We start from the raw sequence: 57671 nt of genomic DNA on the forward strand, positions 1-57671 counted from the left end.
TGTTGAGCGTTGGTCAAAATGGTTGTTTTTACAGTAGCGCTAACAGCTCCGCCCGTGCCAGGCGGGCCCGGCGACGTACTCGCGCCCGTCGGCCTCGACGTAGCCGCGCCTGTCGGCGCGGGCGGTGACCCACCTCACCGCGTCGAACTCCACGCCGGGAAGGGCGCGCATGGCGGCGAGGTCCTCCCGGTAGGCCTCCCCGTGCGGCCTGCCGTCGCGGCAGCGCGCCGCCGCGTTGACCCTCGCGCACCCCTCGGCGAGGAACGCGTTGAGCTCGGGGAGCGTGCCGAACGCCGGCACGGGGACGAGGAGGTTGCGCCGGAGGAACCCCACGGCGTTCTCGACGGAGCCCTTCTCGTTTCCCGAATAGGGGTTGCAGTACCGGCTCTCGAAGCGGTAGTGGGCCCTGAACTGCGAGAACAGCCTCGATTCCGTGACCTCGCCGCGCACCATCCTGCCCGCCTCGGTGGCGTTGTCGAGCACCATCGCCGCCGGGGCGCGGCCCCAGCGGCGGAAGATCTCGAGCAGCCCGGCGCACAGGCACTCCGACCTCTGCGACATGAGGGCGACGCACTGCCGGTCGTTCGAGTGCGGAAGCGTCGCGACCAGCAGCTTGAGGTCGAGGGCCCTCCCGCCGACCGCGGCGCGGAAGTTCCCGAAATCGACCTGGCAGGTGCCGGGCGCCCACTCGAGCTCGAGGTACCCCTCTCCGCCCGCCGCCGCCCGGGCAAGCCTGAGCTCGCGGACGAACCTCTGCACGGTGGAGTACGAGCCGCCGTAGCCGCGCTCGGCGACGAGCCTGTCGTAGATCCGCCTGGCGGTGTGGCGCTGCTTCCTCGGGGCCCCGAGGTCGGCCTCGAGAACGCCGATGACCCATTCCTCGTTGCCCTCGAGCGCGGGCCTGCCCCTCCTCTGGGGCATCGGCGCGGCGGGCGACATGTCCTCCATGTCGGCGTATTTCGCCACGGTGTTCCGGCTCACGTGGAGCATTCGGGCGATCTCGGACCTCGAGTGCCCGGCGGCATCCATCGACCGTATATCATTCACTGTGTCCAGGGGCACGGTCATCTCCTCCATCCTTCCCGGGCGGGCTCGCCAAAGTAACCGCCCGGGGAAACCATACGGCGAGGGCCGCGCCCCCGGTCCCCGGGGCGCGGCCCTCTTGCTTAAACTGCTCAATTTTGCGTGCTCACGGTGCTCATTTCCCAGTGATCACTCGGACCACTTCTTAGTGAACATCAACACTGTGGGTTGGACGGTCATGGACGGGGAGGGTGATTGCCGGCGGGATGTAGCGTGTCTGCTTCTGACGCGAGGTCCGGTTGCGGCCCTTACTATGGTCTCATGGAGTGTGCCCAGGCTGCTTTTGGCTAGAACGCCTTGGGCACTAGCGTTTTGGTGGGATACGGCTTTTGTTTAATTGACCACTGATGAATATTGGGAAGCGGCTCCGCGGCATTAGCCTAGGCACCGGGGCCGACATGGGCCCCGGCCCTTTTTGCTAACGTCCGGCTCTGCGGTGCTGCCGCATGTTGGCTGCGCTCATGTCGACCTTGACCACGTTGCGCACTATCATAGGAGAGGCCGTTGACAAGTTGTCGGTGGTCTAAATCAACCTATGTATACCGGGGCATTGTTCTGCTAATCTTCGTAGATCCGCTCACTTTAGAGGTGCATCGGTACATATTTCAGCGATAGACTTTAATAGTCAGCATTTGGCTGTTTCTTAGATGCTTTGGAGGTTGCTTATGGATCTGTCGTCCATGTTTGATGGCCTGGGCTCATCAGTTGTAGCGGCTATTGCCGGCGCTCTCGTGACTGCTCTAGTTAGTGTTCCCGTCAGCTACAAGGCTGGGCAGAGGTCCGTCAAGCAGTCTCAGAAAGCCGGTAAAGGCTCAAAGCAAATTCAGGTTGGTGTCGTAAATGAACGCAACGACAACTAAGCAAATCCAAAAGGCTGGCGATAATGCAAACCAGATTCAAACGCAGACGCTTGTGCAGAACATCGGGATGTCTGAAGAGCGGGTTTATGACATCGTAAGCGCTGCATGCGATAAGGCTATTGAGTCTTGCCTTATGGAGTCAAGGCTTGCCGTCGAACAGAGGTTGAATAGTTTTAAAGATGAGCTATATGTCATTGTCGGGAATCAGCTGCAGCTTTTCGAATCGCTCCGCGAGCCATCGTGTGCGGCGACGTTGGGCGCAGCCGCAAATGCTGCTGCAAGGACTAACTCTGCTGCTGATCATCAGATGCTGGCTGAGCTATTAGTCAAACGTTTTGAGTCGCCATCGGATCGCCATGTTGCCACTGGGGTAAGTAAGGCAATCGAGATTGTCGAGTTTCTTACTGATGAGGAGCTTGCGGGGTTAACTGTGTTCTTTGCCGTAAATGGTTACACCACATCTTCTGGCGTCGTGGGCGAGGGTATCAAGGCTTTGGCTGGGATTTATGAGAAGCTTCCTTTGGATCTCTTGCCAACTGGTACAGAATGGATTGGCGATTTAGATATACTTGATGCGATTAGATGCTCACCCATTACATCGCTTACGTCGTTTCTTGATCTACAGTTTGACATGTTGAATGGGTATACCGTTTGCGGAGTTGAGACGGGTTCTGCTAAAGAGGCTAAGGTACTGGAAAAGCTCGAAGAAGTGGAATTGCCAACGGATTTGCTTGTCGTTCACGAGTTGAATCCTGGGTATAAGCGATTGCCCCTAAGGTATATTGATCGCTTCGACAATCTGTCGTATAGGTGTGATTCTGATGCCTCCAAACCGGTCATCCCTCTAAACAATGTGCAGATTGAAGCAGTGCGATCCATTTGCCAATTGAGTCAAGATGACTCCTGTGTTGATATCATTAGAGATAACCTCAAGACGGTATTTTTTAAGTATCCAACCTTCATTAAAGTGCATGACTGGTGGAATTCTATTCCTTGGGTTCCAAGGCTCACGCCCGCGGGTGAATGTCTCGCCATTGCCAACGCCAGAAGGCTGAACTCCGACTTGCCCGAATAGTAGGGTGGGGCGCGGGCTTTTTCATGTCGTTGGTTTAATGATTCGGCAATCTTTAGGGAGCAAGCGATGGGTGATTTCGTAAGCAACGAAGTTAAGGCAAATGCTCAAGCTGGAGCGGTTAACTTTGCCGCAAATGATATGAGTCTTCAGCCGACGCTAAACCTCAATCTCCAGGGGAACGGAAGTCGGTCAGCATTTCCTCTAAACTTTATTCAGGGCGTTCGCAGTGCCGTTCATCCGATTAAGGCGGCAAAAGATGAAGCCGAAGCTGCTTGCGTTAGGGCAAAGTCAATATCCGACATTGTTGACATTTATAAGAAAGCATTTCCGACCTTTAGCGACGCCCAGATCTTTCTTTTAGCATATGGATATCCTACGAGCACGATGCAGGCGGAAAATGTGCTGGACGTTTTGGGTCGTGCGGGCGAATTGGTTGATGTGCCTGTCACGAACCGTTTGGATTCATCCTGTATCGATATGGATATTCGCGGCGCTCAAACTGCCTACGATGATGAGCTGAGGGAAATCTGGGCTAAGTTAATCTCTCAAGAAGCGTCAACGGGGCATGCACGTTCAAAGAGAACCAAGGCGTTGCTTGAACAGATGGATGTTGAGGATGCGAATCAGTTACTCTCAGTTTTAAGTTGTTGCCTTTGGACTTCTGTTGGTCCAAGTTCGCGTCCTGAGCCCGTGCCCTTGCTTTTCAGAACATCCGTTGACGATTCTTGGACGTATAACGGCGGCATGGTTTTAAGGGAAGCGATTAATACATTGGACTCTTTGGGCGTGCTGACGTCTGGCGAATGGATTTCTTTCACTGTCGACCCCGGTGACGAATTGAAGCTGTACTCTTTGCAGCGCCTCGTTTGTATCAGGAACAATGGTAAGGAGAAGTTGCAGCTCGATCTCGGGCGTGCAAAATTTCTAAAACTTGGAATTGAGCTTGCTGAGGTCGTTGGAGCTTCGGTTGATGAGAGGGTTTTGGAAATCATGAAAGAAAGCATTTCCGCCGATGTGATTTGGTAAGCAGTTGACTAAGCTCAAGCGCTTGCAAGGTGATGTGACTGGCAGCGCGTTGTTCATATATGAAATGAAGACTGTCCATTGGCGCATTTATCTGTAACTGGTTGCAATCTGATTTGAATTTGGGCTACGCAAAATTTCTCTCGCTTATCGCTTGCCGCATGACGGAACACGGCCCGTGACCCGTCATATGATTTCTAGCGACTAAACAGCAAATCATTGACGAGGGGCACGGGTCGTCTCTGTGAACATCGTGACAGTCGGCGAGGAGTCGCTGCGCAAGGACACGGGGATTCTGGTGAGTGCGTTAGCCAGAGATGGCTTTACCGGGTTGCCGATGGCGGAGTCAGGCGTTGGAATAGCTCTTTGCCGCGTGGCGATATATTAAGATCGATGCTGTTTAGTTCCCGGATACGTAGATCGGCGTAGCTAGCGGCGTAGATTGTCGCGCACACGTCTTCAACAAAGCGGCTTCGCCTGTTTTCGTTTTCTTGATGGTATGGAAGCTCATCTTTTCTTGTTCTCTAGGTCTCTTCAATTGTCTCGTCGAGAAGTTCTATAAAGAGCCTGCCGTGACTTGCCAACTCATACATTGCGGAATAGCTTGCGCCCGCTTTCGCCTCGTGCCAGGCAAACGGATCGTGGTAGGTGAGAACATTCAATGCTGGAAGAAGGTATTGATGAGCTTGGCCCATATACGTCCTGGCAGATGAGGGTGATCCAAATGACTCTCTGGTTGTCGAAACGAACTTTAGCGACCTCGAGAAACTTCCAGAGGGACAGCATCTTGTGCTGGGTATTGGTATTGCAAATGCATCTTTGGGGCATGGGCAAATAATAGCTGCCATCTTTCGGGTTGATTTATGGATCGATAATCAGTAAAATATCCAAACAGCGGTATTGACGCGGATAACCTACGGGTCCCGCGTTCTGCAGAAAGGCGGCTGTCCTTCTTGGGATGGTCGCCTTTCTTCATTTAAGAAGCCCCAATGACAGCAAAGCCTTTCTTGCCTATTTACGATCAGGTCAGATTACTCAGGCAAAGGGGCTTGGCTGTTGACGCCAACACGACACGCATTCTGATGTGCGAGGGCTATTACTCAATTGTCAATGGCTATAAAGATCCGTTCATTGATAAGAGCCTAAGTTCGGAGTTCAATGAGGACCGGTATCGCAGCGGTGCATCATTTTTGGACCTTTATTCATTGTTTACGTTCGATAGGGAACTGAGATCTCTTACTTTTAAGTTTCTCATATTGGCCGAGGCAAAAATAAAAACCGCGATCGCTTACACATTCTCGAATGTTCACCGTGATCCCAATGACTATTACTTGCAGTCTTCATTTTGTACTCAAGATGAATATGCTGCGACAGGAAAAGATAAGGCAAGGTATGCTCACGAGATATCTAATCTTACGAGCATACTTAGCCGCAGGTCATTAAAAAGTAAATCTGAATTTGTTGTCCACTATCGCAATGAATATGGTTCAGTGCCGCTTTGGGTTCTGGTCAATGATTTGACGTTTGGAAACATGGAGCATTTCTATAATCTGATGAAGCCTCGTGAGCGGCGTGATTTTTGCAAAATGATTGTAGATGCAACCGGGAAAACCGGATCGAAGAAAAGCGGTTTCTTCAGCGAAAAGGCCGCTCAACCTTCAATTGAGGCTCTCGTTAAGTTCCGAAACGTTTGCGCCCACGATGAGCGTCTTTATTGCGCTAGAGTCGGAGGACGTAAGAACATTAGCTACATCCAGATGGTGTGGATGCTCAAACGTTATCTGACCGAGATTGAATTCAGAACGTTTGTCGAAGAGTTGACGGCTCTGCTGAGTAGGTATTTGAAAACCTACGCGATAAAGCACATACTCGACCAAATTGGATTTGTTGAGCTGCTTCAAAAGTCACAAGATGGCACCCTGTTCGATTGAGGCTGAGGGCGTCGATACGGTTGAGTTGTCCTGCAATTGATATCCAAATGATTGCACGACAATCTCTATCGAGTATCCAACTTTGCAGAATTATGAGCTGTGGTCAATGAGATGGTCGATGAGTTCGACGGTGGAGTGGTCACTATCTTTTACATTGAAGCCTAAGGCGATGGACATGCTTTAGATGGGACCGTTCTCACGTGCTGCTGGTTCATGAAGAGTTTTAGACAATTAGAATTAGTTTGGACATGGCTTATTTATCAAGGGGGGCTGGCAAGAATGCGTCGCAATATCTTTCTGGGTTTTGGTTGTAGCGGCTATCGCTCCTTTTTCGGAAGTGAAGACTCGCGCTTCGGTCCATTTGATAAAGTCCAAGTCCTAGCGGGACAGAATAACTGCGGAAAATCGTCTCTTGTTGATTTTGTTATTAAGGCAATGACATCCATTGACCAAAGAGGGGAAATCGCCCGCAATCGCTATCCCTTCACTAGGGAAGATGCGCCCTTGCTGCTGAAATCAGCGGGGGCAAATGACCCGTTGACTATTTCCCTGTGTATAGATCGATCTGTTTTATTGGAGTCCTCCAGTTTAAAGCGACCTTCTGGAGATAAGCGGATGGCAGAGCTTTCTGAGTTATTTTCCCGTCCGCCGTATATATCAAACGATGGAGATGGCGTTTGGCTTGACTTTCTAACGGCGTCGCCGGCTGCTGGGTCGTCTTTAGTAAATGATCTGATTGCGTCTTTCTCGCAGTATAAAAGTGCAGGCTTGTCTATGGACCTGAATCGCTGCTCCCTTGATCCTCTCCAACACGGCGGTGATGACGAATCGTGCTATGCCGACATAATCCGCAGTATTGTTCCGTGGGGGAATATCCCTCGCTTTGTTAAGGTCGATGCAATTAGGTCGGTTGAAGACGATGATTTTCCAGATCGCGATGTCGATCTTTGCAGCGGACGCGGTCTTCCAACAGCTTTGCTTCGCTTGTTTAATCCGGAGCGTTCAAATCATGCTCGGGCAGAAGCGCGGCTGAATAAGCTGCAAGGATTCGTGCGCGATGTCATGAACGACCCCCGTGCCTCTCTGCTTGTTTCGCATGAAAGCCATGAGATATCTCTTAAGACTTCCGATGCCGATTACCTGCCGCTTGAATCTTTGGGTACGGGAGTTACGGAGCTCGTAATTCTCGCTTCGATTATTGCTTGCAACGACAACAGCATTATCTGTATTGAAGAACCCGAAATTCATCTGCACCCGGCTCTGCAGGCGAGGTTTATGAAATACCTTCTCGAGGACGATTCAAACCGATTTATCATCACTACGCATTCTCCAACTGTTATTAACTATCCTGGCGTTCAGGTTGCCCATGTGTCTAAGACAAATGGAGTTTCTGGATGCAGACAGCTTGACGGTCTGGGTTGTGCTCGCGATTTGCTTGATGATTTGGGGGTCAAGGCCTCCGATCTGTTGCAAGCAAACTTTGTAGTGTGGGTTGAGGGGCCCTCGGACCGCGTGTACCTGAATTATTGGATTAAGAGATGGTCTGATGAGCATAACATTTCGCTCGAAGAAGGTATTCATTACAGTGCAATGATTTACGGTGGCAAGTTGCTGAATGCACTAGATGCAAGTGCTGGCGAAGATATCCCCGCGGAGCTGATATCCCTCTTTAGAATCAATACTCATTTCTGCGTGCTGATGGATTCTGATAAGAAATCCTCTCATTCGAGACTTAATTCAACCAAGCGACGCATTATTGACGAGTGCACACAGAACGGCGCAATGTCGTGGGTTACCTGGGGCGCAACAATTGAGAACTATGTTCCAGAAGATGTGCTTGCAGCTTCGATTGAGAAATGTTATTCGGGTAAAAAATGGGAGCATCCCCTTGGTGACAGATTTATTTGCCCGCTGAGCTTTACGTTTAAGGGCGGGAAAACGCATCCAGATAAAATTAGGATTGCAAGGACTGCCTGTGGGGCCGGTTTTTCTCCGTTGGGTGATGCAATGAAACGCGTGGCAGAGTTGTGCGATCTGATATGTGCGGCCAATGACGTTGAAACGCAGTAGGTGAATTATCGACCTGTCAATCATGATTGAGGGGTGCGGCAGCTTTGGACAATAGCGTTGCGTATGAGTTGTATCTATACACGATTGATACTTACAAGAGACTTGCCAGCACGCTTCCACTTGATGAGAGGCTTGCCCGTTTCGATCCTAATTGCTTTTCGAAATTAGGTGAACTTGAGCTTGGGGATGAAGCGTTTGCTGCGGTCTCGGTGCGTCTTATGCTGCAGCGCAAGTATTTTGTGCGCGGAAAGGACTTGTTTCTCAGGAGGCTGCTCAAGTCTGCTGAACGGGACTTCGCTTCTAGTAAGGATGTGATTGAATCCTTGCTGGATAGTCTTGATGCCCTTAATAGCCAATCAATTGAGTTTGCCTTTGGGGACGGCAAGGTTGTCGAGGGTGCCTTTGCAAACGTCGAAGATGTAATGTACGGAGTGCTGATGCACGCGGATATAACGCGGGCAGAGAACCTCGTCTCTGTTCCCGAACACATGAGACTGGTCGCCCTGGCACCGTATATCGCGGGGAGAGAACAGATTTTGCTGCAGTTCTCTGAGTTCCTTCTTAATGCTGGAATCAAGCCGCTATCGAGGAAAGAGGAAGCATCGGCAACTGTTTCGTTTGAATCAAAAGACGCTTGTCGCCAGATTGAGAATTCGCCATTTTGGCGAAATCTTCGCGGTAGAGATCTTGGGGATGAGGACATTGAGAAAAAGGTTCAGCAAGGTTCGCGCGATGATTTAGAGATAATCACCGCTGTTCTACTATTCAAAGAGGCGCTTGGCAGAAGGCCCCTGGACCCCAGCGAACTCAATTCCCTTGTCGCACGGGAGACCATTTTCAGATGGGGTGATTATTTGCAAGCCGCCGAGCTTTTGGAAGGGGATTATGGAATGAGCACTCTTGTTCGGTATCAAGAGGACGGCTCGGCCCTCGTAAAGCTTCTCCCAAACGTTCGAGAACCGTTTCTGATTGAGGGACCGCAGCTCATCGAGGGCGGGCATGAAATAGTTCTGGTGAAGCGGAACGGCATTTGGAAGATATGGGCTATGAGGTGACTCTTTTCATCTAGTTTGGACGGCCTTTTATCCATTGGCGGGCGACGTATCACTTCTTTTGCAATTTAACAGCCACATAGCGAGTACGGCCACGCCCAGTCATATGATTCCCGGCGCTAAATAGCAAATCACTGACGTGGGCGCATGGACCGCGTCTTCGAGAGTCGCAACAGTTGACGAGGAATCGTCGCGTAGGGATATAAAGAATCTGGTGAGTGCGTTAGCCAGAGATGGCTTTACCGGGTTGCCGATGGTGGAGCCGGGCGCTGGAAAAGTTCTTTGTCTTGTGACGATATGTTAAGATCGATACCGTTCAGTTCCCGGATCCGCGGGTCGGTGTAGTTGGCGTTGTAGATTGTCGTGTGCACGTCTTCAACAAAGCGGCTTCGCCTGTTTTCGGTTTCTTGATGGCATGGAAGCTCATCTTTTCTTGTTCCCCCAGGTCTCTTAAATTGCCTCGTCGAGAAGTTCTACAAAGAGCCTACTGTGACTTGCCAACTCATACACTGCAGTATAGCTTGCGCCCGCTTTCGCCTCGTGCCAGGCAAGCGGATCGTAGTAGGCGAGAACATTCAATACTGGAAGAAGGCATTGATATGGGAAGTGCCGTGCCTTTTTGCCACCAAAATGCCCACCGTGCTTAATGGCGTAATTCATAAGATTTGTTATGGTCTCGGCCGGCTAGTTACGGGCTGATTTCCTCAATCAAGGGGAGATGGTGTAGAGTATTTTCCTACAATACAAAAGCTCTTCGGGAGCTTTAAGGGCGACGCTTTCTGTTAGAGAGTGTTGCCCTTTTTTCATGCATGTAATGTGCGACGTGCTTGCTAAACGCCATTCCGGCAATGGGATGGTCGAGTGTGGGCGGTTTGCACCTTGCGCCTGCTGTCATTGGTGTAGCAAGCACTTGATTTAGCCTACTTAAAGTCTATAATCAAAGAAAAACTCTGATATACCTTTTAAAACAATGAAAAGAATGTTGAGTACCATGCTTTGCCAGTTCACCTTCAGGAACTATAGATCCTATCGCGACGAGACCGAGCTTTCCATGCAGGCAACATCGATGAGGGAGTTCGAGCGTTCCCTCATAGAGTGCCCTGACGGGCAGAATTTCCTTCCGGTAGCTGCGGTGTACGGGCCTAACGCTGGCGGCAAGTCTAACCTGCTCGAAGCTCTTGACTATATTCGTTCGGCGGTGGCAAGGCCGATCAGATTGTTGTCTGCCAGCACTGATGTGCCAGAAGGTAACCGCTCTTCGATACCCCGTTGCTCTGCGTTCGAGTTCGATGACGTGTCGGCTGCTAAGCCCACCGAGTTCGAGCTCTACTATCGCGCAGGTGAGCATGAGTACCGCTATGCCCTGTCCGTGCATGCGGACGAGATTGTGTCCGAAGGACTGTGGCGGCGCAAATTGGGGGCGTCACGCACAGCGATGCTGTTCGAGCGCGAGGGCACAGGGGTTGAGCTTGGTCCCACTCTGCGTAAGCTTGTCACGGCTGCGAGATTCAACCCGAGCCTGCCGTACCTGTCGTTTCTCTGCATCAACTTTGACGCGCCGGTGGTCAAGGAGGCTGCCAGCTGGTTTCTTGACGGGGTGTTCCTGAACTATAACAGCTCCTATCTGGAGCAGATGCTCGAACAATTGCTCGACGAGGATGACTCACCCGAGGTCACGCGTTTTTTGTGCGCCGTTGATGTGCGTATTGATGGCTTCAGAGTGGAGAGGGCGCCGGAGTGGCGCGGCCAGCGCGTCTTCGTGAGGCACGAGGTGGGCGACAAGGCGTACGAGCTGCGTTTATCCGAGGAATCTGCCGGAACCCAGAAGCTCATGGGGTTGGCTGCGTATCTGATGACAGCGCTTGAGCGTGGTGGCACCGTTGTGGTAGACGAGCTCGACGCCAAACTGCACCCGAAGCTTCTTCGCTATGTGATTCTGCTGTTTAAGGATCCTGAGGTCAACAAGAGTGGCGCGCAGCTCATCTTCTCGTCCCAGGATGTGTCAACCATGCGAAACGATGTGTTCCGCCGTGACGAGATATGGTTCGCTGCGCGCGGCGAGGGGGAGGCGAGCCAACTGTGGTCTCTCGCCGACATCCACGAGGCAAACGGTAATCTGGTAAGCAAGAACGCGGCTCTCGACAAGCAATACCTGTCTGGTCGCTACGGCGCCGATCCGTATCTCACCCGCATCGAAGAGTGGGATTAGCATGCTGGCGAAGAAGTCGAAGGGCTGGCGTAGCGGCAAGCGCGAGGGCAAGGAGACCGAGCCTCGCTACTTTGAGGGTGTGCGTGCGGCGTTGGGCGCGGCGAACGAGCGTAAGGTTGCCATTGTCGTTAAGGGGACCGGCAAACACACGCTTGACCTACTTGACTTCGCCGTCGAACACTGCCGCTATGCGCCCGAGACATTCGACCATGTGTGGCTCGTGTATGACAAGGATGACTTTCCTGCGTCCGACTTTGACGCGATGGAGCGCAAATGCAACGAGCTCTCCGACGGTTCGAGGACCTTCCATGCGTTGTGGTCGAACCCCTGCTTCGAGCTGTGGCCGCTTCTGCACTTTCGCTACACGACCGCGCATATGTCCGCGTCCGACTGCCAGCATGTCCTCGCGCAGGAGATGTCGAGAGACCTGGGCATCGAGTACCGCAAGAACTTGGACGGGCTGTTCGAGGTGGTGGACGGCAAACGAGGCGAGGCATTGCAGCGTGTTGGGCGCCTCGTCACATACCATAGGGGGCTGGGTAACGTTAAGCCATCTGCGCAAAACCCTGCAACCAAGGTGGGCGAAATTTTCGATGTAATCGGGCCGTATCTGGTTGGCTAGTCGAGTCTGTGGATTGGCTTTCCGGTTAGGGCGATTGGCGGATTATGATGCGCGATTGCAAATCCGGTGCGTAGGAGAAGTGCGGAGAAAAATCGAAACTCGCCGAGCATAGCCCGATTTCAGGCAACAAAACCGCAGGTCGCGGGTGCCCAAAACTAGGGTCTGGTCGACAGGTCTCGGTTTTTCACCCCACTTCCGAATTGGTCGCTCATTTAGCACTCTTGATGTCCCCACATCCTCTAAAAAAGTTCTTAAAACAGCCTTAAAGGCGTTCCAGCTCGCGTTGACAGCGTAAAATACGCATGTTTGACTATGACAGAAGTGGATTTTAGGGGAGGGGTGCGCCATGGAGGTGCTGGTTGTTGGCAACACCGCATATGTTGACGATGACTTTTGCGCCAAGGCATTCCCTGGGGACCACGTTAAGGTTGTAGCCGCGCAGGAAGCGCGCCGCGATGAGTCGTCGCCCCATGCCTCGTGGAAAGAGCTGCTTCAGCACTTGGAGCAGGCCTACGAGTTCGACCGCGTGGTCTACCTGTCTAATTACCTTACCCCGCATACCGATACCGTGGGCGATATCGAGCTACTGCGCTCGGTCTTTCGTACGTGCGCGGGTCGCCGGGTCCAACTACTGTATGTAGGGGGGCCCGCGGGTGCCGAGGGTGCCGCCGATGCCGCGGGGCGAACGGGCAAGGGCATTATCGCGCACGCAGCCAACGACCTGTGCCGCTACTACGCTGCTCGCGAGGGTGTTCAGACCAAGATCCTGCGTGTGCCGTTCCTGTATACCGCGTCTGCCGCGCTGGAGGACCCGTTTTTGGTGCCGCTGTTCGACGCATGCTCAACCGGATCGGCCGCTCTGCAGGGCGCGCAGGATGCGGCGTTTCCCCTGCTGTGTGCCGAGGAGCTTTCGGTGCTGGTACGCCGTATCTTCGACAGCTGGAATGGTAACTTTGAGACGCTCGACGTAGCCGATGCCTTCCATCACACGGTGGGTGAGGTGGGCGACGCCCTCAAGGCGCTGTTCCCAGGGCTCTCAGTTGCCTATGGCGATTCTGTCGGCTACGCCCTGCCCGCCAGCGACGTCGCTCGCGTGCGCTATGGCTGGTTTCAGCGCTACGACTTGCTGCGCGACCTCTCGACCATTCAAGCTCGCTGGGATGCTGGCCGTGCAAAGAAGGTTAACCCCTTGCGCGCGGCCATCGACCGTATTCAAATGCGCACGCTGCCTGTCAAATGCCTGGAGACGGCAGCCGCCTGGGTGCTCTTTGAAGTGCTGGAGCGCTTGTTCTCCCAATCGACCCAGCTCAACGTGCTCGATTATCGCCTGCTCTACGTGGTGCTCATCGGCACGCTGTATGGCTTGGACTTTGGCCTGGTTGCGGCGCTGCTGGCGTCGGTGGGTTTGGCCGCGAGCTACTTTACTCAGTACGGCTATACCTTCCAGGGCCTTTTCTACGAGCCGTCCAACTGGCTGCCGTTTATTGCGTACTTTGTTGTGGGTGCCGTGTGCGGCTATGTGCAGCTGCGCAACAGCGAAGCCATTAGGGCGGAGCGCGATCAAAACAAGCTCGTGCGCAACCGCAATACGTTTCTTACGCAGCTCTACCACGACGCGATCGAGGACAAGCGTGCGTACAGGCGCCAGATCGTGGGTCGCCACGACAGCTTTGGCAAGATCTTTGCCGTGACGCAGGAGCTTGACGTGTTCAACCCACGCGACATCTATCGCAAGTGCTGCGAGCTTCTGGGCGAGATCCTCGAGAACGATTCGGTGACGATCTACCATGTTTCTGGCGGAGCATTTGCACGCCTGGTGGCAGCAAGTCCCGCGATTGCCGAAGATGCCGCACGCTCGCTTACGCTTGAGCAGCTTGCGCCCCTTTTAGGCGACGGGGGTCGTTCGAGCCTGTGGGTGAACCGCGAGCTGACGCCGGGGCTTCCCATGTTTGGATACACGATCGAGCGTGACGGGGCGCCCGCCGTGTTGATCTTTGTGCGCTGTGCGGCCCAGAACCAAATGACGCTCTATTACCAAAACCTGTTCCGCATCTTGTGCGGCCTGGTCGAAAGCGCGCTGGGCCGTGCCTTTGACTATGAGGCGGTGGCACAGGATAAACGCTGCGTTGACGGCACTTGCGTGCTCAAACAGGCTGCCTTTGGCCAAGAGCTCGCGGCCGAGCAGGCGCTGGCAGATGGCAAGATGGGCAGCTTTTTGCTCCTGCGCGTGGTACCGGGCATGGAGCCTGTCGGCGAGCTGGTGGGCGCAATTGGGTCGGCAATCCGCGAGAGCGATGTGGCGGGCTTGGTCGACGGCGACGTGCTTTACCTGCTTATGCGCCAGGCAAAGGCGTGCGATCTGCCCATTATCCGCGAGCGCCTGAGTGCAAAGCAGCTTGCGGTGGAGCCCGTCGACGGCGAGGACATCGTGGCGCTGCTGCGGCATATTGCTGACACCGGTGACGGTGAGGGGGGGGGTGCCGCTTGATCTCGCTTGTCGTTGCCGCCGTCTTGTTGCTGATTCATGCGCTGGTTTGCCTGGTGCTGTGGACGCTTATGAAGTTGGGCCTGCTGCCGGTGCGCGGGCATATGCTGGCTGTGATAGTGCTGGTGCCGCTGTGGGGCCCGTTGCTGGTGGTTCTGCTATCGGTCCGCGGAACGGCGTTTGGCGAGGGGCTGAAAGAGTCTGCGCTGGAATCGCTGCGCTTCAACGACGACCTGCATCGTAGTATGTCGGTACCGAGTGGTGAGGACGATGCAGGCGTAGTGCCGCTCGAGGAGGCGCTCATCATCAACGACCCGGCAGACCGGCGCCGCCTAATGTTCTCTATGCTCACCGAGGAGCCCGATGCGTATCTGGCGCAGCTACAGGCGGCTAAGCTTAACGACGACGTTGAGGTGGCGCACTATGCCGCGACGGCGGTGGCGCAGATCTCCAAGGAGTTCGACCTTAAGCTGCAGCAGCTGGAGCGTGCCTTTAAGACCGACCCGAGTGCGCATAATCTCAACGAATACTGCGATTTTCTTGGTGAATACTTGGACTCGGGCTTGGCCGAGGGGCGCGTGGCTCAGATTCAGCGCCAACAGTACGCGCGTTTGCTTGCGCGTCGCTGCGAGCGCGAGGACACCCTTGAGCTTCGCATTCGATACGCGACGGCGCTGGCCGATGTCGGACAGATCGACGAGGCGCAGGCCGTGACCGACCAGCTGGTGCTCGATGTGCCCGAGGAGCAGGAGGTTTGGATGCTTTGTCTGCGCCTTGCGGTGATGCGCCGCGACGGTGACGAGGTCCACCGCGTGATCGATGCGATTGACAAACAGCATGTATACTTGAGCGCCGCCAACCGCGAGGAACTGGCGTTTTGGCGCAACGGAGAGGAGGCCCGATGAGCGTGGTACAGCATATCCGCGACCGTGCGGGCCATTTTCGCTGGATGGGGCTGCTTGTGGTGTGGGCGGTCTTTATTGCCATGGCGGCCGTGCTGCTGGTGGAGCGCGCCGGCGTACAGTACAGTGCGGGCCAGCATAAGCTGGGGATGCTGGCCGCCAACGATGCGGTGCCGGCTTCCTCGGCAATATTTGGCCAAAAGCCCACGTGCCTGGTCATTACCGATTCCGATCAAGCTGGCGTCGAGGACGTAAAGGAGCAGTTCGACCAGATTCTGCTCGACATGAAGATCGCGCACCGCGACGTGGACCTTGCCCTGGACGGCGCGGATGCCATTCCCTCGCTGACCTCCTACGATCGCGTGATTTTGCTCATGCCGTCGCTCGATGGGCTCGGTACGCACCTGAGCGACATTATAAGTTGGGTGAGTGCCGGCGGTTCGCTTATGCTCGCCATGCCGCCGGATAACTCGGGCTATCTGCAAGTGATTGCTCCTAAGCTTGGCATTGAATCTGCCGGATATGACTATGTAAAAGCCGAGAGCATTGTGCCGAGCGAGGACTTTATGCTGGGCGGGGGAGAGCGCTACGAGCTCTCGGACCCCTTTGATTCGTCGCTTTCGGTTTCGCTGCGCGAGACGGCTCGTGTGTGGGCTAAGACCGGCGATGCGGGCGCCCCGCTCATTTGGTCGAATGACTGCGGTAGCGGTCGCACCGTGGTGTGCAATATCGGTATCTATGACAAGGTCATGCGCGGTTTTTACGCCGCGGCGATCAGCCTGCTGGGCGATGCCACGGCCTACCCCGTCATCAACAGCGCCGTCTTCTATCTGGACGACTTTCCCAGCCCCGTGCCCTCGGGCGACGGCACCTATATCAAGCGCGACTACGGGCTTTCTATCGCCGACTTTTATGCCAAGGTCTGGTGGCCCGATCTTCAAAAGCTCGCGCAAAAATATGGCGTTCGCTTTACCGGCGTGATGATCGAAAACTACGAGGACGCGGTCAACCAGACCGAGCCCGCGCGCCAGGCCGATACCACGCAGTTCCGCTACTTTGGCGGCATGCTGCTGCAGATGGGCGGAGAGCTGGGTTTCCACGGCTACAACCATCAGCCGCTGGCGCTCTGGGATACCGACTATGGCACACTGTACGACTACAAGACGTGGAAGAACAAGGAGGCGCTCGTCGCATCGCTCAACGAGCTTATAGCCTTCCAGGACGAGGTACTGCCCAACGCGCACGGCTCGGTCTATGTGCCACCGTCGAATATCCTTTCGGCCCGTGCGCGCAAGCTTATCGGCACCGACGTTCCGCGCATTAAGACCATCGCCAGTACGTATTTTGAGGATGGCACCGACCTGCCGTACGTACAGGAGTTTGGCGTGGCGAGCGATGGCATTGTGGAGCAACCACGTATTGTCTCGGGCGGCATGGTCGACGATTCCTATATGCGCCTGGCAGCCGTGTCCGAGCTCAACATGCACTACGTGAGCACGCACTTTATGCACCCGGACGACCTACTGGATCCCGGTCGCGGAGCCAAGGAGGGCTGGGATGTCTACAAGGGCGGTCTGACCAACTACCTGGAGTGGCTTACCAAGTCTGCGCCCGACCTGCGGCGCCAGACCGGTTCGGAATGCTCGGGCGCCATCCAGCGCTTTTCGTCCGTGACGGTGAGCGTGGATACAAGTGCGGATGCCTGGACGCTCAGCCTGGGCAATTTCCACGACGAGGCGTGGCTCATGTTTCGCGCCAACAACGGCGACCCGGGTGCAGTCACGGGTGGCGAGATTACGCATCTGACGGGCGATCTGTACCTGGTTAAAGCCACGGACAAGACGGTGACCATTGCACGCAAGGAGGGTGGCGACAGATGAGAATCTGCTTGGTACTCGAGGGTTGCTACCCCTATGTGCACGGCGGCGTATCTACCTGGATGCATGGCTATATCCAGGCCATGCCCGAGCACGAGTTTGTGCTGTGGGTGATCGGCGCGCATGCTGCCGACCGCGGCAAGTTTGTCTACGAGCTGCCCGGCAACGTGGTCGAGGTGCGCGAGGTGTTCCTGGACGATGCCCTGAGGCTTTCGGGCGAGCAACATGAAGCGAGTTTTAACGACCGTGAGCGCGAGGCGCTACGCCGTCTGGTGTCGCTCTCCAATCCGGACTGGGACGTGTTATTCGATATCTTCCACCGCCGTCGCGTGCATCCGCTCTCGTTTTTGCAGAGCCGCACGTTTATGGATATCTTTCGCGACGTGTGCCTGGCCGAGTACCCATACACGCCCTTTGCCGATGCATTCCATACCATGCGCTCCATGCTACTGCCCGTGCTCTACCTGCTGGGCAGCGAGGTGCCGGTGGCCGATGTGTACCACGCCATCTCAACCGGCTACGGCGGCCTGCTCGCCTGCCTGGGCTCAAGCGTTCACCATGCGCCGGTGCTGCTCACCGAGCACGGCATCTATACCCGCGAACGCGAGGAAGAGATCATTCGCGCCGACTGGGTGGTGCCCTCGTTTAAGGACCGCTGGATCCGCTTTTTCTACCTGCTTTCGGAGGAGATCTACCGCCGTGCGTTCCGCGTGACGAGCCTGTTCCACAACGCCCGCAAGACGCAGATCGATATGGGCTGCGATGCGGACAAATGCCTGGTCATCCCCAACGGTATCCAGTTCGATCGCTTTAAGGATATCCCCTTAAAGCCCGATGACGGCTGGGTGGACATTGGCGCGGTGGTGCGCCTTGCGCCCATCAAGGACGTCAAGACCATGATCTATGCCTTCTTTGAGCTGCACGAGCGCCTGCCCCGCGTGCGCCTGCACATTATGGGCGGTGTGGACGACGAGGAGTACGGTGCCGAGTGTCACGCGCTGGTCGATACCCTGGGCGTTCGCGACCTGATCTTTACCGGACGCGTCAACGTGGTCGAGTACATGGAAAAGCTCGACTTTACCATTTTGACGAGTATCTCCGAGGGCCAGCCGCTCAGTGTGCTGGAGTCGCTCGCCGCGCGTCGTCCCTGCGTGACGACCGAGGTGGGCTGCTGCCGTGAGCTGCTGGAAGGCGCCCCGGGCGACGATTTTGGCGTGGCGGGCTTTGTGAGCCCGCCCATGTATCGCAAGGGCTTGGCCGACGCCATGGAGCGCATGTGCGCGAGTCGCGCCCGCCGTATCGAGATGGGGGAGCGCGGCCAGCGCCGTGTTGCCACGTACTTTTTGCACGAGCAGATGCTCGCCAACTATCGCGCACTGTACGACGAGACGGCGCGTGCGTTCGACCTGCCCAGAGAGGGGGAGTAGCCGGTGGCCGGAATCGGTTTTGAGCTCAAGCGCCTGTTTAGGCGCAAGGGCCTGTTTGCCACGATGCGCGCCTATGGCTACGCCGGCATTGTGTGCACGGGCCCCATGCTGCTGGGCGTGCTACTCCAAGTGGGCATCTTGGTGCTGTGCGGCCTGTGGGGCGTCGGGCGCGCCAACCAGGATCTGCTGGTATGCATGGTGACCTATACGCTGCTGGCCTCACTCACGCTTACGAGCTTCTTTTCCATGCCCGTCACGCGCTTTTTGGCCGACATGCTTTTTGCCGAGCGCGAGGAAGAGATCTTGCCCTCGTTTTGGGGCTCCAACGCCATCATGCTCGTTGCGGGCACGGTGCTCTACGGCATCTTTTTGCTGTTCTCGGGCGCCACACTGCTGCAGGGGCTGCTGTGCCTGTGGCTGTTCAACATTATGATCGTCAACTGGAACGGCATGAGCTATCTCACGGCCATCAAGGACTATCGAGGGATCCTGTGCAGCTTTGCGGCTGCCATTGGCATGGCGTGCCTGTGCGCCCTGGCCGCTCTTGCGCTGGGTCTGCCGCCGGTCGAGGGCCTGCTGGCGTCCATCGCTCTGGGCTACGGCGTGATGCTTGCCTGGGACGTGGTGCTGCTGTACCGATATTTTCCGCAGAGCGATCGCAGCCCCTGGCTCTTTTTGCAGTGGCTCGATCAGTTTCTGCCGTTGGCGCTCACGGGCCTGTTTACCAACCTGGGGCTCTTCGCACATCTGGTGATCATTTGGGCCGGGCCCATCGGCGTGCAGGTCAAGGGCTTGTTTTACGGTGCGCCCTATCACGACGTGCCGGCGCTTATCGCGTTTTTGACCATTCTAGTCACGACCGTCAACTTTGTGGTCTCGGTCGAGGTCAACTTCTATCCGCGCTACCGCGACTACTACAGCCTGTTTAACGACGGCGGCGTGGTGGGCGACATTGTGGTGGCCGAGGAGGAGATGCTCTCCACGCTCAACCGCGAACTGCGTTTTTGTGCGCTCAAGCAGCTGTTTGTGACCGCGGCGGTCATTTCGCTCGAGACCACGGTGCTCTCGGCCCTGCCGCTGGGCTTTAATAACCTTATGCACGGGTATTTTCGCACGTTATGCGTGGGCTACGGACTGTATGCCGTGGGCAATACGGTGATGCTCATCTTGCTGTACTTTACCGACTACAAGGGGGCCGTGCTGGCCTCGGGCCTGTTTTCCGGCGTGGCCGGGCTGGCGACCCTCGTGTCGCTGTTGTTGCCGCAGCAGTTTTACGGCTTTGGCTTTTTGTTGGGCGCGGCGGTGTTTTTTGTTGTGGCGCTGCTGCGGCTCGATACCTATACCGCCAACTTGCCGTATCGTATCCTGAGCCAGCAGCCCATCGTGGCGACCGACAAAACGGGTCGCTTTACGCAGCTGGGTCGCTTGCTCGACCGTGCCGAGCAGCGCTATGAGGAGCTTCGCCATAACGGCGAGCCGCATGGCACGTTTGAGCGCACGGTGGTCCGCGTGTATCGCAACCATTGGGGAGGTTCTGATGACCGATAGGATGATGTCTCGTCGCCGTCTGCTTGAAGCGGCTGCCGGTGCGCTGCTACTTTCGGGCTGCTCGTCTCAGGACGAATCCTCGACCAAAAAGCCCAAAAAGCAGGGCAAGATCAAAAAGGCCGAGGCCTCGGGCGAAGCCAAGCACCTCCGCGATAAGGACGAGCTGTACGAGGTTTACGACGACTCGGGCATTGTGACCATGTACCTGACGGTCTCGCGCGGCAACAGCTCCGAGAACACCGACCACAGCTGGGCCGAGATCAACACGTACTCGGTCTACGACTACGCCGACATGGGCGTGACGCGTTATCAGGTTATGGGCCTGCTGCAGGCGGGCGACGAAAAGGGTCCCGTGGCCGGCGAAGTGGGCTATGGCGAGGAAGCGCCCAATGCCACCGTGCAGGTGCGCGGTCAGACGTCGAGTTCCAACACGCAAAAGAATTACAAGGTGGAGCTCAAAAAGGGCAAGGGTGCCTGGCGCCAGCAACGTGCGATTGCGCTCAACAAGCACATGGGCGAGGGCATGCGCTTTCGCAACAAGATGGCCTATGACCTTATTCGCGGGATTCCCCAGATGATGGGCCTGCGCACGCAGTTTGTGCATCTATGGGTGTGCGACCAGACCGAGAAATCCAACGACACCTTTGAGGACTATGGCCTGTTTACGCAGGTGGAGCAACTCAACAAAACGGCGCTCAAGGCACATGGCCTGGATAAGAACGGGCATCTGTACAAGGTGAACAGCTTCGATTTCCACCGCTACGAGGACACCATAAAACTTGCCGACGACCCCGACTACAACCAGGCTAATTTTGAGGGCATGCTCGAGATCAAAGGCGACTCGGACCACACCAAGCTCATCGAGATGCTCGACGCGCTCAACGATGAATCGCAAAAGATCGACGACGTGCTCGATACCTACTTTGATACCGAGAACCTGGTCTATTGGCTGGCGTTTCAGATCCTGACGGGCAACTGCGATACTCAGAACCGTAACTGTTATCTGTACAGCCCGCTCAACTCAAATACCTGGTACTTTTTAGATTGGGATAACGACGGAATGCTGCGTAAGCTGGAGCTTTCTCTTGCCGGGTTCTCGGACTATGCGAGCTGGGAGCGCGGCGTAAGTAACTATTGGGGCAACGTGCTATTCAATCGTGCGCTGCGCAGCAAATCGTTCCGCAGTGAGCTCGACCGCGCCGTCAAGGACCTGCGCTCGTATATGACCGAGGCACGCCTGGCCAAGATGATTAAACATTATCGCGAGGTGACCGAATCGCTGGTCTTTGCTTCGCCCGATATCGACAATCTGCCTGTCACCAAGGACGAATACGAGCAGATTGCCGCGGCGATTCCCTCCGAGATTGAGGAGAACTACAAGAGCTTTTGCGAGAGCTATAACAAGCCCATGCCGTTCTACATTGGCGTGCCGCAGATCGATAACGGTAAGCTGCGCATGAACTGGGATGCATCCTACGACTTTAAGGCGCGTGACATCCGCTATACCGTGGAGCTGGCGCGCGACTATGCCATAAGCGACGTGCTTTTTAAGGCCGAGGACGTGCTGCTTCCCGAGGTGACCTGCGATGCTCCCGATGCCGGCCAGTATTTTGTGCGCGTGCGCGCCACCAACTCAGATGGCTATACGCAAGATGCGTTTGACTACTATGTGACCGACGACGGCAAGCACTACGGCATGAAGTGTTTTTACGTGCAAGACGGCGGTAAGGTCGTGGAGGACACGTATGAGGAGGGCTAGCGCGCTGCTTGAGCGCCTGGCGGCACCTCCCGCGCGTACCACGCAGGAGCGTTACCGCCACGAGCTCAAATATCTTATTAACGAGGGCGAGCACGCCTCGCTTGCCTGTCGCATGGCGCCGGTGTTTAAGCTGGATAAGCATGCGCGGGCGGGCGGCTACACCATCCGCAGCCTGTACTTTGACGACTACTGCAACTCGGCCTACGAGGAAAAAGACGCCGGTATCCTTATGCGCAAAAAGTATCGCGTGCGCATCTATAACGGCAGCGACAAGGTGATTAAGCTCGAGCGTAAAAAGAAGTACGGCAGCTGGATCTACAAGGAGGACGCGCCGCTCACGCGTGGCGAGTTTGAGCAGATTCTGGCCGGCGACTACGACTTTTTGCTGAGGAGTCCGCACCAACTCTGCCGTGAGTTCTACATCGAGTGCATCTGCAATATGATGCGCCCGCGGACCATCGTGGACTACGAGCGCGAGCCGTGGGTGATGGACGAGGGAACCGTGCGCATTACCTTTGATAGCAACGTGCGTGCGGCGGTGGGGAGCTTTGACATCTTTGACGCGACGTTGCCCGCGTTGCCCGTGCTGGAGCCCGGCAAGCTGGTGATGGAGGTCAAGTTTACCGAGTTTTGCCCGCAGCTGGTGCGCGATATGGTGCCGCCAGGTGCGGCCGAGCTTACGGCGGTCTCCAAGTACTGCCTGTGTTACGAAAAGACCGCCTACCTGCGCGGATTTAATTACTGGGAATCGGATTTTGAGAACCGAGGGGATATTTAGACCATGAGCACCAGGGACTTTTTTAAGAACTCCGTCTTGGAGGCGTTTGGTCAGGTCGACCCTGCCAAGATTGGCCTGTCACTGCTCGTGGCGCTCGCCATGGGCATCCTGATCTATTACGTGTACAAGCGCTTTTTTACCGGCGTGGTGTATTCGCGCAGTTTTGCCGTAACGCTCGTTGGCATGTGCGTGCTCACCTGCATGGTCACGCTCGCGATCTCGACGAATGTGGTCATCTCGCTCGGTATGGTCGGTGCTCTGTCTATTGTCCGCTACCGCACGGCGGTCAAGGATCCGCTCGACCTGTTGTATCTGTTTTGGGCCATTACCACAGGCATTACTGCAGGCGCCGGTATGTATGCGCTCGTAGGACTCACGGCAGTGGTGATCGTGGTGATGATCGCCGGCTTTGCGAGCCACCAGGACAAGGCGCGCGTGTACATGATGGTCATCCACTACACGGGGCAGACCACCGGCGATGATATCGTGCGTGCATTTGGGCGCACCAAGTTTTCCGTCAAGTCCAAGACCATGCGCGGTGACAAGGTCGAGATGGCCGTCGAGGTGTTCTCGGACGGTGTGGATATGCCCTATGCCGACGCCATCCGCGCGCTCGATGGCGTGGAAGATCTAACGTTGATCCAATACAACGGCGAATATCACGGCTAATTTTGTTCCGGCGTTTTAACAAACGCCGGACCGCTCGACGCTGCGCGGACATCTGCCGGGCGATCTGCCGCTCAAACCGTCGCTCGCGTACATAAAGTACGCGTCGCTCCTCTTTCGCGGCACCTCGCCACGGCAGCTGCCCGCTCGCTGGCGCGTGCTCTTCCAGGATGGCTAATTTGGTTCAGTTTTATTATTTAAGGGACGGTGTCGCGTGGACGTGCAACAGTTAGAAGAGGCCTGGGCTGCAAGGGCTGGTGCGCGTGAGGCGCGTCTTGTTGCGGCCTCGCATGTGCCGGCGGCGCTGTCGATGCTGGGGATTGTGCAGCCCGGCGATCGCTTGGTGGCCTTTGCGGACGACTTTGCCGATGCGTTTGCCTGCGGCTTTGATGGCTACGATGTTGCGCTGGTGGGGGAGCCCGCGGCTGCGGCGTTTGCTGCTGCGTCCGAGGGCTTTGATGCTTCGTTTGATGCCGAGGGGCCGCACCTGTGGTGGTTCGTCAACTCCATCGGCGGGTTTGGTCTGCGTGTGCCCGACCTTCGCGCTCTGGGCCGCGCGGCTCGTGAGTCGCATGCGCTGCTCGTGGTTGATAACACTGTGTCGGGCGTCTTTGGGTGCAACCCGTTGCGTCTGGGCGCCGTGCTTTCGCTCGAGGCGCTCGACCGCGTGTGTGCCGGCGTTGCGCCGCGCAAGCTCGTCGCCGCTTCGGTGGCGCGCTCGCAGCTTAAGCGCCATCGCGTGGATGCCGCCGCAGAGTGCGCGCACGCGTTGTTTGCGGGCTGCGGTGCGCCCGCGCTTGACCTGTCTGCCGAGGAGACCGACGTGCTAGAACGCGGGCTGTCCTCGCTCGATGCTCGCATGCAGGCTCACTTCGACCGCGCACGTGCACTGGCCGAGTATCTGGCTGCCAACGAGATAGTGCGCAACGTGCGCTATCCAGGGCTGGGTTCGCATCCCGATCATGCGGTTGCAACGGGAATCCTCGAGCACGGCTTTGGCCCGGCAGTTGAGTTTGACCTTATCGAGCGAAGTGCGGGTGAGCTGTTCGACACATTGCCGGGGGAGTTCCGCACGTCGCCCGCCGGCGGCGCAACGACACGCCTTTCGGCCCCACGCGGCAAGCAGGGGGGAACCATCCGCCTCTTCGCCGGCACCGACGACCCCCTAACCATAGCCGCCGCCCTAGACAACGCCCTCCGCAACTAGCTAAATCATCCTCGACTTCATAAGTTGCGGTGAAATAGGGATTGATTTACGGCTTTAACAGCATAAACAGTCCCTATTTCACCGCAACTTATGAGAAGGGGTTGTGTAGCGATAAAGCCCCGTCCCAAATTGGCTACTCTTTGATGGTGGCAATGAGGTCGCTGGCTTTGGTGGCGATGACGTTGTTGATGTCGGCCTGCAGCTCCTCGTAGACCACTATGGCTCGCTCGCCGGCGGGGGTGAGCGTGGATCCGCGGGCGCCGTCGCGCTCGATGAGCTTGCAGCCCAGCTGGCCTTCGGCCTCGTTCACGATGCGCCAGGCCTTGGAATACGCCATGCCCATGCTTTTGGCAGCGCGGTTGAGTGAGTGCTCGCGGGCAATACCCTGCAGCAGCAAGACACAGCCGTGACCGAACACGCCCGGCAGGTCTTTGTCGCACGCTTGAATGACCAACTTTGCCGTCGTCTTGTACTTCATACGCTCCACGTCTCCCCGCTAAAGTGTTTGCTGGGCAAACGCAAAGCCTGCGTCAAACCCTCGTGTGCTCTTCTTAAATCATGCATTGTAGCAGTCAAAGTGCGTTAAGATACTTCCCCAGTATTGGGCGCCCAAGGTTGGGCTGGGTCCTACGAGGCCTGCAGCCGACCGGTCGCATGGAAAAAGGAGAAACATGGCTACGTTCTTTCCCGGTGAGTCCCACACGTTTTCGGAGTATCTGCTGGTCCCTGGCTATTCGTCCTCGCAGTGCATCCCCAACAACGTCTCTCTTAAGACGCCGCTAACCCGCTTTAAGCGCGGTGAGAAGCCGGCAATCACCCTGAACATCCCCATGGTTTCCGCCATCATGCAGTCCGTCTCGGGCGTCGACATGGGTGTCGCGCTCGCTACCGAGGGCGGCCTGTCCTTCATCTACGGTTCTCAGACCCCCGAGTCCGAGGCCGCCATGGTCAAGGCCGTCAAGGATCACAAGGCCGGCTTTGTTCAGTCCGATTCCACGCTGACCCCCGACATGACCATGGAACAGGTTATCGAGCTCAAGGAGAAGACCGGTCACTCCACCATGCCGGTCACCGACGATGGCACCCCCAAGGGCAAGCTCCTGGGCATCGTCACCAGCCGTGACTATCGCCCCAGCCGCGATGACCACCAGAAGAAGGTCTCCGAGTTCATGACCCCGCGTGAGCAGCTTATCGTGGGCGACAAGAACATCAGCCTCAAGGTTGCCAACGACGTCATCTGGGACAACAAGCTCAACGCTCTGCCCATCGTTGACGACAACGATCACCTCATGGGCATCGTCTTCCGCAAGGATTACGACAGCCACAAGACCAACCCCAACGAGCTGCTCGACGGCGATAAGCGCTACATGGTCGGCGCCGGTATCAACACCCGCGACTATGCCGAGCGCGTGCCGCTGCTCATCGAGGCCGGCGCCGATGTCTTGTGCATCGACTCTTCCGAGGGCTTCAGCGAGTGGCAGAAGCGCACCATCGAGTGGATCCGCGCCAACTACGGCGAGGACGTCAAGGTCGGTGCCGGTAACGTCGTCGACGCCGAGGGCTTCCGCTTCCTGGCCGACTGCGGTGCCGACTTCATCAAGGTCGGTATCGGCGGCGGTTCCATCTGCATTACCCGCGAGACTAAGGGCATTGGCCGTGGCCAGGCCACCGCGCTGATCGACGTCTGCCGCGCTCGCGACGAGTACTACGAGGAGACCGGCGTCTACGTGCCCGTGTGCTCCGACGGCGGTATCGTCTACGACTACCACATGACGCTCGCCCTTGCCATGGGTGCCGACTTTATGATGCTGGGTCGCTACTTCGCCCGCTTTGACGAGAGCCCGACCGAGCGCGTCAACGTCAACGGCCAGTACATGAAGGAGTACTGGGGCGAGGGCTCTGCGCGTGCCCGCAACTGGCAGCGCTACGACCTGGGCGGCGCCGCGAAGCTCAGCTTCGTCGAGGGCGTTGACTCCTACGTTCCCTACGCCGGTTCCCTCAAGGACGGCGTGGGCGGCACGCTCTACAAGGTCAAGTCCACGATGTGCAACTGCGGTGCCCTCTCGATTCCCGAGCTCCAGGAAAAGGCACGCCTGACACTGGTAAGCTCGACCTCGATCGTCGAAGGCGGCGCCCACGACGTTGTCGTAAAGGACTCCCAGCAGTCTGTGTCTTATCGATAAGCGGCTTTCCCAGGCACCGCATCTTGCCGTTCAAACCGTCGCTTGCGTACCTAAGTACGCGGCGCTCCTCTTTCACGGCAACCTGCGGCACCTGGAAAACCCGTTGTTTCTAGAACGGGTTGCACATAAAGGTTGAGTATCAACCACGTTATTTAGATAAAGCGAGATGCCTGCAAGTCGCAGACATCTCGCTTGTTGTATTTGCTATCATCAGTCAAGTTAACCTTAGGGTCGGGCGGCTTAGCTTTGTTCGATACAAGTTCCGCACGCAAAGAAGAGCACTTAATGTGCTCTTCGTCTTGCGCAGGACTGTCCGCAGTAGCGAATAAAGCTAAGCCGACCGACCCCATTAAAGATTAAAGGAGCTGATATGTGCGATTGCACAGATCATAAGGATGAGATCCCTGCCTACGACGCGCAGGCCATTGAGTCCAAGTGGATGAAGGCCTGGGAGGACTCCAACCTCTTTGCCGTCGACACCGACGCCAGCAAGCCCAAGAAGTACGTGCTCGAGATGTTCCCGTATCCGTCGGGCGACCTGCACATGGGCCACGCGCGCAACTATACCATCGGCGATGCCATGGCCCGTCAGGCCCGCATGCGCGGCTACGATGTGCTGCACCCCATCGGCTTTGACGCCTTTGGCCTGCCTGCCGAGAACGCCGCCATCAAGCACAACACGCAGGCTGCCGCCTGGACGTATAAGAACATGGACCAGGCTCTCGCCACGATGAAGCGCATGGGCTTCTCCTACGATCTGGATCGCATGGTCAAGACCTGCAGTCCCGATTATTACCGTTGGGGTCAGTGGATCTTTGAGAAGTTGTGGGAAAAGGGCCTGGTCTACCGTAAGAAGAACCCGGTCAACTGGTGTCCCACTTGTAAGACCGTTCTGGCCAACGAGCAGGTCACCGAGGGTAAGTGCTGGCGCTGCGGCACCGAGCCCGAGAAGCGCGACCTGGAGCAGTGGTACTTCAAGATTACCGATTACTCCCAGGAGCTGCTCGACGACCTGGAGAAGCTCCCCGGCTGGCCCGAGCGCGTCAAGCAGATGCAGGCCAACTGGATCGGTCGTTCCGAGGGCGCCGAGGTCGACTTTACCCTGTGCGACCAGGATGGCGAGCCCATCGAGGGCGACGAGGGTAAGATCACCGTCTTCACCACGCGAGCCGACACGCTCTTCGGTGTCTCCTTCTTTGTCCTGGCTCCCGAGTACGCGCGTCTGCACGAGCTCGTCGAGGGTACGGAGTACGAGGAGGCCGTGACCAAGATCGTCGAGGACTCCAAGCATATCTCCGCCGTCGAGCGTGCCCAGGGCACCCTCGAGAAGCACGGTGCCTTTACCGGCCGCTACGTGGTGAACCCCGTCAACGGCGAGAAGGTCCCCGTGTGGGTTGCCGACTACGTCGTGTCCGACTACGGCACCGGTGCCGTCATGGCTGTTCCCTGCGGCGACCAGCGCGACTTTGAGTTCGCCCGCAAGTACGACCTGCCGATCGTGCCGATCATCCTGGACGATGACGACCGCGCTGCCGTCGAGGCCAGCGGCGAGACCATCGATACCTTCCATGTCGAGACTGTCGACTGGGACTGCGCCCACGCTGCCGAGGGCACGCTCGTCCAGTCCGGCAAGTACACCGGCATGCGCGGTGGCAAGCACTCCGAGGGCGAGGCTGCAATCGTGGCCGACCTCGAGGCCATGGGCTGCGGCCGCCGCAAGGTCGAGTTCCGTCTGCGCGACTGGCTCATCAGCCGTCAGCGTTATTGGGGTAACCCCATCCCGGCCATCCATTGCGAGCACTGCGGCATCGTGCCCGTGCCCGAGGACCAGTTGCCGGTGACGCTGCCCGAGAACCTGGACCTGGGTGCCGGCGAGACCCTCGCCGAGTGCAAGGAGTTCTACGAGACCACCTGCCCGGTCTGCGGCCGCCCTGCCAAGCGCGAGACCGATACCATGGACACCTTTACTTGCTCCAGCTGGTATTACCTGCGCTATACGGACCCGCACAACGCCGAGCTGCCCTTCTCCCGCGAGGCTGCCGATCGTTGGATGCCTGTCGATAACTACATCGGCGGCATCGAGCACGCCATTCTGCACCTGCTCTACAGCCGCTTCTTTACCAAGGCACTGCGCGACCTGGGCCTGCTGAGTGTGGACGAGCCCTTCACCAACCTGCTGTGCCAGGGCATGGTCAAGGACGAGAACGGCGACACCATGTCCAAGTCCAAGGGCAACGTCGTGCCCCCGAGCTCGGTCATCGAGCCCTACGGCGCCGACACCATGCGTCTGGCGATCCTGTTTATCGCCCCGCCCGAGAAGGACTTCGACTGGGACCCCAAGGCCGTTGAGGGCGCCAACCGCTTCATCAAGCGCGCCTGGCGTATCGTTTGGCAGCTCGTCCAGTCCGGCGACGCCAACGTGGCCTTCGACAAGTCCGCGCTCGACGAGGTCGCGATGAAGCTCTATCGCGAGCGTCACCGCACCATCGCCAAGTGCACCGAGGACTTCGATCGCGGCCAGTTCAACACCGCCATCTCGGCCGTCATGGAGCTCGTCAACGCGGCGAGCGCCTACCTCAACGCCACCGAGGGTGCCGCCCGCGACAAGGCGCTGTGCTACGGCGTGGCTAAGGATATCGTGAGCGTCCTTGCCCCCATCTGCCCGTTCTGGGCCGATGAACTGTGGCACGAGGCCCTCGGCTGCGAGGGCAACGCCTACACCGCCGCCTGGCCCGAGTTCGACTTGGCCGAGTCCATCGAGGACACGGTGCAGATCGTCGTCCAGGTGCTCGGCAAGGTCCGTGGCCGCATCGACGTCGCCCGCGACGCCTCCAACGAGGAGATGCAGGCTGCCGCCGAGGCCGCCGTCGCCAAGTGGCTCGAGGGTAAGACGGTCGTCAAGGCCATCTGCGTGCCCGGCAAGCTGGTCAACCTGGTGGTCAAGTAAGCACTGCGCACTTAACTGACGCATAAAAGACGAGGGGCGATCCGGTTGGGTCGTCCCTCGTTTTGTGTTGTATGACCTGCTTAGTCAGTGCGTCGCACCGTCTTCTACGGGATGTGTACCAGGTCCCTAAAGTAAACATTGCCCGTTTGCTCCTCGATCATCCAAATGTTGAGGTAGATGTCGTTGAGGTCGTTGTTCACATTAAAGTCCGGGTCGTCGAAGGTGCCTACAAAGGTGAGCATGGCGCGCGTTTCCTCGCCTGATGCGACCTGCTGGCGCATGCGCACATCGCGGACCACGCCGTTGACGTAGGCATAGGAGTCCACATCGCCAAACATCATGTCGACACCGGTGTTGTTGGTTACCGTAAAGACGAGCGCGGCGTCGCCGTAGCCGTCGGTGTCCTTGCCCACGCAGGTAACATGGACGTTCTCGTCTGCCTCAAGGTCGATAGGGAACTGTTCTTGAGGGTCGGGACCTAAGCCCTGGGGATCGTCGATGTCTTCGTCTATTTTGTCGAAGCTTACCGGGGGTTCGGTTTTCTCGATGGCTTTGGTGCTGCCACGATCCGGTTCGCATGTTCCGGTTTTGCCATCGATGTTGTTGCAGCCCGTCAGAGCGAACGAGCAGGCAGCGACGACGAGCGCGGTCGCGCAGAGGGTGCCTAGGCGTTCCATGGATCCTCCTTGCCGTAGAGATGCTGGAAGGTTGTGCGGTCAATGCGTGCGGCAGGCTTTCTCGCTACAGAATGCCTCTCGGCTCTAGTCTGGCCGATGTGCGCCCAGGGATGGAATGCCCATAGGGCCCGATTCGGTCGGCACGCTGGGACGCATGGCCCGTTTTGGGGCTGTTGAGGTTGCTCCGCATGGGGCTCTTCGGTCAATTGTCCTCTTCTTGTGGAGAACCTGTGCGCACGCTGACCTGCAGATTCGTACTGTGCTTGCGCGTTTCCGCAGCTATTGGTATAGTTTGCTTGCAAATGAAGTTGTAATTGAAAGAAGTGGGGTTTCGGCCCCGCTTCTTTTTTGTATGGATGGAGGTGCCGCAATGGTCAAGACCAAGACCGAGCAGGCGATCATCGACGCGCTCGAGGCCGTCGCTCCCCAGCACGATGTCGACATCGTCGACGTCGAGCTCGTGGGCGCCACCAAGGCCCCCTGCGTGCGCGTGCGTATCGAGGGTGCCGAGGGCCAGAGCCTGTCGCTCAACGACGTCACGGCCAACACCAAGTGGGTCGGCGATGTGATTGAGGAGCTCGACCCTATCTCTTCGAGCTATACGCTTGAGGTGTCGAGCCCGGGCATGGCGCGCCCGCTGCGCCGCCCGTGCGACTTTGTCCGCTTTGTTGGCGAGAACTGTGAGCTCACCTCCACCGCTACCGAGGGCCGTCGCAAGTACGCCGGCAAGATTGCCGCCGCCACCGAGACGAACGTGACCCTCGAGCTCGAGGACGGCGAGTCCGTTACCCTCGATTTCTCTGATGTTAAAAAGTGCAAGTTGAAGCCCACCTATGACTTCAAGCCCGCGAAGGAAGGAAAGTAAGATGGCAGCATCCGACATGATGTCCGCCCTGATGGAGCTTTGCCAGGAGAAGCACATCGACCAGCTCTACCTGATCGACCGCCTGGAGCAGTCGCTTGCCAAGAGCTATGCCGAGATCCTGCATCTTGAGTGGGGCGCCAAGGTGACCATCGACCGCACCACCGGCAAGATCTACGTCTACCGCCTGGAGCCGATCGACGATTCCATGGACGAGGAGGGCAACTTCACCGAGTTCGAGGAGATCGACGTCACCCCCAAGAACACGAGCCGCATCGCCGCCCAGCACGCTAAGGCCGAGATCAACGCCATCGTGCGCAACTCCGCCCGCGAGCAGATCTACGAGGAGTTCTCCGGCCGCATCGGTGACCTCATCAGCGGTACCGTGCTGCAGTCCACGCCCGACTTCACGATCGTCAAGATCCGCGAGGGCGTCGAGGCCGAGCTGCCGCACTTCGATCAGCGTCGCTACGAGAACGAGCGCAACGAGCGTCCGATGGGCGAGCGCTACCTGCACAACCAGCATATCAAGGCCGTGATCATCGACGTTCGCGACCCCAACTCCAACCTGCAGCCGGTTCGTGGCGAGCACAGCCGTCCGCCGATTGTCATCTCCCGTACCCACCCCGAGCTCATGCGTCGTCTGTTTGAGCAGGAGGTGCCCGAGATCTATGAGGGCACCGTCCAGATCAAGTCAATCGCCCGCGAGCCCGGCCAGCGTTCCAAGGTCGCCGTCCACTCGCTCGACGACCGCCTGGATCCCGTGGGTGCCTGCGTCGGCCCCAAGGGCAGCCGTGTTCGCGCTGTCGTGGGCGAGCTCCGTGGCGAGCGCGTCGACGTCATCCTGTGGGATGCCGATCCTGCCGTCTACGTCGCCAACGCCCTTTCGCCCGCTAAGGTCACCCGCGTCCTCATCGACGAGGAGAAGGCCTACGCCGGCGTCATCGTGCCCGACGACCAGCTGTCCCTCGCCATCGGCAAGGAGGGCCAGAACGCCCGCCTCGCCGCGCGCCTGACCGGCTGGCACATCGACATCAAGTCGGAGACGCTTGCCGCCGACATCCTCAAGAACGTTCCCGTTCACGAGGAGCCCGCCGCCGACCTGATCGGTGACGAGGAGGACGAGGACGTCCGCCGCTGCGAGTACGTGTCCGAGGACGGCGTCCAGTGCCGCAACCAGGCTCGTCCCGGCTCCCGTTTCTGCGGTGTCCACGACACCGACGCCTTCGATGATGCGGAGGACCTGATCTAGCGCGCGGTCGCGCCGGGCGGGTCCCGGCGCGTCTCCCACGCTCGTTCAGTCTCTAGGCACCCAAGGTGCCAGAAAGGGTAGGTGAAGTCATATGGCAAAAGTCCGTGTGTCCACCCTGGCCAAAGAGTTCGGCATGACCTCCAAGGAACTGATGGGTCATCTCGCCGAAATGAAGATTCCCGCTAAGTCCGCGTCCTCCACTTTGGAGGACGCCTATGTCGCCATGGTCCGCAAGCAGCTCGCCTCGGTGATCGAGGCCCGCGCTCAGGAAGTCGAGGCCGCCAAGCAGGCCGAGGAGCAGGCAGCTGCCGCCGAGGAGGCCGCTCGCGCCGCCGAGGCCGAGCGCGAGCGCATCGCCGCCGAGAAGGCACGCGAGGAGGAACGCCGCCAGTTTGCCGCAGCCCAGGCTGCCGAGGAGGCTGCCCGCGCCGAGGCCGAGGCCAAGAAGAAGGCCGAGCAGGAGCGCCTTGCCCGCGAGAAGGAGGAGGCTGCCCGCGAGGCCCAGCGCCGCGCCGTTCCCGCTTCCGACTCCGGTTCGCGCTTCCGTTCGCTGCTCGACCAGATCGCCGCACAGGAGACCGTGCTCAAGGAGAAGAAGGACGCCGAGGACAAGGCCAAGGCCGAGCGCGCCGCCGAGCGCGGTAACCGTCGTGGCGGCAACAATGATCGCCGCGGTGGCCGCCGTAACGATCGTAACGCCTCCGACAACAACTCCGAGCGCAACGCCTCCGAGAGCCGTCCGCACAGCCATCGCACCAACGCCAGCAACAACGTCGCTGCTGGCATGGACTTCCCCAACCCTGATAAGCAGGGCAAGGGCAAGAAGCGCAAGGGCGGTCACAACAACGAAGAGGACCACTACAGCCGTATGGCTCGCGAGGCCGAGGAGTACAGCCGCGAGAAGGTGCTCGAGGAGGCTCGTGCCGCCGTCGAGGAGGCCTCTCGCGAGTCCACCGGTCGCCGCAAGAAGCGCAAGGAGAAGCGCGAGCGCGAGGCTGCCAAGGCTCAGGAGGAGCGCAAGATAGAGGAAGCGCTGGCCCAGGGCGTGAACCCCGAGGAGCTCGACGCCATCAAGGTTTCCCAGGGCGTTACCGTCCAGGAGCTCGCCGAGGCGCTCGACGTTCCGGCCAACGACATCATCAAGCGCCTGTTCCTACTGGGTACGCCGCTCACCATGACGCAGTCCATGTCCGATGACCTCGTCGAGCTCGTTGCCGACGACCTGGGTCGTCAGATCAAGATCATCACCCCCGAGGAGGAGAACACCTTCTCGTTCTACGACGATCCCGCCGACCTTAAGCCGCGCGCCCCGGTCGTCACCGTCATGGGCCACGTCGACCACGGCAAGACGAGCCTCCTCGACGCCATCCGTCACACCGGTGTCGCTGCCGGCGAGGCGGGCGGCATCACGCAGGCCATCGGTGCTTCGCAGGTCATGATTAATGACCGCAAGATCACCTTCATCGATACCCCGGGTCATGCCACCTTTACGGCTATGCGTGCCCGTGGTGCCAAGGTGACCGACATCGTTATTCTGATCGTGGCTGCCGACGACGGCGTCATGCCCCAGACGGTCGAGTCGATCAACCACGCCAAGGCCGCCGGCGTACCCATCGTCGTCGCCGTCAACAAGATCGATAAGCCGGGTGCCAACCCCGACCGCGTGCGCCAGGAGCTCACCGAGTACGGCGTCATCCCCGAGGAGTGGGGCGGACAGAACATGTTCGTCAACATCTCGGCCAAGCAGAAGATCGGTATCGACGACCTTCTGGAGACCGTGCTGCTCCAGGCAGACGTGCTCGAGCTCAAGGCCAACCCGGACACCTTTGCCTCCGGCAACGTCCTCGAGGCCAAGCTCGACAAGGGCCGCGGCTCGGTCGCTACCGTGCTCGTGACCCGCGGTACCTTGCACGTGGGCGATACGCTGGTCGCCGGCCTTACCTACGGCCGCGTCCGTGCTATGCTCGACCCCAAGGGTCGCGCCGTCACCGAGGCCGGTCCCTCCGACGCCGTCGAGATCCTGGGCCTGCAGTCCGTGCCCAACGCCGGTGACGAGTTCCGCGTGTTCGAGGACGAGCGTGAGGCTCGCGCGCTTGCTGACGAGCGTTCGCTCAAGGCCCGTATCGAGGAGCAGAGCCGCGTCAAGCACGTCACGCTCGAGAACCTCTTCGAGACCATTGCCGACGCCGAGGTCAAGGAGCTCAACCTGATCATCAAGGCCGACGTCCAGGGTTCCATCGAGGCCCTTCAGGACTCGCTCGACAAGATGGATCAGTCCGAGGTTCGCATCAACACGATCCACTCCGCCGTTGGTGCCATCAACGAGACCGACGTCGTCCTGGCCGACGCCTCCAACGCCATCATCATCGGCTTTGGCGTCCGCCCCGACGGTAAGGCACGTTCCGCCGCCGAGCGCGAGGGCGTCGAGATCCGTTGCTACGACGTTATCTACAAGTGCCTCGAGGAACTTGACGCTGCCCGTATCGGCATGCTTAAGCCCACCGAGGTCGAGGTCTCCACGGGTACCGCGACCGTCCTGGACACCTTCAAGGTGCCCAAAGTCGGTATCGCCGCCGGTGTCCGTGTCGAAGAGGGCGAGATCGCCGCGACCGATTCCGTGCGTCTGGTGCGCGACGGCATCGTGGTCTTCAACGGCAAGATCGCCTCGATGCGTCACTACAAGGACGAAGCCAAGAGCCTCAAGAGCGGTTCCGAGGGCGGCATTGGCCTGGAGAACTTCCAGGACATCAAGCCCGGCGACCAGATCGAGGGTTACCGCATCGACCAGGTTGCCCGTACCGAGTAGGGGGTAGCGCTATGAAGCAAACGCAGGCAACCCGCCGTCTGGGCGAGCAGCTTCGCGAGAAGCTCGGTTATATCCTGCTCTTTGAGGTTTCCGATCCGCGTCTCGACCTGGTTAATTTGACCGCGGTCGAGGTCGCGGTGGACCGTTCGTTCGCGCGTGTGTTCGTGTCGTGCGATGCGAGCCGCTACGACGAGGTCATGGAGGCGCTCGCAAGCGCTAAGGGCCGTATTCGCAGTCTGTTGGCTCGCTCGCTCGATTGGCGTGTTACGCCCGAGCTCGATTTTCGCATCGATCGCTCGACCGATGAGGCCGAGCGCATCACGCGTGCGCTGGAAAACGTTCCCGCCACGCTTGCGATCGAAAAGGACGAGGACGGCTATCCGATAGCGGATGCCGCCCAGGAGGCAGCTTTAGATGACTAATTCCGCCGACCTCGCCTCGTGCGAGTCTGCAGATATTCAGCGACGCATCCTCGAGCTCATCGAGGGTGCGTCCTCCATTGCGATTTCGGGACACACTTCTCCCGATGGCGACGCCCTGGGCTCCGTGTTGGGTCTGGGCCTTTCGCTCATGAAGTTTTTTCCCAACAAGGACATTGCGCTGCTGTTGGCAGACGATGACCCGGTTCCGCGTATCTACCGCTTTATGGAAGGCTCCGATCGCCTGGTGCCGGCATCTGCGTACACTGGCAATCCTGACCTGTTCATCTCGGTGGACGTACCGGTCGTAGAGCGCCTGAACAACTCCGCCGAGGTGCTTCGTCGCTCCAAGCATGTGGTGTGCTTCGATCACCATCCGGCGCGCGAGGAGTTTGCCGAGCTCAGCCTGAGGCGCGTCGAAGCTGCAGCCTGCGCCATGATCATCGACCGCTTCTTGGACAATTGCGGCATTGTCGCACGTGATGGCGTTGCGACCTGCCTGCTGTGTGGCTTGGTTACCGATACCGGCCGTTTTCAGTATCAAAATGCCGATGCCGCCGCGTTCCATGCAGCTTCGCGTCTGGTTGCCCACGGTGCCGATCCGGCGCGTGTGGCACTCGAGGTTTACCAGAGCATGCGCGTTGAGTTTTTGCACCTCAAGTCCATCGTTATGGGCCGCATCAAGACGGTGGCCCACGGGCGCGTCGCGTATAGCTACGCGTACCAGAGTGACCTTGAGGCCTGCGGTGTCACCTCGGATGAGTGCGACGGCCTGGTCGATGTGGTTCGCTCGGTGATGGGCGTCGAAGTCTGCCTGTTCCTGAAGGGCATTGAGGGCGATAGCAAGGTGCGCGGCAACCTGCGCTCCAAGGGCGACCTCAACGTGTCCGAGATCGCTGCTGCTTTTGGCGGAGGCGGACATCCCGCTGCCGCCGGTTTCTCCAACAACGGAACGATTCTCGAGACGCTCACCGTGGCACTTCCCATGCTGGCCGAACTGGTAGGGGAGGATCCCGCTTCGGTGACCGTCGAGCTTTAACTTTTTGGATGGTACATGGCTCGTCGTACGCCTTCTCAACTGAATATGCTGCTCGCCGTCGATAAGCCGGTGGGCTGCACGTCCCACGATGTGGTCTCGCAATGTCGGCGCGCCCTCCATGAGCGTCGCGTCGGCCATGCCGGCACGCTCGACCCCATGGCATCGGGTGTCATGGTGGTGGGTGTTGGCCAGGCTACTCGTTTGCTGGGCATGCTAACCCTCGATACCAAAAGCTATGTCGCCGACATCTCGTTTGGCGCCGAGACCAATACCGATGATGCGGAGGGCGAGGCGGTCCGCACGGTGGCTGTTGCCAACGAGCTCCGCGATCCTGCCTATGCCCGTGAGCGCTTGGCCGCTTTGCTGGGTCCGCAGATGCAGGTGCCGCCGGCGTTTTCGGCTATCTCGGTCAATGGCGTTCGCGCCTACAAGTCTGCTCGCGAGGGCAATGCGGTGGACCTACCTCCGCGCCCCGTCGAGGTCTATGCCGCCGACCTGATCGCCGTGGGAGGCGAAGGTGATACGTGTGTGTGGACCGTGGCGTTCTCAGTGAGCAAGGGTACCTATATCCGTGCGCTCGCTCGCGATTTGGGCCGCGCCTGCGAGAGCGCCGCGCACATTTCCGCGCTGCGCCGCACGGCCTCCGGTGTTGTTTCCATTGGCGCTTGTCATGCGGTCGAGGAGTTTTCTCCCGAGTCCGCGGCTGGCTTTGCCCTGGATCCCATTGCGGCCCTGGGCGCCACGCGTGTTGACTTGCCGGGCAATCTTGCCGACGATCTGCTCTGCGGTCGACGCATTCCCGTTGAGCGTGCGCTTGCCGATTTCGATACCTCGAAGTCGCCTTTTGCGTTGGTGCTCGATGGGGGACTCAAGGCGCTCGCCCGCATCGAGGGTGCCCGCTTTGTCATGGAGCACGTGTTTCCGCAGGCAATCGGCGGTGTTCGATGATGTTGTCCGCTCACGAGCTCGCGCGTATTTTTTTCGCGGGCGAGTCGGACGTGGCTCACATCGTTACTGCCGATGCGTTTGATAAGTGTGAGCACCTGGGTGCCGCATCGATTGCCATCGGCGTGTTCGACGGCGTTCACCGTGGACACCAGGAGCTCATTGCGGCGCTTGTTAGCGATGCGTGCGCCCATGATTGCAAGGCGGTCGTGGTCACTTTCGATCCCGATCCGGACGTTGTGGTGAGTCCTTCGCCCGCTCAAAAATTGATGACGACGGCCGACCGTCTACATGCCTTGGCTCAGACCGGGGTCGATGCGGTGGTGGCCGTTCCCTTTACGCCTGAGGTTGCGGCACTCGACCATGTTGCTTTTCTCTCGCTGGTGTCGCGTCTGGTCGACATTCGTTCGATTCGCGTTGGCAGCGACTTTAGGCTGGGTCGTGGCGGTGCTTCTGGTGTTGCCGAGATGCGCTCTTGGGGTTCCGAGCGCGGCGTTGACGTGTATGGTCACGACCTGCTTTGCGAGGGCGGTGAGGCCATTTGCGCCACCCGCATTCGTCATGAGCTGGGACAGGGCCATGTGGAGCTTGCTGCTGAGTTGCTCGGCCGCCCGTATATGCTGCGTGGCGGTGTTATTCGTGGCCGTCACGAGGGTTCTGACATGGGCTTTCCCACGGCAAACCTGCAGGTTCCCGACGGCATTCAGGTGCCTGCCGATGGTGTGTATGAGGGTCTGGTGCTCGTCGATGACATCGCGTGGCCCGCTGCCGTTAATGTCGGCCTGCCGCCGACGTATGCCGACGATGCCGCTTCATCGCATCTCGAGGCTAACTTAATTGGTTATACGGGCGACCTGTACGGCGCTTCCGTTTCGCTGGCGTTTACGCGCTGGCTGCGTCCCTCGCGTGTGTTCGAATCGCTGGATGAGTTGATCTCGACCGTCGAGGGTAATATCGAGGATATTCGTCACAACTTGGGCGAGCAGGGGGTGAGTATCCGTGATTAGCGATGAGGAAAAAGACCAGGTACGCGCTGCGTCCGACTTAGTTGCCATCGTGCAGGAAACGGTTGAGCTCAAGCCCCGCGGCCATGAGTTTTGGGGTTGCTGCCCCTTCCATGGCGAAAAGACGCCTTCTTTCCACATTATCCCCGCTACGCAGGTCTGGCACTGCTTTGGCTGCGGCGAAGGCGGCGACGTCTTCACCTATATCATGAAGCGCGAAAACCTGAGCTTTCCCGAGTCAATCCGCTATTTGGCCGATCGTGCGGGTATTGAGCTGCATGACACCGGAGATCGTCGCGAGCGCGGTACCAAGCGTGCCCGCATCTACGATCTGTGTGCCGAGACCGCCCAGTTCTACCACACCATGCTTATGCGCGGTAAGGACGGCCGTCCACGCGAGTACTTTGCCAGCCGTGGTATGGGTGGCGACGTCTGCCGCCGCTACTGCCTGGGCTTTGCACCGGGCCGCAACGCGCTGGTGTCGCACCTGTCCCAGGCGGGTTTTACCCCGCAGGAGATGATCGACGCCAACGTTGCCGTGAGCCGCGGGCGCGGGCAGCTTGCCGACCGCTTCTACGACCGCGTGATGTTTCCCATCTTTGACGAGCAGGGTCACAACATTGCCTTTGGCGGGCGCATCATGGGTGACGGCCAACCCAAGTACCTCAACACCGCCGAGACGAGCGTGTTCCATAAAAAGCGAAACCTCTATGGCTTTAACTGGGCCAAGGAGTTTATCGTCGCGCAGGATACGGCCATCGTGGTGGAGGGCTATACCGATTGTATCGCCTGCTGGGAGGCGGGGATCAAAAACGTTGTCGCCACGCTGGGCACCGCGCTCACGGAGCATCACGTCAAGACGCTCACCCGCTTTGCCAAGCGTATCGTGTATATGTTCGATGGCGATGCCGCGGGCCAGAAGGCCGCCCGTCGCGCGATTCAATTTATCGAGCAGGATTCGATGGACCTGCGCTGCGTGGTGCTGCCCGACGGCAACGACCCCATGGAGTTCATCACGGCGCATGGTGGACAGGAGCTTCAGGCGCGCATCGACGCTGCCGAGCCGCTCATGGACTTTGTCTACCGTTCGCTGCAGGAGTCGAGTGACATCACCACGCCGGGCGGTCGTGCCAAGGCGCTGGAAGATGCGCTGACGCTTATCTATCCGCTGCGCGATAGCTATATGATCGACACATACTTTATCCAGATTGCCGATCTGCTGGGTTTGGATCTGGAGACGGTTCGCGCGAGTTCGGGTCGCGTGTTTCGCGATGTCGCCAAGCGCGAAGATGCGGAACGACGTCGTGAGCAGAACTATGAACGCCAGCGGGCGCAAGCCGAGCGCTCTGGTAGCGCGGGCGGTCGGACGTCTGGTTCGCAGGGGGCATCTCGCGGTGCTTGGGCATCGGGCGCGACGCCGCCGGTGTCCGCGCCGGTCGAAGAAGAGCCGTATGACTACGTCCCGCTCGATGCCTACGGTGCCGCGCCCGTGGAGGTCGTCGACGACCTGCCGCTGATCGATGTGCCTGATGGTATGGGTGCTGTGCCTGTGACTGATGGTTCGGGCGCTCCGGCTGCGGCGGCGCCGATGGTTCTTACTGATCTTGAGCGCAAGTCCTTGGCAGGGGAGCGCGAGCTGTTGACGATGCTCACGAGCTACCCCGACCTGTTCCGCACGTATGCCGACCGCATCTGCTCTATCGAGTGGGTTGACCCACGTCACGAGTCCATCGCATGGGCCGTTCTGGCAACGCCGCCGGGAACCGATCCTGCAGCCTGCATGGATGCGGCGCGCTCGGTCTGTCCCGAGGCGGCAACGCTTGTGAGTGCCGGGCGCATCTCCGCGACGAGCAAGCACCCCACCGAGACGAACATCGTGTTCATGCTCGATACGCTCGAGCTCTACACCATCAAGCGCCGCATGCGTGCCGCACAGGCCAAGCTGCGCCAGGACCGTTCGCTCGATGATGAGGCCCGTCGCGCGTTGACCGTGCAGGCCGCGCAGGATTCGCAGCGTCAACGCGAGCTGCAAAAGTCTATCGGCGGCGTGGCGGACCCGTTCCGTTTGATCGGTCTGGAGGCCGCAGGCACCGAACAGGCCTAGATGTTGTGGTCAACCAGCGTATTCTCGCCTATATCCAGTCCTCTTTTTGGGTATAGACGCCTATGTGTGTGCTAAAGTATTGAGTCCTGTGGACTATGAAGGGAGAATCTGTGCCAAAAAAGACTGAGAGCACGGGTACTGGGCTGGAATCCTACGTTGCAAAGCTCATGGGCAACGGCTCAAACAGGACTTCGGTAACCGAGGACGAGATTCAGGTCGCCCTGAAGGATATCGATGTTTCTGACGAGCAGCTCACCGCGGTGTATTCCGCGCTGCGCAACAGCGGCATCCAGATTATCTCCGCGAGCGGTAACGACGACGCCCCCATGGACGTCGACGATGACGATAACGATACCGATACCGACGATTTCGATGACGACGACGAGCACGATTCCGGCTCGCTCGACGATCACGAGCTCAAGATGGCCCGTCAGGCCGATGCCGAGATGGGTTCTTCCAAGAGCAAGAAGAAGCGCACCGTGCGCACGTCCCGTTCACGCTCCCGCGTGCGTGGCATCGATGCCTCCACGGTGATGCTGACCGGCGATCCGGTTCGTATGTACCTCAAGGAGATCGGCAAGGTCGACCTGCTGACCGCCTCCGAAGAGGTCGATTTGGCCATGAAGATCGAGGCCGGTCTCGAGGCCACCGAGAAGCTCGAGGCTGCCGATGCCGGCGAGCTCGAGCTCACGCGTGCCGAGATGCGTCGTCTTACGCGCATTGAGAACGTGGGCCTCGAAGCCAAGCAGGCACTCATCAGCGCAAACCTGCGTCTGGTCGTCTCCATCGCCAAACGCTATGTCGGCCGCGGCATGCTGTTCCTTGACCTGATCCAGGAGGGCAACCTCGGTCTGATCCGCGCCGTCGAGAAGTTCGACTACCAGAAGGGCTTTAAGTTCTCCACGTACGCCACGTGGTGGATCCGTCAGGCCATTACGCGCGCCATTGCCGATCAGGCCCGTACCATCCGTATTCCCGTGCATATGGTCGAGACCATCAACAAGCTCGTCCGCGTGCAGCGCCAGCTCCTTCAGGACCTGGGTCGCGACCCGACCCCTGAGGAGATCGGTGCCGAGATGGACATGAGCGCCGACCGAGTCCGCGAGATCCAGAAGATTTCGCAGGAGCCCGTGTCGCTCGAGACCCCCATCGGCGAGGAAGAGGATTCCCAGCTGGGCGACTTCATCGAGGACTCCCAGGCTATCGTTCCGCCCGATGCCGCCAGCTTCTCCATGCTGCAGGAGCAGCTCACCCAGGTGCTCGACTCGCTTGCCGATCGTGAGCGCAAGGTTATCGAGCTGCGCTTTGGCCTTGTCGACGGGCATCCCCGCACGCTCGAGGAAGTCGGCCGCGAGTTTGGCGTCACGCGCGAGCGTATCCGCCAGATCGAGTCCAAGACCTTGGCCAAGCTCCGCCACCCGAGCCGCAGCAGCAAGCTGAAGGACTACATCGAGTCATAACCTCGCAAGCAAGAAGCGCCCTCAAGCACATCCGCTTGGGGGCGCTTTCATGTGGTCATTGGGGACGTCCCCAATGACTAGGTCGGAAAAATTCTTAAAAAAGTTCTTGCCCTGAGCTGATTCGTCCGTATAATAAACTTCGTTGCTTGAGAGCACGCACCTATTCCTCGGTAGCTCAATGGTAGAGCACGCGGCTGTTAACCGCGCTGTTGTAGGTTCGAGTCCTACCCGGGGAGCCAGAATTTCTCAGCCCATTCCGCTGGGCTTTTAAATTCCTCGGTAGCTCAATGGTAGAGCACGCGGCTGTTAACCGCGCTGTTGTAGGTTCGAGTCCTACCCGGGGAGCCAGGTTGTAAAACCCGTCGCTTATGCGGCGGGTTTTTTCATGCCGCGACCACTTGACTCGAACGTTGCCATATCAACATTTCGTGTCGAGGATGTAATCCCGCGACCCACCACCTCAACATGGCGCGGTCGTTGTAGAATATTGCAATGATTGCTCCCACGACATGGTGCCGCGAGCACCAGATAAGGAGATTCTTGTGTCTGAGACCATTAACGGCAGCCTGAGCGTCTCGAACGACGTTATTGCCGATATTGCCGGTTATGCCGCGATGACGTGCTATGGCGTCGTCGGTATGGCTGAGCAGCTCCAAGGCGCCGAGAGCGTGCGCCTGCTTGCCGGTCAGCGCCTCCGCAAGGGCGTGCTTGTCTCCGCCGACGAGAACGGCCTTACGGTCGATCTTCACGTCGTGCTCGAGAACGGCGTCAACATGAAGTCCGTCTGCCACAACCTTTCGAGCTCCGTTGCCTTTACCCTGCAGGAGATTGCCCAAATCGATCCCGCCAGCCTTAAGATCGGCATCCATATCGACGCGCTCAAGAGCCGTCTGAACTAGCATCCGAAAACGGAGATTCAAATACCCATGATTGCAAAGACCATTCGCACCTGTTTTCCGATCGCTGCGGCTGCCGTTTCTGACAAGGCCGAGGAGATCAATAAGCTCAACGTCTTCCCCGTACCCGACGGCGACACCGGCACCAACATGTCGCTCACGCTCGCCTCGGTGACCAAGGAGCTCTCCGCCCTTCCCGCCGATGCCGACATGGAGGCCATTGCCGGCGCCATCACCCACGGCTCCCTGATGGGCGCCCGCGGTAACTCCGGCGTCATTACCTCGCAGATCCTGCGCGGTGTGGCCGAGGGCCTTGTCTCCGCCGACGAGCCCATTACGTCCGCCAACATCGCCTTCGCCTTCCGCCGCGCCGTCAAGGTCGCCTTCCAGGCCGTCCGTAAGCCCATCGAGGGCACGATTCTCACGGTGCTGCGCGATGTCTCGACCAAGGCCGACGAGTGCGAAAAGAAGAAGTTCTCGGCCGAGGACGCGCTCGATGCCATCGTCGTCGAGGCCTACCAGTCCGTCGCTCGCACGCCCGACCTGCTGCCCGTCCTCAAAGAGAACGGCGTGGTCGACTCCGGCGCCTTCGGCTTTGCCATCTTCTTGGAGAACTTTGTGGCTGCAGCACTTGGTCGCAGCACCGTTGTCGAGGATTTCTCCGCTACGTTCGATTCCGCTGGCTCTGCACGCGATGCCGCTCTTGGCCGCGTTGAGATCGAGGCCAACGACGATTGGGAGGGCTCGGAGTTCCGCTACTGCAACGAGTTCCTCTTTAAGGCCGACGCCCCGTTTGACGAGGACGAGTGCCTTAAGTTCCTGGGTTCCATGGGCGACTGTGAGCTGCTCGTGGGCGCATATCCCGACTACAAGATCCACGTGCACTCCAACACCCCGAACCTGGTGCTCGAGCACATGCTGCAGCTTGGCCAGATCTACGAGGTCTTTATCCACAACATGGAGATGGAGGCCCACGACCGTACCGCCAAGATCCACGAGGACCAGGAGAAGGCCGCCGAGCCCGCGAAGGCCCTGGGCTTTGTCGCCGTTGCCGCCGGTTCCGGCGAGGCAGACATCCTCAAGTCCCTCGGCGTTGACGTGATCGTGTCCGGTGGCCAGACCATGAATCCCTCGACTGCAGACCTGCTGGGCGCCGTCGACCAGGTCAACGCGACCTCGGTCATCATTCTGCCCAACAACGGCAACATCCGCATGGCCGCCGAGGCCGCTGCCTCTGCCTGCACCGACAAGAAGGTCGCCGTCGTTCCCACCAAGACCGTTCCGCAGGCCTTCTCCGCGCTGTTCGCGGTCCTGCCCGATTCCGAGCTCGAGGATGCCGTCGCCGCTATGGTCGACGCCATCAGCGAGGTCCGCGATGGCGAGGTCACCCGCGCCGTGCGCGACTCCAGTGCCTCCGACGGTTCGCCAATTCACTCCGGTGACGTCATGGGCATCATTGCCGGCTCCATCGACGTGGTCGGCTCCGACGTGAAGCAGGTCACGCTCGATTGCATCAACCGTATGCAGGAGGAAGAGGAGGGCGACGCGCTGACGATTCTGGCCGGCGAGGAACTGTCCGATGAGGCCTTCCAGGAGATCGTCGACGCTATCGAGGAGGCTCAGCCCGATCTGGAGATCGACGCCCATCGTGGCGAGCAGCCGCTCTATCCCGTGATCTTCTCGATCGAGTAGGCAACTGCCCATGTCCGAACTGTGCTCCGTGCCGCGCGTCTCGGAGCGCTTTGCCCAGAGCAATGCGCTCGACGAGGATATCGCGCGACTCAAATATGTTTCGGGTAAACGTGAGGAGGCCCTTCGCCGTCTGGGAATTCGGACGGTGGGGGACCTCCTTCTCCATATCCCTCATCGATACCTGGACTTTACGCGCTCCTGGTCCATCGAGATGGCGCCCATCGGTACCGTGTGTACCATCATCGCCACGGTCGATCGTATCGTCCAAAAGCAGCCGCGTCCGCGCATGCAGGTGACCGAGGTCTCACTCGTTGACGAGACGGGCGTGCTGCAGGTCGCCTTTTTCCGCCAGCCCTGGATTGCCCAGCAGCTTAAGCAGGGCGACCGCCTAGCCGTAATGGGTAAGGTCGAGTTTGCCTACGGCTTTAAGCAGATGGCCTCGCCGCACTTTGAAAAGCTTGAGGAAGGGCGCGCCGCGGGCACTATCCTGCCGGTCCATTACGTGAGTGACGGCGTGAGTCAGGCATGGATGCGCCGTATCGTAAGTGGCGCGCTCGAGGTCGTCGGCAATCCCTTTGATCCCATTCCGGCACGCTTACGCGTTAAACGTCGCCTGATGAGCCATGCCCGTGCCCTTCGATCGATCCACTTTCCCTCGAGCATGGCTGAGCGCGAAATCGCGCGCGCACGGCTTGCCTACGAGGAGTGCCTCTACCTGCAGCTGGCGCTGCGCCTGCGCAACGACGGTGTCTTGGTCGAAGTCGCTCCCTACGCCCACGCCGCGGGCGAGCACCTGGCCGCGCTCAAGCAGGCCCTGCCGTTTTCGCTGAGCGACGAGCAGGAGGCCGCGTTCCAAGACATCCTGCGCGATATGTGCGATGGCGGGCGCGTGATGAACCGCCTGCTGCTGGGCGATGTCGGTACCGGTAAGACCGCCGTTGCCGCCTGCGCGCTGGCTGTGGCTGCCGATAGCGGCACACAGGCCTGCGTTATGGCGCCCACGGGCGTGCTGGCGCGTCAATATGCCGATAAGACCGGCCCTCTGCTCTCGCAGGCCGGCATGTCTTGGGCGCTTCTGACGGGTGCCACGCCGGCCGCAGAGCGCGAGCGCATCCATGCACAGCTGGAATCGGGAGAGCTCGACGTCCTCTTTGGAACCCACGCGGTCCTTTCGGATAACGTGGCGTTTAAGTATTTGTCGCTCGTAGTCATCGATGAGCAGCACCGGTTTGGCGTCGGCCAACGCAATGCCTTGCGCGCGAAGGGCCCCGGTGCCGATCTGCTCGTTATGACGGCAACGCCCATCCCGCGTACGCTGGCGCTTTCGGTCTACGGCGATCTGGACACGAGTATCATCCGCCATCGGCCCGTCCCTGGCGCTGGCGTGACGACACGCGTGCTTACCGAGTCGAGTCGCGACCTTGCCTATGGCGCCATCCGCGAGGCGCATGAAAAGGGTCAGCAGGCCTACGTGATTTGCCCGCTCGTGGAGCCGAGTGACTCGGCCGATGATCTGGAGGACGTGCCCGGTATCGCCCGCGACGACGAGGGCCGCGTGACGGTCCCCGTGCCGCTGCACGATACGGCGACCGAGCTCGATCGCCTGCGTCTGGCGTTGCCGGGTCTTGCCATCGAGCGCCTTCACGGCCGCATGCCAGCGGGGGAGAAGGACCAGGTTATCGATGCCTTTAAGCGTGGCGAGATTGACGTGCTCGTCTCGACTACGGTGGTCGAGGTGGGCGTCGACGTGCCTAACGCCACCGTCATGGTCATCGAGAACGGGGAGCGCTTTGGTTTGGCTGCTCTGCACCAGCTGCGCGGTCGCGTGGGCCGTGGCAGCGTGTCGGGCACGTGTCTGGTCATGACGCACTCCAAGGGCAACGGCGGCGCTTCGGCAGCACAAGATCGCCTGCAATCGCTCGAGAAGACCTCGGATGGCTTTACGCTCGCCCAGATGGACCTGCGTCTGCGCCACGAGGGCGAAATCCTGGGGTACCGCCAGCATGGCGGTGTGACCCTGCGCTTTGTCGACCTGGATGCCGACGAGGAGCTGATCGAGTGGGCCCATTTGGACGCGGTCGAGCTCTTGCGGTATGCTTGCAACCTTGACCCCGTGGCGACGCGCCCCCTGCGCGATGCGGTCGCCATGCGATATCGACACATTTTTAAGGAGGTCAGCGGAGGATGAGAATCATCGGCGGCGAATGGCGCGGTCGTAAGATCGAGGAGCCCCGTGGTCGCGATGTCACCCGCCCCACGACCGATCGCGTGCGCGAGGCATGCGCATCTATGGTCATGTCGGCATTCGACTTCGATCTGGATGAGGTCCGCGTGCTGGACGCCTTTGGCGGCTCCGGTGCCTTAGGGTTAGAGATGCTCTCACGTGGTGCCCGCTCACTCACGACGTTCGAGATCGATCGGAATGCCGCGCGGCTCATTACCAAGAATATCGAGTCGCTCTGCCGTGACCGTGCGCGTTGGCGCGTGGTAACGGGCAACATGCTGGCGAGCGCCTCGCGCGGTCGTGTGCCGGGCGGCCCGTTTGATCTGGTCCTGCTCGACCCGCCCTATGCTTTTGGTGCCGAGCCGGTCGAGGAACTGCTGCCGAACCTGGCTCAGCAGGGTCTGCTTGCATCTGGCGCTTATGCCCTGTTTGAGCATGCCGCCGCCGATGCGGGCGCGCATCCGGCAGGCTTTGAGATCGTGCGCGAGAAGCACTACGGCATTACCTCGGTCGACCTGCTTCGTTGGGTCGGCGATGACGATGGTGAGGGCGATAACGCCGACACCGATGCTAACAACAACGATGCCACGACGTTTCAGGAGGACGCCCATGAATGACACCATCAACCGCGTGATCGTCCCGGGCACCTTCGATCCCATCACGTTTGGCCATATCGACGTCATCCGCCGCGCCCGCCGCATCTTTCCCAGCGTGATCGTCGCTGTTGCCGAGTCGCAGGGTAAAAACGGTGTGGGTACCACGTTTATGCTCGATGAGCGCGTGGCGCTGGCCCGCGAGGCGCTCGGTGATATCGACGGCGTCGAGGTCCTGCCCTTTACCGGCCTCTTGGTCGACTTCGCTCGCGAGCAGGGGGCGGGGGCCGTGGTCAAGGGCCTGCGCGCCATGACCGACTTTGAGTACGAGCTGCAGCAGGCAGATCTCAACTATCGCTTGGATAACGAGCTGGAGTCCATCTTTGTCATGAGTGCGCCGCAGTACGGCTATATCTCGAGCTCGGTCGTTCGTCAGATCGCCTCACTCGGCAGCGATGTATCGACGTTTGTCCCGCCCAACGTGGTCGAAGCGCTCAGACATCGCTTTTCGTGACGTTTTTTATTGCCTGGTGGCATGTGGTAAACTAGCACGATGATATGTTACCTATGAAAGGAGACCGGATGCCGGGCGAGAATTTTCCTGGCGATAGGATCGTCAGCTTGGTCGATGAGCTCGAAGGGCTGATCGAGGAAGCCAAGCCGCCTTTCGGCAAGAACGCTCAGTTCAAGGTCATCGACGCCGACGTGTTCTTCAACATCCTCGACGAGATCCGCATGAGCTATCCCGAGGAGTGGCAGAAGTCCCGCCGTATCCTTAAGGAGCGCGAGGAGCTTATGGCTTCCGCCGCCGCTCAGGCCGATTCCATCATCGCCGACGCTCAGCAGCAGGCCCTCACCATTGCCGGTGAGCAGGAGATCGTCCGCTTGGCACAGCAGCAGGCCGACGACATCCGCGATCGTGCCCAGCAGTACGAGCGCGAGACGCGTTATGCTGCCGAGGACTACGCAGAGCAGGTCTTTACGCACCTGGAGGAGAATCTCAAGAGCCTGACCGGCACCGTTACCCGTTGCCGTCAGCAGCTCAACGAGGGTGCCGCCCAACAGAATGGTCAGTGGTAATGGCTGAGTTCCCGAGCGTTACCGTCGATCTTTCCGAACAGCTCGAGTTTCCCGGAGATTCGTATCCGCTGACCGGCAAGGTCGATGTCGCCACCTATACGGTGGGCGAGAAGGAGTACCAGCTACAGGACGGCATCGACTACGACGTTGTCTTTACCAATGCCGGTACCGGTGTCTTGCTCACGGGCATGGTCCGCGCGCACGCCACCGGCGAGTGCGACCGTTGCCTGGAGCCCGCTTCGTTTGATATCGCCGGCGAGATCGAGGAGTTCTACCTCTTTGAGGAGCCCGAGGATCCCGAGGCCTACGAGGACGGCTACGAGCTCCTGGGTGAGGACCGCATCGTCGATCTGGGTGAGCCCATCAACGATGCCGTTGTCATGGACACGCCGTTTGTGGTGCTCTGCAAGCCCGATTGCCGCGGTCTGTGTCCCACTTGCGGTTGCAATCTCAACGTCGAGCAATGCGATTGCGCCACCCAGGCAGAGGCAGAATGGGCCGCTGCCACGGAAAATCCATTTGCAGCATTGAAGAATCTCAAGCTCGATGAGTAAAACTGTGGTAGTATCGTTACTTGCGCGTAATCGCCACACTGGATAGTTCATAAGGAAGGTCACTATGCCCGTACCTAAACAAAAGCAGGGTCGTATCCGCACTCACACCCGTCGTTCCGCCAACATGAAGATCTCGGCTGCGCCTCAGTCCACGTGCCCCCGTTGCGGCGCTGTCAAGCTTCCGCATCACGTGTGCCCCAGCTGCGGTTTCTACAAGGACCGCGAGGTTATCGTTACCGAGTAACGGTATACTCTGGATGCGATGCCGTTCCAAATGGAACCACAATGGCCGGCTCAATGAGTCGGCCATTTTTGTATAAGGAGCATGTATATGAGTAACGTTCGCGTTTGTGTAGACATTGTGGGCGGAGACGAGAAACCTCAGGTTGTTCTCGATGGTATCGAGGCTGCGCTTGCCGCCGATCCCGATATCGAGGTCTTGGCAGCTGGCCCCGCTGAAATCGTCAATCCCTTTGCTGCTTCCCATGCACGTGTTGAGGCTCTTGAGGCACCCGACGTTATCGCCATGGATGACGATCCCATTCGCGCCGTGATGACCAAGCGTAAATCGTCGATCGTGCTTGCCTGCCGCGCCATCAAAAAGGGCAACGCGGACGCGTTCTTCTCCGCCGGCTCGACCGGTGCCATGACCGCTGCCGCCACCGCCTATGTGACGCCGTTTAGATATATGGCCGAAGGCAAGAAGCAGCCGGTGCGTCCCTGTCTGACCAATGCGCTGCCCAATCGCGCCGGCGGTCTGACGGTGCTGTGCGATATGGGCGCCAACCCCGATGTCGAGGTCGATGACATGGTGCGTTTTGCCCAGATGGGTAGCGCCTATGCCCGCGTCGTCCTGGGCATCGAGCATCCCCGCGTGGGCCTGCTTGCCAATGGCACCGAGGACGAGAAGGGTTCCAACTTTACCAAGGCCTGCTTCCCTGCTATGAAGGCCGCAGTTCCGGGCTTTGTGGGCAACTGCGAAGGCACCGACCTCACCTCGGGCAATTTCGATGTCGTCGTTGCCGATGGCATGTCGGGCAATATTGCGCTCAAGGCCACCGAGGGCGCTGCCAAGTTTTTGCTGCAGGAACTCAAGGGTGCCTTTATGGCCTCGCTCGGCACCAAGATCGCCGCGCTGCTCATCAAAAAGCAGATGCGCGAGATTAAGGCCAAGCTCTCTGGTGATGCCAAGGGCGGTGCGATTCTTTTGGGCCTGCGTGGCGTGGTCCTAATCGGCCATGGCGCCACCTCGGTCGAGGCTGTTAAAAACGGTACGCTCGCGGCGGCCGAAGCCGTGCGCGCGGGGCTGGTCGAGAACGTCGCCAACTCCATGGACGGCATCGTTTTGTAAGAGCGAGTTAGAGCGCTGTTATGTGCCTCGCGGCCTGCTTCGTGGGGTAGAATCAGAACCGTGTCTTGGTACCGCCCGGGCGGTACCATTCTTTTGGTATTCATTCACTATGAGAGGAAGCGCTATGGACCGCTCCGAAATCTTCGACAAGATCGCCGAGGTCGCTGCTGACGTTCTGGGCGTCGATGTTGCCGAAATTAGCGATGAGACCACCTTTGACGACCTCGATGCCAACTCGCTCGAGCGCCTGCAACTGGTTACGGCTATCGAGGACGAGTTCAATCTCGAGATCGATGACGAGACTCTGCTCTCGCTCAACTCTGTCGCCGACGCCGTCGACGCGATCGAAAACGCCAGGGAGGCCTAGGTCTTGGCTTTGTCTGAACGACTTACGCGTGCCCAGGAAATTCTGGGCCACGAGTTCAATAATAAGGTGCTTCTGCGCGCGGCGCTTACGCATCCCTCGGCAGTCGAGGGCCAGCCGGTTTCTGCCAGCTATGAGCGCCTTGAGTTCTTGGGCGATTCCATTTTGGGCGCCGTGGTGGCCCGTTCGCTCTTTGAGTCCTATCCCGAGTTTGACGAGGGCAAGCTTACGCGCCTTAAGGTGTCGCTTGTCTCGGGCGCCACGCTATCCGAGGTGTCGCATGAGCTGGGTATCGACGACATCATCATCTTTGGTGCCTCCGAGACCGGTACCGGCGCGCGCGGTCTGCACTCGGCGCTCGAGAACGTCTATGAGTCGCTCGTGGGCGCGCTGTATCTGGATGCCGGCTGGGATGCCGCGGCGGAGTTTATCCACCGTACGCTCAAACCGCACCTGGCTTCCGAGCGTGCCGAGCACCCTGCGAACCCCAAGTCGTTCTTGCAGGAGTGCGTGCAGGCAGACGGCCATGAGCCTCCCGCGTATAAGCTGGTCGGCTCCGAGGGCCCCGCGCATGCGCCCACCTTTACCGCTGTGGTGCTCATCGACGGTATTCGCCAGGGCCGCGGCTCCGGCTCCTCAAAGAAGGAAGCCGAGGGAGCCGCTGCACTCGAGGCACTTGACCGCATGGGCTACACCACCAACGGCGTGATTCTCAACAAGAAGCCTGTTTAAGCGAGGAACCGTGTATCTCAAGTCCCTCACGCTCAAAGGGTTCAAGTCGTTTGCCGACCGCGCCCATATGACGTTTGAGCCGGGCCTGACCGTCATCGTCGGTCCCAACGGCTCGGGAAAATCGAACATCTCTGACTCGATTCTGTGGGTCCTGGGCGAGCAGAGCGCCAAGCAGCTGCGCGGCCAGGCCATGGAGGATGTCATCTTCTCGGGCTCGTCAGCGCGCAAGCCGGTGGGTGTCGCCGAGGTCACGCTGGTGCTCGATAACTCGGACCATATGCTGCCCGTCGACTTTGACGAGGTCGCCATCACCCGTCGTATGTATCGCTCGGGCGAAAGCGAGTACCTCATCAACTCGAGTCCGTGCCGCCTGATGGACATTCAGGACATCCTGCACGATTCGGGCTTGGGCAAGGATACGCATTCCATCATCAGCCAGGGCAAGCTCGACGCCATTTTACAGAGCCGCCCCGAGGAGCGCCGTGCCCTCATCGAGGAGGCCGCCGGCATCTCCAAGCACAAGCGCCGCAAGGAGCGTGCGCTCAGAAAGATTAAATCGATGGACGAGCACCTGACGCGTGCCCGCGACATCAATAAGGAAATTGCCCGTCAGCTGCGACCGCTGGAGCGTCAGGTCGATCGCGCGCGCAAGTATAAAGAGCTGTCCTCGCGCGCGAACGAGCTTACGCAGATGCTGGCCGTCGACGAGCTGCGTTCGCTGCAGTCGCAGTGGAACGACTTGGAGAGCCGCTCCAAGGAAGGTGCCGCCGAGCTGGAGCTTGCGCAGTACCGCTTGGGCGAAAAGGAACGCGAGCTCGAGAAGCTCCAGGTCATGCTCGAGGAAAAGGGCCTGTTTGTGGGCGATCTGGGCGAGCAGCGCCGCCATATGCAAGACGTGGTCGGCCGCATTAACTCCGATATGCGCCTGCTCGAGGAAAAGGGCCACAACATGGTGTCGCGCCTGTCCGACATGCGCGGCCAGATCTCGAGCTCCGAGCATCAGCGTCGTCGCGTGGTAGAGGAGCTCGAGGACGCGCGTGCGCAGCTTGAGGAAGTGACCGGCGCGCACATGCAGGCCCAGGAGGACGTTGACGCCGCCGGACCTGCCGCCGCCGAGCTCCACGAGCGGCGCGTGACGCTCGACAATCAGATTTCGCAGCTTACGCGTGAGCAACGCGATGTGCAGCGTGTGGCCGATAACGCGGCGCTCGAACTCGCCAAGGTGAAGGACTCGCTGAGCAACGCCGAGGTCGAGGACAACATGTATGCCTCGCGCCTGGAGCAGATCGATGACCAGCTCGAGGAAGTCACGGCCTCACTCGAGACCCGTTGCGACCGCGCCGAGGAGCTTGAGGGTGCACTCGATCAGGCCCGTCAAGCCCAGATTGATGCGCGCGAGGCTACCGAGGTCGCCCGTGCAGCCCTTAAGGACTTGCGTGCCCGCGAGAGCGAGGCGCGCAACAAACTGTCCGAGGTGCGCTCGGAGCTTGCTAGCCAAAAGAAACTCGATGCCCGCATGGCCGACAGCTCGCCGCTCGTGAGCTGTCTGGTGGGTGTACTGGGCGACGATGTCTCGGGTCGTCTGGGCGACGTGCTCGAGGCCCCTCGTGAGCTCGAGGGCCTGGTGGAGCAGCTGCTTGCCGGCGATATCGATGCGCTGCTGTTCGACGATACGTCCGCGCTTGAACGTGCCGGTCGTGCCGCTCTGGACCAGAAGAAGGCCTCGGGCGAGGCGCTGCTGGTGGCGCGCGGTGCGAGCGCCTCTGCTGCCGCTAAGGGCGCTGCCGGTTCCCGCCTGGTCGATCGCCTGTCCGTGCGCTCCGGTTATGGCCCGGTTGTCGAGGCCCTTCTCGGCGGCTATTACGTGGTCGATGACTTGGCTGCCGCGTTGGCTGCCCCTGTTGTTGACGGTGTGACCTACGTGACTCCCGATGGCGCCCGCGTGAGCTGTGGTGGTCTGGTGCGCGTGGGGCTCGATGCCGGCGAGGCTTCGGGTGCCTTGGAGCGCAAGCGCCGCATCCGTGAGCTCGAGGGCCTGGAACCCGATCTGGCTGCTGTGTTTGAGCATGTGTCGGATCAGGTCGTCGAGGCCAATGCGGCCGTTGAGGAGGCGCGTGCCGCCGAGGGCGATGCCGCCGGCGAGATCGCCCGTCTTGAGGGCGAGCGCCGCTCGCTGCTCTCCGAGATTGGCCGCCTGGAGCAAAGCGCCAACAACGCCGAGGTCGAGCGCGTGCGCATCTCCAAGCGCCGCGAGCAGGCCGCCGAGGCCGTTCGCGCTGCGCGCCCGCGCGTTGACGAACTCACCCGTTCGCGCGACGAGGCCCGCGCGCAGGCAGGCGACCTGGGTCTCCAGGTTGCCGAAGCCAACGACGAGCTCGATCGCGTGCGTCGTGACGATTCCGAGGCAGCCGGCAAGCTCGCCGATGCCAAGGTCCGCCTGGCTCAGACGAGCGAGCGTCTGCGTTCGCTGAAGGGCCGTGTGCCCGACTTGGAGCATCGACTCGAGGGCATCGACCGCCGTATCCGCGGAACACGCCAGGCCTCGCGCTCACTCGAGCTGCTGCGCCTGCGTGTCGACCCCATGCACGAGCGCTATTCGGCCCTGCTGGATCGCGCATCGGATTGGGCCGCGCGTCTGCGTGACCAGGCCTCTCTGGAGGAGGCGGACTCCGCTTCGCTCAAGAAGACCATCGAGGATGCCAAGGCAGAGGTTGCCCGCGCTAAGGAGAAGGTCGATACTGCCACCGCCACGCAAAACGAGTTTAAGGTTGCGCGTGGCAAGCTCGAGGTGCAGGTAGAGGCCGCCATTAGGGCCATTACCGCCGATGGCAACACGGTACTCGAGGAAGCGCTCATGCTTCCCGCGCCCACGGACCGCGATGCCGCCGAGCGCGAGCTCAACCAGCTTGTGCGCCAGATCAACAACCTTGGTCCCGTGAACCAAGTTGCCATGGAGGAGTACAAGCAGCTCAAGCGCCGCGCCGATTACATCGAGGAGCAGCTGGCCGATCTGGAGAGCGCGCGTAAGGCGCTCACCAAGATCACGGTGGCTATTGATCGCAAGATGCGCAAGGCGTTCCTTGTGACGTTTGAGAAGGTCGACGCGAACTTCCGCGAGATCTTCGCTATGCTGTTCCCGGGTGGCCAGGCTCATCTGGAGATGACCGATCCTGAGCATCCGGCCGAGACGGGTATCGAGGTCGTGGCGCAGCCGCGCGGCAAGCGCATCACCAAGATGATGCTCATGTCGGGCGGCGAGAAGAGTCTGACGGCACTCGCCCTGCTCTTTGCCGTGTACCGCACGCGCACGGTGCCGTTCTATGTGCTGGACGAGGTCGAGGCGGCACTTGACGACGCCAACCTGTCCAAGCTCATCGGCGCGCTCGACGTGTTGCGTTCCGATACGCAGCTCTTGGTCATTTCGCATCAGCGCCGTACTATGGAGGACGCTGACGTTCTCTATGGCGTCTCGATGCAAGCCGACGGCGTCAGCCGCGTCGTCTCGCAAAAACTCGATCGCGAAACCGGAAAGGTCGTGAATGCATAATGGGATTCTTTGACGCTCTCTCGCGCGGACTTGAGCGCAGCCGCGAGGCCCTCAACGAGGTCTTCTACTTTGGCGGCGAGGTCGACGAGGACTTTTGGGAGGACCTTGAGGATACCCTCGTTATGGGTGACATGGGTGCCGAGGTCGCCATTCAGGTCTCCGATGATCTGCGCGAGACGGCCGCCAAGAAGAACCTCAAGACCGCCCCGCAGCTCCGTCGCGCCCTGGCTGAGCAGCTCGAGCAGCATTTTGTGCCCGCCGAGCGCGATCCGTTCTCCGACACGCCGAGCTGCGTGCTGTTTGTAGGCATTAACGGCGCCGGCAAGACCACGACGGTCGGCAAGATCGCGAGCGCCATGGCCGCCCGCGGCAAGAATGTCGTGATCGGTTCTGCCGATACCTTCCGCGCCGCCGCCATCGAGCAGCTCGATGTGTGGGGTCAGCGCGCCGGCGTCCCCGTCATCAAGCGCGATCGCGGCTCCGACCCGGCAAGTGTTTGCTACGACGTGCTCGATGAGGCCGATAAGCGCGGCAGCGACCTGGTGCTTATCGACACTGCCGGTCGTCTGCACACGAGCCCCGAGCTCATGCGCGAGCTTGCCAAGGTGGTTAACGTGACGCGTAAGCGAGCCGCCAATATGGCCGCCGGCCCCATGCCCGTCTCAGTCGTGCTCGTGATCGATGCCGCCACCGGCCAGAACGGTCTGAACCAGGCGCTCGAGTTTAACGAGGCACTGGGCCTGGACGGTATTATCATGACTAAGCTCGACGGCACGGCTAAGGGCGGTATCGCCATGGCCGTTGCCGAGAAGCTCAAGCTCCCGATCCTGCGCGTGGGCGTGGGCGAGCAGGTCGATGACCTGCAGGAGTTCAATGCCAAAGATTTCTGCCGCGCCCTGGTGGGCGAGTCCAATTAAGGAGTGACTAGTGTTTGATTCCCTGAGCGATCGCCTCAACGACACATTTGACCGCCTGCGCGGCAAGGGTAAACTGACCGAGGCCGATATCACCTCGGCCATGCGCGACATTCGCATGGCGCTGCTCGAGGCCGACGTCAACTTCAAGGTCGTTAAGGAGTTCGTCGCCAAGACCAAGGAGCGCTGCATGACCGCCGAGGTCATGGAGTCGCTGTCGCCGGCACAAAACGTCGTCAAGATCGTGCTCGACGAGCTCACCGAGATGCTCGGCTCCACCGAGAGCAAGCTCGTCTTTAGCAACCGCATTCCCAATGTCATCATGCTCGTGGGCCTTCAGGGCTCCGGTAAGACCACGGCGGCTGTAAAGCTGGCCTACCTGCTCAAGAAGCAGGGCCGCTCGCCGCTGCTCGCCGCGTGCGACGTCTACCGTCCCGCCGCTGCCGACCAGCTGGCCACGCTTGGCGGAGAGATTGGCGTGCCGGTCTTCCGTGGCGATGGCGAGCACCCGGTTGACATCGCCAAGGGCGCCATCCAGGAGGCCGTTGACCACCTGCGTGACGTGGTCATCGTCGATACCGCCGGTCGTTTGCAGATCGACGAGCAGATGATGCAGGAGGCCGTCGACATCAAGAAGGCCGTCAAGCCCGATCAGGTGCTGATGGTCGTCGATGCCATGACCGGCCAGGATATCGTCAACGTCGTCTCGACCTTCGCCGAGCGCACCGACTTTGACGGCGTGATCATCTCCAAGCTCGACGGCGACGCCCGTGGCGGCGGCGCACTTTCCGTGCGCCAGGTGACCGGTAAGCCCATCAAGTTCGTGAGCATGGGCGAGAAACCCGATTCGCTGGAGCCGTTCTATCCTGATCGTATGGCCAAGCGAATCTTGGGCATGGGCGATGTTGTCGGCATTATCGAGAAGGCCCAGGAGGCGGCCGACGCCGAGCAGCTCGAGGCTGCCGAGCGCATGCTGCGCGAGGGCTTCACCATGAACGACATGCTCGACCAGATGAAGGCCGTCAAGAAGATGGGCGGCATGAAGGGCATCCTGGGCATGCTCCCCGGCGGCCAGCGTGCGCTTAACCAGATGGGCGGCAACCTGGACGAGGGCATCTTCGACAAGAACGAGGCCATCATCATGTCGATGACTAAGGAGGAGCGCCTGCGTCCCTCCATCATCAACGGCCAGCGCCGCGCCCGCATTGCCAAGGGCGCCGGCGTAACCCCCACCGAGGTCAACAGCCTTATGAAGCAGTGGGGCGAGATGAATAAGATGATGGGCCGCATGCGCACGATGGCCAATCAGGCACAGGCCGGCGGCAAAAAGGGCAAAAAGGGTAAGAAGGGCAAGAAGATGCGCATGCCCAATATCCCCGGCCTGGATGCTATGGGTCTGGGCGGCATGGGCGGCTTGGGAATGGGCGGTCCCAAGTCCGATATGGAGCTGCT

General features: G+C 59.5%; 46 protein-coding genes and 2 tRNA genes (1 of these 48 running past the window's edge). 44 read left to right on the plus strand and 4 right to left on the minus strand.

The features are described 5' to 3' along the window. Positions 1–39: 39 nt before the first annotated feature. Positions 40–1068: an IS21 family transposase gene (gene istA / locus DXB86_RS04185; protein WP_158555277.1), complete on the minus strand. Its 1029-nt coding sequence runs from the start codon at positions 1066–1068 to the stop codon at positions 40–42. Positions 1069–1748: 680 nt separating this feature from the next. On the opposite strand from istA, the gene DXB86_RS04190 reads away from it, so the two are divergent. From DXB86_RS04190 to DXB86_RS04200, 3 genes are all read left to right on the plus strand, one after another. Beyond that, the gene (locus DXB86_RS04190; protein WP_117736258.1) at positions 1749–1943 is read left to right on the plus strand and encodes a hypothetical protein; all 195 of its coding nucleotides are present in this window, start codon (positions 1749–1751) and stop codon (positions 1941–1943) included. Beyond that, positions 1924–3018: an LPO_1073/Vpar_1526 family protein gene (locus tag DXB86_RS04195; protein ID WP_117736259.1), complete on the plus strand. Its 1095-nt coding sequence runs from the start codon at positions 1924–1926 to the stop codon at positions 3016–3018. Before DXB86_RS04190 ends, DXB86_RS04195 begins: the two co-directional genes overlap by 20 nt. 66 nt (positions 3019–3084) lie before the next feature. Beyond that, positions 3085–4044, plus strand: a complete 960-nt coding sequence (locus DXB86_RS04200) for a DUF2806 domain-containing protein (protein ID WP_117736260.1) — start codon at positions 3085–3087, stop codon at positions 4042–4044. 521 nt (positions 4045–4565) lie between these two features. Here the strand turns inward: DXB86_RS04200 and DXB86_RS09965 are convergent. After that, on the minus strand, positions 4566–4736 hold the full coding sequence (locus DXB86_RS09965; protein WP_158555278.1) for a hypothetical protein: 171 nt from the start codon (positions 4734–4736) through the stop codon (positions 4566–4568). A 294-nt stretch (positions 4737–5030) separates the two neighbouring features. Between DXB86_RS09965 and DXB86_RS04205 the strand changes: the two genes are divergently transcribed. From DXB86_RS04205 to DXB86_RS04270, 14 genes are all read left to right on the plus strand, one after another. After that, complete coding sequence (locus DXB86_RS04205; protein WP_117736261.1) at positions 5031–5972, plus strand: Abi family protein; 942 nt, start codon at positions 5031–5033, stop codon at positions 5970–5972. 279 nt (positions 5973–6251) lie between these two features. Further along, on the plus strand, positions 6252–8042 hold the full coding sequence (locus DXB86_RS04210; RefSeq protein WP_158555279.1) for an ATP-binding protein: 1791 nt from the start codon (positions 6252–6254) through the stop codon (positions 8040–8042). Between the two features lie 44 nt (positions 8043–8086). Beyond that, on the plus strand, positions 8087–9097 hold the full coding sequence (locus DXB86_RS04215; RefSeq protein WP_117736263.1) for a hypothetical protein: 1011 nt from the start codon (positions 8087–8089) through the stop codon (positions 9095–9097). A 1063-nt stretch (positions 9098–10160) separates the two neighbouring features. Continuing rightward, positions 10161–11303, plus strand: coding sequence for an ATP/GTP-binding protein (locus DXB86_RS04220; RefSeq protein WP_158555280.1), 1143 nt, complete (start codon positions 10161–10163; stop codon positions 11301–11303). A gap of 1 nt (position 11304) precedes the next feature. Continuing rightward, the gene (locus DXB86_RS04225) at positions 11305–11925 is read left to right on the plus strand and encodes an RloB family protein (RefSeq protein ID WP_117736265.1); all 621 of its coding nucleotides are present in this window, start codon (positions 11305–11307) and stop codon (positions 11923–11925) included. A 346-nt stretch (positions 11926–12271) separates the two neighbouring features. After that, a complete protein-coding gene (locus tag DXB86_RS04230; protein ID WP_117736266.1) occupies positions 12272–14413 on the plus strand; it encodes a DUF4118 domain-containing protein in 2142 nt (713 codons plus the stop codon). Then, positions 14410–15315, plus strand: coding sequence for a hypothetical protein (locus DXB86_RS04235; RefSeq protein ID WP_117736267.1), 906 nt, complete (start codon positions 14410–14412; stop codon positions 15313–15315). The genes DXB86_RS04230 and DXB86_RS04235 overlap by 4 nt, the downstream gene beginning before the upstream one ends. Further along, complete coding sequence (locus tag DXB86_RS04240; RefSeq protein ID WP_117736268.1) at positions 15312–17192, plus strand: DUF2194 domain-containing protein; 1881 nt, start codon at positions 15312–15314, stop codon at positions 17190–17192. The genes DXB86_RS04235 and DXB86_RS04240 overlap by 4 nt, the downstream gene beginning before the upstream one ends. Next, complete coding sequence (gene pelF, locus DXB86_RS04245; RefSeq protein ID WP_117736269.1) at positions 17189–18616, plus strand: GT4 family glycosyltransferase PelF; 1428 nt, start codon at positions 17189–17191, stop codon at positions 18614–18616. The genes DXB86_RS04240 and pelF overlap by 4 nt, the downstream gene beginning before the upstream one ends. 3 nt (positions 18617–18619) lie before the next feature. Further along, complete coding sequence (gene pelG / locus DXB86_RS04250) at positions 18620–20164, plus strand: exopolysaccharide Pel transporter PelG (protein WP_117564822.1); 1545 nt, start codon at positions 18620–18622, stop codon at positions 20162–20164. Next, on the plus strand, positions 20154–21923 hold the full coding sequence (locus DXB86_RS04255; protein ID WP_117736270.1) for a CotH kinase family protein: 1770 nt from the start codon (positions 20154–20156) through the stop codon (positions 21921–21923). Before pelG ends, DXB86_RS04255 begins: the two co-directional genes overlap by 11 nt. Beyond that, on the plus strand, positions 21910–22701 hold the full coding sequence (locus DXB86_RS04260) for a polyphosphate polymerase domain-containing protein (RefSeq protein ID WP_117564820.1): 792 nt from the start codon (positions 21910–21912) through the stop codon (positions 22699–22701). The genes DXB86_RS04255 and DXB86_RS04260 overlap by 14 nt, the downstream gene beginning before the upstream one ends. Before the next feature lie 3 nt (positions 22702–22704). Next, positions 22705–23370 carry a DUF4956 domain-containing protein gene (locus DXB86_RS04265; protein ID WP_117736271.1) on the plus strand — a complete coding sequence of 222 codons (666 nt, stop codon included), beginning with the start codon at positions 22705–22707 and terminating at the stop codon, positions 23368–23370. Positions 23371–23581: 211 nt separating this feature from the next. Continuing rightward, positions 23582–24574, plus strand: coding sequence for a PLP-dependent transferase (locus DXB86_RS04270; RefSeq protein WP_117736272.1), 993 nt, complete (start codon positions 23582–23584; stop codon positions 24572–24574). A 133-nt stretch (positions 24575–24707) separates the two neighbouring features. On the opposite strand, the gene DXB86_RS04275 is transcribed toward DXB86_RS04270, so the two are convergent. Continuing rightward, positions 24708–25052: a winged helix-turn-helix domain-containing protein gene (locus tag DXB86_RS04275; RefSeq protein WP_117736273.1), complete on the minus strand. Its 345-nt coding sequence runs from the start codon at positions 25050–25052 to the stop codon at positions 24708–24710. Positions 25053–25245: 193 nt separating this feature from the next. On the opposite strand from DXB86_RS04275, the gene DXB86_RS04280 reads away from it, so the two are divergent. Together DXB86_RS04280 and leuS are read left to right on the plus strand one after the other, a co-directional pair. Continuing rightward, entirely contained in the window at positions 25246–26757 is a 1512-nt protein-coding gene (locus DXB86_RS04280; RefSeq protein WP_117736274.1) for an IMP dehydrogenase, read from the plus strand. A gap of 370 nt (positions 26758–27127) precedes the next feature. Continuing rightward, positions 27128–29704, plus strand: a complete 2577-nt coding sequence (leuS, locus tag DXB86_RS04285) for a leucine--tRNA ligase (RefSeq protein ID WP_117736275.1) — start codon at positions 27128–27130, stop codon at positions 29702–29704. A 104-nt stretch (positions 29705–29808) separates the two neighbouring features. Here leuS and DXB86_RS04290 read toward each other — a convergent pair whose 3' ends face one another. Next, positions 29809–30381, minus strand: a complete 573-nt coding sequence (locus DXB86_RS04290; protein WP_117736276.1) for a hypothetical protein — start codon at positions 30379–30381, stop codon at positions 29809–29811. 370 nt (positions 30382–30751) lie between these two features. Here DXB86_RS04290 and rimP point away from each other — a divergent pair, with 370 nt between their 5' ends. The 25 genes from rimP to ffh all read left to right on the plus strand — a co-directional run. After that, positions 30752–31246 carry a ribosome maturation factor RimP gene (gene rimP / locus DXB86_RS04295; RefSeq protein ID WP_117646596.1) on the plus strand — a complete coding sequence of 165 codons (495 nt, stop codon included), beginning with the start codon at positions 30752–30754 and terminating at the stop codon, positions 31244–31246. A 1-nt stretch (position 31247) separates the two neighbouring features. Beyond that, on the plus strand, positions 31248–32495 hold the full coding sequence (gene nusA / locus DXB86_RS04300; protein ID WP_117629484.1) for a transcription termination factor NusA: 1248 nt from the start codon (positions 31248–31250) through the stop codon (positions 32493–32495). Positions 32496–32586: 91 nt separating this feature from the next. Further along, positions 32587–35301, plus strand: coding sequence for a translation initiation factor IF-2 (infB, locus tag DXB86_RS04305; RefSeq protein WP_117629485.1), 2715 nt, complete (start codon positions 32587–32589; stop codon positions 35299–35301). Between the two features lie 11 nt (positions 35302–35312). Then, entirely contained in the window at positions 35313–35723 is a 411-nt protein-coding gene (gene rbfA / locus DXB86_RS04310; RefSeq protein ID WP_117736277.1) for a 30S ribosome-binding factor RbfA, read from the plus strand. Next, positions 35716–36759 (plus strand): bifunctional oligoribonuclease/PAP phosphatase NrnA, encoded by a 1044-nt coding sequence (locus DXB86_RS04315; RefSeq protein ID WP_117629487.1) that lies wholly within the window; start codon positions 35716–35718, stop codon positions 36757–36759. The genes rbfA and DXB86_RS04315 overlap by 8 nt, the downstream gene beginning before the upstream one ends. A gap of 15 nt (positions 36760–36774) precedes the next feature. Continuing rightward, positions 36775–37707: a tRNA pseudouridine(55) synthase TruB gene (gene truB, locus DXB86_RS04320; protein WP_233504147.1), complete on the plus strand. Its 933-nt coding sequence runs from the start codon at positions 36775–36777 to the stop codon at positions 37705–37707. A 50-nt stretch (positions 37708–37757) separates the two neighbouring features. Next, the gene (gene ribF, locus DXB86_RS04325; protein ID WP_233504148.1) at positions 37758–38711 is read left to right on the plus strand and encodes a riboflavin biosynthesis protein RibF; all 954 of its coding nucleotides are present in this window, start codon (positions 37758–37760) and stop codon (positions 38709–38711) included. Beyond that, positions 38704–40812: a DNA primase gene (gene dnaG, locus DXB86_RS04330; protein WP_117736278.1), complete on the plus strand. Its 2109-nt coding sequence runs from the start codon at positions 38704–38706 to the stop codon at positions 40810–40812. The genes ribF and dnaG overlap by 8 nt, the downstream gene beginning before the upstream one ends. 110 nt (positions 40813–40922) lie before the next feature. Then, positions 40923–42272 (plus strand): RNA polymerase sigma factor RpoD, encoded by a 1350-nt coding sequence (gene rpoD, locus DXB86_RS04335; protein WP_055286388.1) that lies wholly within the window; start codon positions 40923–40925, stop codon positions 42270–42272. 164 nt (positions 42273–42436) lie between these two features. Next, positions 42437–42511, plus strand: a tRNA-Asn gene (locus tag DXB86_RS04340). 34 nt (positions 42512–42545) lie between these two features. Next, positions 42546–42620, plus strand: a tRNA-Asn gene (locus tag DXB86_RS04345). Positions 42621–42781: 161 nt separating this feature from the next. Beyond that, positions 42782–43171, plus strand: coding sequence for an Asp23/Gls24 family envelope stress response protein (locus tag DXB86_RS04350; protein WP_187361832.1), 390 nt, complete (start codon positions 42782–42784; stop codon positions 43169–43171). A 27-nt stretch (positions 43172–43198) separates the two neighbouring features. Continuing rightward, positions 43199–44860, plus strand: a complete 1662-nt coding sequence (locus tag DXB86_RS04355; protein ID WP_006234030.1) for a DAK2 domain-containing protein — start codon at positions 43199–43201, stop codon at positions 44858–44860. A gap of 10 nt (positions 44861–44870) precedes the next feature. After that, positions 44871–47048 carry an ATP-dependent DNA helicase RecG gene (gene recG / locus DXB86_RS04360; RefSeq protein WP_117736279.1) on the plus strand — a complete coding sequence of 726 codons (2178 nt, stop codon included), beginning with the start codon at positions 44871–44873 and terminating at the stop codon, positions 47046–47048. Continuing rightward, positions 47045–47701 carry a 16S rRNA (guanine(966)-N(2))-methyltransferase RsmD gene (gene rsmD / locus DXB86_RS04365; RefSeq protein WP_117736280.1) on the plus strand — a complete coding sequence of 219 codons (657 nt, stop codon included), beginning with the start codon at positions 47045–47047 and terminating at the stop codon, positions 47699–47701. Before recG ends, rsmD begins: the two co-directional genes overlap by 4 nt. Beyond that, positions 47694–48191 carry a pantetheine-phosphate adenylyltransferase gene (coaD, locus tag DXB86_RS04370; protein WP_117564151.1) on the plus strand — a complete coding sequence of 166 codons (498 nt, stop codon included), beginning with the start codon at positions 47694–47696 and terminating at the stop codon, positions 48189–48191. Before rsmD ends, coaD begins: the two co-directional genes overlap by 8 nt. Positions 48192–48259: 68 nt before the next feature. Next, entirely contained in the window at positions 48260–48757 is a 498-nt protein-coding gene (locus DXB86_RS04375; RefSeq protein WP_040358176.1) for an ATPase, read from the plus strand. Then, on the plus strand, positions 48757–49311 hold the full coding sequence (locus DXB86_RS04380; protein ID WP_117629286.1) for a DUF177 domain-containing protein: 555 nt from the start codon (positions 48757–48759) through the stop codon (positions 49309–49311). Before DXB86_RS04375 ends, DXB86_RS04380 begins: the two co-directional genes overlap by 1 nt. A gap of 64 nt (positions 49312–49375) precedes the next feature. Continuing rightward, positions 49376–49555, plus strand: coding sequence for a 50S ribosomal protein L32 (rpmF, locus tag DXB86_RS04385; protein WP_117736281.1), 180 nt, complete (start codon positions 49376–49378; stop codon positions 49553–49555). Between the two features lie 87 nt (positions 49556–49642). Then, the gene (plsX, locus tag DXB86_RS04390) at positions 49643–50662 is read left to right on the plus strand and encodes a phosphate acyltransferase PlsX (protein WP_117629287.1); all 1020 of its coding nucleotides are present in this window, start codon (positions 49643–49645) and stop codon (positions 50660–50662) included. A 124-nt stretch (positions 50663–50786) separates the two neighbouring features. Then, positions 50787–51029 carry an acyl carrier protein gene (locus tag DXB86_RS04395; RefSeq protein ID WP_055309519.1) on the plus strand — a complete coding sequence of 81 codons (243 nt, stop codon included), beginning with the start codon at positions 50787–50789 and terminating at the stop codon, positions 51027–51029. Positions 51030–51032: 3 nt separating this feature from the next. After that, on the plus strand, positions 51033–51758 hold the full coding sequence (gene rnc, locus DXB86_RS04400; protein ID WP_117637759.1) for a ribonuclease III: 726 nt from the start codon (positions 51033–51035) through the stop codon (positions 51756–51758). Between the two features lie 10 nt (positions 51759–51768). After that, positions 51769–55305 carry a chromosome segregation protein SMC gene (gene smc, locus DXB86_RS04405; RefSeq protein WP_117736282.1) on the plus strand — a complete coding sequence of 1179 codons (3537 nt, stop codon included), beginning with the start codon at positions 51769–51771 and terminating at the stop codon, positions 55303–55305. Beyond that, entirely contained in the window at positions 55305–56222 is a 918-nt protein-coding gene (gene ftsY, locus DXB86_RS04410) for a signal recognition particle-docking protein FtsY (RefSeq protein ID WP_089571706.1), read from the plus strand. The genes smc and ftsY overlap by 1 nt, the downstream gene beginning before the upstream one ends. A 10-nt stretch (positions 56223–56232) precedes the next feature. Then, positions 56233–57671 carry the 5' portion of a signal recognition particle protein gene (ffh, locus tag DXB86_RS04415; RefSeq protein ID WP_117736283.1) on the plus strand. It continues 37 nt past the right edge of the window, so the window shows 1439 of its 1476 coding nt (coding positions 1–1439); its start codon is at positions 56233–56235; its stop codon lies beyond the right edge, outside the window.

The organism is Collinsella sp. OM06-18AC (assembly GCF_003438785.1).
Classification (GTDB): domain Bacteria; phylum Actinomycetota; class Coriobacteriia; order Coriobacteriales; family Coriobacteriaceae; genus Collinsella.

Coding starts and splice junctions, on each gene's coding strand:
- DXB86_RS04350 (WP_187361832.1), top strand. CDS start 42,782: ATGGTGCCGCGAGCACCAGATAAGGAGATTCTTGTGTCTGAGACCATT.
- DXB86_RS09965 (WP_158555278.1), bottom strand. CDS start 4,736: ATGGGCCAAGCTCATCAATACCTTCTTCCAGCATTGAATGTTCTCACC.
- nusA (WP_117629484.1), top strand. CDS start 31,248: ATGGCAGCATCCGACATGATGTCCGCCCTGATGGAGCTTTGCCAGGAG.
- DXB86_RS04265 (WP_117736271.1), top strand. CDS start 22,705: ATGAGCACCAGGGACTTTTTTAAGAACTCCGTCTTGGAGGCGTTTGGT.
- DXB86_RS04395 (WP_055309519.1), top strand. CDS start 50,787: ATGGACCGCTCCGAAATCTTCGACAAGATCGCCGAGGTCGCTGCTGAC.
- leuS (WP_117736275.1), top strand. CDS start 27,128: ATGTGCGATTGCACAGATCATAAGGATGAGATCCCTGCCTACGACGCG.
- rimP (WP_117646596.1), top strand. CDS start 30,752: ATGGTCAAGACCAAGACCGAGCAGGCGATCATCGACGCGCTCGAGGCC.
- DXB86_RS04315 (WP_117629487.1), top strand. CDS start 35,716: ATGACTAATTCCGCCGACCTCGCCTCGTGCGAGTCTGCAGATATTCAG.
- DXB86_RS04210 (WP_158555279.1), top strand. CDS start 6,252: ATGCGTCGCAATATCTTTCTGGGTTTTGGTTGTAGCGGCTATCGCTCC.
- DXB86_RS04280 (WP_117736274.1), top strand. CDS start 25,246: ATGGCTACGTTCTTTCCCGGTGAGTCCCACACGTTTTCGGAGTATCTG.
- DXB86_RS04240 (WP_117736268.1), top strand. CDS start 15,312: ATGAGCGTGGTACAGCATATCCGCGACCGTGCGGGCCATTTTCGCTGG.
- DXB86_RS04275 (WP_117736273.1), bottom strand. CDS start 25,052: ATGAAGTACAAGACGACGGCAAAGTTGGTCATTCAAGCGTGCGACAAA.
- rsmD (WP_117736280.1), top strand. CDS start 47,045: ATGAGAATCATCGGCGGCGAATGGCGCGGTCGTAAGATCGAGGAGCCC.
- DXB86_RS04255 (WP_117736270.1), top strand. CDS start 20,154: ATGACCGATAGGATGATGTCTCGTCGCCGTCTGCTTGAAGCGGCTGCC.
- pelF (WP_117736269.1), top strand. CDS start 17,189: ATGAGAATCTGCTTGGTACTCGAGGGTTGCTACCCCTATGTGCACGGC.
- DXB86_RS04375 (WP_040358176.1), top strand. CDS start 48,260: ATGCCGGGCGAGAATTTTCCTGGCGATAGGATCGTCAGCTTGGTCGAT.
- DXB86_RS04195 (WP_117736259.1), top strand. CDS start 1,924: ATGAACGCAACGACAACTAAGCAAATCCAAAAGGCTGGCGATAATGCA.
- coaD (WP_117564151.1), top strand. CDS start 47,694: ATGAATGACACCATCAACCGCGTGATCGTCCCGGGCACCTTCGATCCC.
- DXB86_RS04290 (WP_117736276.1), bottom strand. CDS start 30,381: ATGGAACGCCTAGGCACCCTCTGCGCGACCGCGCTCGTCGTCGCTGCC.
- DXB86_RS04190 (WP_117736258.1), top strand. CDS start 1,749: ATGGATCTGTCGTCCATGTTTGATGGCCTGGGCTCATCAGTTGTAGCG.
- DXB86_RS04355 (WP_006234030.1), top strand. CDS start 43,199: ATGATTGCAAAGACCATTCGCACCTGTTTTCCGATCGCTGCGGCTGCC.
- DXB86_RS04230 (WP_117736266.1), top strand. CDS start 12,272: ATGGAGGTGCTGGTTGTTGGCAACACCGCATATGTTGACGATGACTTT.
- rbfA (WP_117736277.1), top strand. CDS start 35,313: ATGAAGCAAACGCAGGCAACCCGCCGTCTGGGCGAGCAGCTTCGCGAG.
- DXB86_RS04260 (WP_117564820.1), top strand. CDS start 21,910: ATGAGGAGGGCTAGCGCGCTGCTTGAGCGCCTGGCGGCACCTCCCGCG.
- DXB86_RS04200 (WP_117736260.1), top strand. CDS start 3,085: ATGGGTGATTTCGTAAGCAACGAAGTTAAGGCAAATGCTCAAGCTGGA.
- DXB86_RS04225 (WP_117736265.1), top strand. CDS start 11,305: ATGCTGGCGAAGAAGTCGAAGGGCTGGCGTAGCGGCAAGCGCGAGGGC.
- plsX (WP_117629287.1), top strand. CDS start 49,643: ATGAGTAACGTTCGCGTTTGTGTAGACATTGTGGGCGGAGACGAGAAA.
- ftsY (WP_089571706.1), top strand. CDS start 55,305: ATGGGATTCTTTGACGCTCTCTCGCGCGGACTTGAGCGCAGCCGCGAG.
- infB (WP_117629485.1), top strand. CDS start 32,587: ATGGCAAAAGTCCGTGTGTCCACCCTGGCCAAAGAGTTCGGCATGACC.
- truB (WP_233504147.1), top strand. CDS start 36,775: ATGGCTCGTCGTACGCCTTCTCAACTGAATATGCTGCTCGCCGTCGAT.
- DXB86_RS04205 (WP_117736261.1), top strand. CDS start 5,031: ATGACAGCAAAGCCTTTCTTGCCTATTTACGATCAGGTCAGATTACTC.
- DXB86_RS04380 (WP_117629286.1), top strand. CDS start 48,757: ATGGCTGAGTTCCCGAGCGTTACCGTCGATCTTTCCGAACAGCTCGAG.
- rpmF (WP_117736281.1), top strand. CDS start 49,376: ATGCCCGTACCTAAACAAAAGCAGGGTCGTATCCGCACTCACACCCGT.
- istA (WP_158555277.1), bottom strand. CDS start 1,068: ATGACCGTGCCCCTGGACACAGTGAATGATATACGGTCGATGGATGCC.
- DXB86_RS04220 (WP_158555280.1), top strand. CDS start 10,161: ATGAGGGAGTTCGAGCGTTCCCTCATAGAGTGCCCTGACGGGCAGAAT.
- recG (WP_117736279.1), top strand. CDS start 44,871: ATGTCCGAACTGTGCTCCGTGCCGCGCGTCTCGGAGCGCTTTGCCCAG.